Annotated in this window: 55 protein-coding genes (2 of these 55 only partly in view); 26 read left to right on the top strand and 29 right to left on the bottom strand. The window is 45.8% G+C overall.

The window, feature by feature from the left end:
• A protein-coding gene (locus tag AYW76_RS03485; protein ID WP_156489014.1) for a sigma-54-dependent transcriptional regulator crosses the window boundary here: on the bottom strand, positions 1-57 show its beginning. It extends 1,335 nt beyond the left edge of the window; only the first 57 of its 1,392 coding nucleotides appear in the window; it begins with the start codon at positions 55-57; the stop codon falls past the left edge of the window.
• A 328-nt stretch (positions 58-385) separates the two neighbouring features.
• Here AYW76_RS03485 and AYW76_RS03480 point away from each other — a divergent pair, with 328 nt between their 5' ends.
• A complete protein-coding gene (locus AYW76_RS03480; protein WP_067215819.1) occupies positions 386-838 on the top strand; it encodes a PA2169 family four-helix-bundle protein in 453 nt (150 codons plus the stop codon).
• A 60-nt stretch (positions 839-898) separates the two neighbouring features.
• Here AYW76_RS03480 and AYW76_RS03475 read toward each other — a convergent pair whose 3' ends face one another.
• From AYW76_RS03475 to AYW76_RS03460, 4 genes are all read right to left on the bottom strand, one after another.
• Positions 899-1,825, bottom strand: coding sequence for an N-acetylmuramoyl-L-alanine amidase-like domain-containing protein (locus AYW76_RS03475; RefSeq protein ID WP_231872539.1), 927 nt, complete (start codon positions 1,823-1,825; stop codon positions 899-901).
• Between the two features lie 237 nt (positions 1,826-2,062).
• Positions 2,063-2,272: a cold-shock protein gene (locus AYW76_RS03470; protein ID WP_067033204.1), complete on the bottom strand. Its 210-nt coding sequence runs from the start codon at positions 2,270-2,272 to the stop codon at positions 2,063-2,065.
• A 425-nt stretch (positions 2,273-2,697) separates the two neighbouring features.
• Positions 2,698-3,108, bottom strand: coding sequence for a DUF1294 domain-containing protein (locus tag AYW76_RS03465; protein ID WP_082866084.1), 411 nt, complete (start codon positions 3,106-3,108; stop codon positions 2,698-2,700).
• A 53-nt stretch (positions 3,109-3,161) separates the two neighbouring features.
• Positions 3,162-4,415: an MgtC/SapB family protein gene (locus AYW76_RS03460; protein ID WP_067215813.1), complete on the bottom strand. Its 1,254-nt coding sequence runs from the start codon at positions 4,413-4,415 to the stop codon at positions 3,162-3,164.
• A gap of 259 nt (positions 4,416-4,674) precedes the next feature.
• Here AYW76_RS03460 and AYW76_RS03455 point away from each other — a divergent pair, with 259 nt between their 5' ends.
• From AYW76_RS03455 to AYW76_RS03440, 4 genes are all read left to right on the top strand, one after another.
• A complete protein-coding gene (locus AYW76_RS03455) occupies positions 4,675-5,751 on the top strand; it encodes an alkene reductase (protein WP_067215809.1) in 1,077 nt (358 codons plus the stop codon).
• A gap of 147 nt (positions 5,752-5,898) precedes the next feature.
• Positions 5,899-6,693 carry an AraC family transcriptional regulator gene (locus tag AYW76_RS03450; protein ID WP_067033209.1) on the top strand — a complete coding sequence of 265 codons (795 nt, stop codon included), beginning with the start codon at positions 5,899-5,901 and terminating at the stop codon, positions 6,691-6,693.
• A 66-nt stretch (positions 6,694-6,759) separates the two neighbouring features.
• Positions 6,760-7,407 carry a LysE family translocator gene (locus tag AYW76_RS03445; RefSeq protein ID WP_067215806.1) on the top strand — a complete coding sequence of 216 codons (648 nt, stop codon included), beginning with the start codon at positions 6,760-6,762 and terminating at the stop codon, positions 7,405-7,407.
• A gap of 55 nt (positions 7,408-7,462) precedes the next feature.
• Positions 7,463-8,215, top strand: a complete 753-nt coding sequence (locus tag AYW76_RS03440) for a substrate-binding periplasmic protein (protein ID WP_067215802.1) — start codon at positions 7,463-7,465, stop codon at positions 8,213-8,215.
• 59 nt (positions 8,216-8,274) lie between these two features.
• Here AYW76_RS03440 and AYW76_RS03435 read toward each other — a convergent pair whose 3' ends face one another.
• Both AYW76_RS03435 and AYW76_RS03430 read right to left on the bottom strand, forming a co-directional pair.
• A complete protein-coding gene (locus AYW76_RS03435; protein WP_067215799.1) occupies positions 8,275-8,604 on the bottom strand; it encodes a YnfA family protein in 330 nt (109 codons plus the stop codon).
• Between the two features lie 14 nt (positions 8,605-8,618).
• Entirely contained in the window at positions 8,619-10,547 is a 1,929-nt protein-coding gene (locus AYW76_RS03430) for a B12-binding domain-containing radical SAM protein (RefSeq protein ID WP_067215796.1), read from the bottom strand.
• Between the two features lie 246 nt (positions 10,548-10,793).
• On the opposite strand from AYW76_RS03430, the gene AYW76_RS03425 reads away from it, so the two are divergent.
• Entirely contained in the window at positions 10,794-12,392 is a 1,599-nt protein-coding gene (locus AYW76_RS03425; protein ID WP_231872538.1) for a methyl-accepting chemotaxis protein, read from the top strand.
• A 91-nt stretch (positions 12,393-12,483) separates the two neighbouring features.
• Here the strand turns inward: AYW76_RS03425 and AYW76_RS03420 are convergent, their stop codons facing one another.
• Genes AYW76_RS03420 through AYW76_RS03410 form a run of 3 tightly spaced genes read right to left on the bottom strand, consistent with a single transcriptional unit; the run spans position 12,484 to position 16,157 of the window.
• On the bottom strand, positions 12,484-13,923 hold the full coding sequence (locus AYW76_RS03420; protein ID WP_067215789.1) for an amidase: 1,440 nt from the start codon (positions 13,921-13,923) through the stop codon (positions 12,484-12,486).
• Between the two features lie 47 nt (positions 13,924-13,970).
• Positions 13,971-15,191, bottom strand: coding sequence for an MFS transporter (locus AYW76_RS03415; protein ID WP_067215786.1), 1,221 nt, complete (start codon positions 15,189-15,191; stop codon positions 13,971-13,973).
• Positions 15,192-15,203: 12 nt separating this feature from the next.
• Positions 15,204-16,157 (bottom strand): SphA family protein, encoded by a 954-nt coding sequence (locus AYW76_RS03410; protein ID WP_067215782.1) that lies wholly within the window; start codon positions 16,155-16,157, stop codon positions 15,204-15,206.
• 301 nt (positions 16,158-16,458) lie between these two features.
• Here AYW76_RS03410 and AYW76_RS03405 point away from each other — a divergent pair, with 301 nt between their 5' ends.
• Positions 16,459-16,842 carry a VOC family protein gene (locus AYW76_RS03405; protein WP_067215779.1) on the top strand — a complete coding sequence of 128 codons (384 nt, stop codon included), beginning with the start codon at positions 16,459-16,461 and terminating at the stop codon, positions 16,840-16,842.
• 76 nt (positions 16,843-16,918) lie between these two features.
• On the opposite strand, the gene AYW76_RS03400 is transcribed toward AYW76_RS03405, so the two are convergent.
• Positions 16,919-17,575: a nitroreductase family protein gene (locus tag AYW76_RS03400; RefSeq protein WP_067215775.1), complete on the bottom strand. Its 657-nt coding sequence runs from the start codon at positions 17,573-17,575 to the stop codon at positions 16,919-16,921.
• 157 nt (positions 17,576-17,732) lie between these two features.
• Between AYW76_RS03400 and AYW76_RS03395 the strand changes: the two genes are divergently transcribed.
• Complete coding sequence (locus AYW76_RS03395; RefSeq protein WP_067215772.1) at positions 17,733-18,668, top strand: LysR family transcriptional regulator; 936 nt, start codon at positions 17,733-17,735, stop codon at positions 18,666-18,668.
• Positions 18,669-18,672: 4 nt separating this feature from the next.
• Here the strand turns inward: AYW76_RS03395 and AYW76_RS03390 are convergent, their stop codons facing one another.
• Both AYW76_RS03390 and mtgA read right to left on the bottom strand, forming a co-directional pair.
• On the bottom strand, positions 18,673-19,953 hold the full coding sequence (locus AYW76_RS03390) for a hemolysin family protein (RefSeq protein ID WP_067215769.1): 1,281 nt from the start codon (positions 19,951-19,953) through the stop codon (positions 18,673-18,675).
• Between the two features lie 191 nt (positions 19,954-20,144).
• Complete coding sequence (mtgA, locus tag AYW76_RS03385; protein ID WP_067215767.1) at positions 20,145-20,822, bottom strand: monofunctional biosynthetic peptidoglycan transglycosylase; 678 nt, start codon at positions 20,820-20,822, stop codon at positions 20,145-20,147.
• 188 nt (positions 20,823-21,010) lie between these two features.
• On the opposite strand from mtgA, the gene AYW76_RS03380 reads away from it, so the two are divergent.
• Entirely contained in the window at positions 21,011-22,417 is a 1,407-nt protein-coding gene (locus AYW76_RS03380) for an SLC13 family permease (RefSeq protein ID WP_067215763.1), read from the top strand.
• Between the two features lie 15 nt (positions 22,418-22,432).
• Here AYW76_RS03380 and AYW76_RS03375 read toward each other — a convergent pair whose 3' ends face one another.
• Positions 22,433-23,200 (bottom strand): M90 family metallopeptidase, encoded by a 768-nt coding sequence (locus AYW76_RS03375; protein ID WP_067215760.1) that lies wholly within the window; start codon positions 23,198-23,200, stop codon positions 22,433-22,435.
• A 151-nt stretch (positions 23,201-23,351) separates the two neighbouring features.
• Positions 23,352-24,392 carry a zinc-dependent alcohol dehydrogenase family protein gene (locus tag AYW76_RS03370; RefSeq protein WP_067215758.1) on the bottom strand — a complete coding sequence of 347 codons (1,041 nt, stop codon included), beginning with the start codon at positions 24,390-24,392 and terminating at the stop codon, positions 23,352-23,354.
• A 141-nt stretch (positions 24,393-24,533) separates the two neighbouring features.
• Here AYW76_RS03370 and AYW76_RS03365 point away from each other — a divergent pair, with 141 nt between their 5' ends.
• Both AYW76_RS03365 and AYW76_RS03360 read left to right on the top strand, forming a co-directional pair.
• A complete protein-coding gene (locus AYW76_RS03365; protein ID WP_067215754.1) occupies positions 24,534-24,995 on the top strand; it encodes an Lrp/AsnC family transcriptional regulator in 462 nt (153 codons plus the stop codon).
• Positions 24,996-25,131: 136 nt separating this feature from the next.
• Positions 25,132-26,403 carry an O-acetylhomoserine aminocarboxypropyltransferase/cysteine synthase family protein gene (locus AYW76_RS03360; RefSeq protein WP_067215751.1) on the top strand — a complete coding sequence of 424 codons (1,272 nt, stop codon included), beginning with the start codon at positions 25,132-25,134 and terminating at the stop codon, positions 26,401-26,403.
• Between the two features lie 78 nt (positions 26,404-26,481).
• On the opposite strand, the gene AYW76_RS19490 is transcribed toward AYW76_RS03360, so the two are convergent.
• Together AYW76_RS19490 and AYW76_RS03350 are read right to left on the bottom strand one after the other, a co-directional pair.
• Positions 26,482-27,789, bottom strand: coding sequence for a methyl-accepting chemotaxis protein (locus AYW76_RS19490; protein WP_067215747.1), 1,308 nt, complete (start codon positions 27,787-27,789; stop codon positions 26,482-26,484).
• 352 nt (positions 27,790-28,141) lie between these two features.
• Positions 28,142-29,446 (bottom strand): alginate export family protein, encoded by a 1,305-nt coding sequence (locus tag AYW76_RS03350; RefSeq protein WP_231872537.1) that lies wholly within the window; start codon positions 29,444-29,446, stop codon positions 28,142-28,144.
• Between the two features lie 492 nt (positions 29,447-29,938).
• On the opposite strand from AYW76_RS03350, the gene AYW76_RS03345 reads away from it, so the two are divergent.
• From AYW76_RS03345 to AYW76_RS03335, 3 genes are all read left to right on the top strand, one after another.
• The gene (locus AYW76_RS03345) at positions 29,939-30,421 is read left to right on the top strand and encodes a hypothetical protein (protein ID WP_067215744.1); all 483 of its coding nucleotides are present in this window, start codon (positions 29,939-29,941) and stop codon (positions 30,419-30,421) included.
• Positions 30,414-32,360: an EAL domain-containing protein gene (locus tag AYW76_RS03340; RefSeq protein ID WP_067215742.1), complete on the top strand. Its 1,947-nt coding sequence runs from the start codon at positions 30,414-30,416 to the stop codon at positions 32,358-32,360. Before AYW76_RS03345 ends, AYW76_RS03340 begins: the two co-directional genes overlap by 8 nt.
• Positions 32,361-32,625: 265 nt before the next feature.
• Positions 32,626-33,375 carry a metal-dependent hydrolase gene (locus AYW76_RS03335; protein ID WP_067215739.1) on the top strand — a complete coding sequence of 250 codons (750 nt, stop codon included), beginning with the start codon at positions 32,626-32,628 and terminating at the stop codon, positions 33,373-33,375.
• Here AYW76_RS03335 and AYW76_RS03330 read toward each other — a convergent pair.
• Together AYW76_RS03330 and AYW76_RS03325 are read right to left on the bottom strand one after the other, a co-directional pair.
• Positions 33,361-34,227, bottom strand: a complete 867-nt coding sequence (locus AYW76_RS03330) for a LysR family transcriptional regulator (protein WP_067215735.1) — start codon at positions 34,225-34,227, stop codon at positions 33,361-33,363. The genes AYW76_RS03335 and AYW76_RS03330 overlap by 15 nt on opposite strands.
• 27 nt (positions 34,228-34,254) lie before the next feature.
• Complete coding sequence (locus AYW76_RS03325) at positions 34,255-35,691, bottom strand: SLC13 family permease (RefSeq protein WP_067215732.1); 1,437 nt, start codon at positions 35,689-35,691, stop codon at positions 34,255-34,257.
• A 202-nt stretch (positions 35,692-35,893) separates the two neighbouring features.
• On the opposite strand from AYW76_RS03325, the gene dmeF reads away from it, so the two are divergent.
• Positions 35,894-36,823: a CDF family Co(II)/Ni(II) efflux transporter DmeF gene (dmeF, locus tag AYW76_RS03320; RefSeq protein WP_067215729.1), complete on the top strand. Its 930-nt coding sequence runs from the start codon at positions 35,894-35,896 to the stop codon at positions 36,821-36,823.
• Positions 36,824-36,832: 9 nt separating this feature from the next.
• Complete coding sequence (locus AYW76_RS03315) at positions 36,833-37,249, top strand: MarR family winged helix-turn-helix transcriptional regulator (RefSeq protein ID WP_067215726.1); 417 nt, start codon at positions 36,833-36,835, stop codon at positions 37,247-37,249.
• Between the two features lie 44 nt (positions 37,250-37,293).
• On the opposite strand, the gene AYW76_RS03310 is transcribed toward AYW76_RS03315, so the two are convergent.
• Entirely contained in the window at positions 37,294-39,267 is a 1,974-nt protein-coding gene (locus tag AYW76_RS03310) for a sigma-54-dependent Fis family transcriptional regulator (RefSeq protein ID WP_067215722.1), read from the bottom strand.
• Between the two features lie 409 nt (positions 39,268-39,676).
• Between AYW76_RS03310 and AYW76_RS03305 the strand changes: the two genes are divergently transcribed.
• Complete coding sequence (locus tag AYW76_RS03305) at positions 39,677-41,506, top strand: NAD(P)/FAD-dependent oxidoreductase (RefSeq protein ID WP_082866081.1); 1,830 nt, start codon at positions 39,677-39,679, stop codon at positions 41,504-41,506.
• A gap of 80 nt (positions 41,507-41,586) precedes the next feature.
• On the opposite strand, the gene AYW76_RS03300 is transcribed toward AYW76_RS03305, so the two are convergent.
• The gene (locus tag AYW76_RS03300) at positions 41,587-42,741 is read right to left on the bottom strand and encodes an aminotransferase-like domain-containing protein (RefSeq protein ID WP_067215719.1); all 1,155 of its coding nucleotides are present in this window, start codon (positions 42,739-42,741) and stop codon (positions 41,587-41,589) included.
• Between the two features lie 136 nt (positions 42,742-42,877).
• Between AYW76_RS03300 and AYW76_RS03295 the strand changes: the two genes are divergently transcribed.
• On the top strand, positions 42,878-43,747 hold the full coding sequence (locus tag AYW76_RS03295) for an AraC family transcriptional regulator (RefSeq protein WP_067215716.1): 870 nt from the start codon (positions 42,878-42,880) through the stop codon (positions 43,745-43,747).
• Between the two features lie 178 nt (positions 43,748-43,925).
• Here AYW76_RS03295 and AYW76_RS03290 read toward each other — a convergent pair whose 3' ends face one another.
• Genes AYW76_RS03290 through AYW76_RS03280 form a run of 3 tightly spaced genes read right to left on the bottom strand, consistent with a single transcriptional unit; the run spans position 43,926 to position 45,646 of the window.
• Entirely contained in the window at positions 43,926-44,573 is a 648-nt protein-coding gene (locus tag AYW76_RS03290; protein ID WP_197467754.1) for a DUF799 domain-containing protein, read from the bottom strand.
• Positions 44,560-44,952 (bottom strand): DUF4810 domain-containing protein, encoded by a 393-nt coding sequence (locus AYW76_RS03285; RefSeq protein WP_067215711.1) that lies wholly within the window; start codon positions 44,950-44,952, stop codon positions 44,560-44,562. The genes AYW76_RS03290 and AYW76_RS03285 overlap by 14 nt, the downstream gene beginning before the upstream one ends.
• Before the next feature lies 1 nt (position 44,953).
• Positions 44,954-45,646 carry a CsgG/HfaB family protein gene (locus tag AYW76_RS03280; protein ID WP_067094480.1) on the bottom strand — a complete coding sequence of 231 codons (693 nt, stop codon included), beginning with the start codon at positions 45,644-45,646 and terminating at the stop codon, positions 44,954-44,956.
• Between the two features lie 186 nt (positions 45,647-45,832).
• Here AYW76_RS03280 and AYW76_RS03275 point away from each other — a divergent pair, with 186 nt between their 5' ends.
• Positions 45,833-46,423: a LysE family translocator gene (locus AYW76_RS03275; RefSeq protein WP_067215708.1), complete on the top strand. Its 591-nt coding sequence runs from the start codon at positions 45,833-45,835 to the stop codon at positions 46,421-46,423.
• On the opposite strand, the gene AYW76_RS03270 is transcribed toward AYW76_RS03275, so the two are convergent.
• Entirely contained in the window at positions 46,420-47,268 is an 849-nt protein-coding gene (locus tag AYW76_RS03270; RefSeq protein ID WP_231872536.1) for an AraC family transcriptional regulator, read from the bottom strand. The two genes, AYW76_RS03275 and AYW76_RS03270, sit on opposite strands and share 4 nt — an antisense overlap.
• A gap of 186 nt (positions 47,269-47,454) precedes the next feature.
• On the opposite strand from AYW76_RS03270, the gene AYW76_RS03265 reads away from it, so the two are divergent.
• The 3 genes from AYW76_RS03265 (at position 47,455) to AYW76_RS03255 (ending at position 49,971) form a co-directional block, all read left to right on the top strand.
• The gene (locus tag AYW76_RS03265; protein WP_067215701.1) at positions 47,455-47,763 is read left to right on the top strand and encodes a 4a-hydroxytetrahydrobiopterin dehydratase; all 309 of its coding nucleotides are present in this window, start codon (positions 47,455-47,457) and stop codon (positions 47,761-47,763) included.
• 128 nt (positions 47,764-47,891) lie between these two features.
• On the top strand, positions 47,892-49,175 hold the full coding sequence (locus AYW76_RS03260; RefSeq protein ID WP_197467753.1) for a sensor domain-containing diguanylate cyclase: 1,284 nt from the start codon (positions 47,892-47,894) through the stop codon (positions 49,173-49,175).
• 103 nt (positions 49,176-49,278) lie between these two features.
• Positions 49,279-49,971, top strand: coding sequence for a substrate-binding periplasmic protein (locus AYW76_RS03255; RefSeq protein ID WP_231872535.1), 693 nt, complete (start codon positions 49,279-49,281; stop codon positions 49,969-49,971).
• A 63-nt stretch (positions 49,972-50,034) separates the two neighbouring features.
• On the opposite strand, the gene AYW76_RS03250 is transcribed toward AYW76_RS03255, so the two are convergent.
• Positions 50,035-50,988: a YihY/virulence factor BrkB family protein gene (locus AYW76_RS03250; RefSeq protein WP_067215697.1), complete on the bottom strand. Its 954-nt coding sequence runs from the start codon at positions 50,986-50,988 to the stop codon at positions 50,035-50,037.
• Between the two features lie 118 nt (positions 50,989-51,106).
• Here AYW76_RS03250 and AYW76_RS03245 point away from each other — a divergent pair, with 118 nt between their 5' ends.
• Positions 51,107-52,156, top strand: coding sequence for a mechanosensitive ion channel family protein (locus AYW76_RS03245; RefSeq protein ID WP_067215694.1), 1,050 nt, complete (start codon positions 51,107-51,109; stop codon positions 52,154-52,156).
• Between the two features lie 69 nt (positions 52,157-52,225).
• Here AYW76_RS03245 and AYW76_RS03240 read toward each other — a convergent pair whose 3' ends face one another.
• Both AYW76_RS03240 and AYW76_RS03235 read right to left on the bottom strand, forming a co-directional pair.
• On the bottom strand, positions 52,226-53,239 hold the full coding sequence (locus AYW76_RS03240; RefSeq protein WP_067215691.1) for a DUF5924 family protein: 1,014 nt from the start codon (positions 53,237-53,239) through the stop codon (positions 52,226-52,228).
• A 233-nt stretch (positions 53,240-53,472) separates the two neighbouring features.
• On the bottom strand, positions 53,473-54,207 hold the full coding sequence (locus tag AYW76_RS03235) for a helix-turn-helix transcriptional regulator (RefSeq protein ID WP_067215688.1): 735 nt from the start codon (positions 54,205-54,207) through the stop codon (positions 53,473-53,475).
• Between the two features lie 126 nt (positions 54,208-54,333).
• Here AYW76_RS03235 and AYW76_RS03230 point away from each other — a divergent pair, with 126 nt between their 5' ends.
• Positions 54,334-54,930 carry a glutathione S-transferase family protein gene (locus AYW76_RS03230; protein ID WP_067215685.1) on the top strand — a complete coding sequence of 199 codons (597 nt, stop codon included), beginning with the start codon at positions 54,334-54,336 and terminating at the stop codon, positions 54,928-54,930.
• 179 nt (positions 54,931-55,109) lie between these two features.
• Here the strand turns inward: AYW76_RS03230 and AYW76_RS03225 are convergent, their stop codons facing one another.
• Positions 55,110-56,168, bottom strand: coding sequence for a 2,3-butanediol dehydrogenase (locus AYW76_RS03225; RefSeq protein WP_067215681.1), 1,059 nt, complete (start codon positions 56,166-56,168; stop codon positions 55,110-55,112).
• A 272-nt stretch (positions 56,169-56,440) separates the two neighbouring features.
• Here AYW76_RS03225 and AYW76_RS03220 point away from each other — a divergent pair, with 272 nt between their 5' ends.
• Entirely contained in the window at positions 56,441-56,971 is a 531-nt protein-coding gene (locus AYW76_RS03220) for a helix-turn-helix transcriptional regulator (RefSeq protein ID WP_067215678.1), read from the top strand.
• Positions 56,968-57,366 carry the 5' portion of an AzlC family ABC transporter permease gene (locus tag AYW76_RS03215; RefSeq protein ID WP_067215675.1) on the top strand. Its footprint extends 330 nt past the window's final position, so only the first 399 of its 729 coding nucleotides appear in the window; it begins with the start codon at positions 56,968-56,970; the stop codon falls past the right edge of the window. The genes AYW76_RS03220 and AYW76_RS03215 overlap by 4 nt, the downstream gene beginning before the upstream one ends.

Raw genomic sequence — 57,366 nt, 5'->3', positions numbered from 1 at the left:
CATTGAATTTAATGAGGTGGTTGCCGGGCGTTCAGCCCATTGCTCGTTCATCGCCATATTGTTGTTCTTAAAAAGCAGGTAATAGAAAAGCGTTGATCACACGCCTCAGCTGAACAATGTAGCGTGATGCCTTATAAACCGAAAGAGCAATTTTTTATGGTAGCTTAAAAACGACAGGTTTAAGGCGTGATTATTCGTAGGAAAACGTCACGGTTGAACGCAAACATGGAGCACATGTGCGTATAAATCGAAGCAAAGGTGCAATGGCCATAAATCGTCTGCTTGGGTGTTGAATAAAAACGCGGAGTCTTCAATTCTGTATGTACGGATGAACGAAACGCTTCATACATAACGAATTAAACGATAAATAACCAAGGAGGCAACCATGTTGCAAACAACACCAGAGGTTAACCATATTTCAGACATTATTAAAGTCATGAACAGCGGTATCGAGTTTTATCAAGAAGCGAAAGGGAAAGTCGACAGCGCAGAGTACACGGGCTTTTTTAACCGCATGATTGATGCTAAACAAGAGGCCGTGGCGGATCTTCAAAAGTTTGCGGTAGCCGAAACAGGTGATCTGGAAAACGGCTCTGACACCATGACCGAAGTGCGTAAAGCGTACACGAACCTTGTTAATAAGGTCTCAACCACTTCTACAGAAACAAATTACGTCGATCAACTTGAAGAGGTTGAAGACAAAGTCTTAGCAGAAATCAGTACGGCGCTGGGTAAAGATCAAGCACCAGATTGTGAGGCTACTCTTCGTCGCGTTCACACACGTATGAAAGAGTGTCACGATGAAATGCGGATGTTGAAAAAAGGCATTACACATTAATCATTTACAATGATCTAAGATTCGAAGCCACGCTTTCCCTAGAGCGTGGCTTTTTTGTGTCTAAAAAGTCGGTTGTTGAATATTAAAGCCTTTAAGTGAAGAGTTAATTAGGTACTTGCTAAAGTAGTCCGTGAAACGCTCGTCTACTACTTTTCGTTGCAACTGGCTGGCGTGGCGCAAATACAGTTGACCATCCTTTCGAATCGCAATGGACTGATGCGTCACATTAAGATTTGTGCCAATCCACTGCTTCACATCGTAATTGGGTCTGACCATACTGATAATGCTCCCTGAAGGGATACGATCGAGTAGTGCCTGATTGATGTCGGTGTCTTCTTCGTACGATTGAGTGGTGTCAGCACTCGCAGGTTGAACAATGAATAATGCCGTAAGCGGAATATAAGGTGTTTTTACTGGCTCAGGTGAGAATGGTAAGCCTTCCTGATGTAAGTCATCCAGCAATGTTTGTTTATTGACCGTGGCTGATAGCCCTTGAAGGCGGTCTTCTGACATGGCTTGATACCATGCTTTCTTATCGATGACAGTTTCTGCGAACCGTTCAAAGCCTTGTCCAACCGTTGCCGTAATATCTTCCAGCAACCATTGATTGTTGGGTATCCAGTCTGCACTGGTAAAGTGGTTGCGTGTTACAAATGAAACAATACCCTGTTGATAGCGAATCTTCTGCATATGCCGTGGAAAGTCTTGCGCATGGCTCGATAAGGCGCCAGCGAGTACTGTTTCGACATAGGTTGTGCAATCAAACACATCAAATCGAAATAATGGGTCTTGGTCATATCGACCTTTTTCACCTTCGCCAAGGTTGCCATCGACATAAGGCCTGTTCATGAGGCTGGCACTTAGCACTTCCATGCGGTTAGCGGTGGTCATTTTTGTGTTGGCTATGCTGTCGATCAGAGTTAAAAATTCTGGTTGCGCGTGACTTTGAGCTGCATGCAGTGCGATCGATGTTAAGACGAGAGTCATTGGAAGTTTGCATATAGAAGATAGCATAATGAGCCTTAGTTAGAGCCATGTATAAATTAGTGTGCACCAGAATGATGTTGGGCACTAGTGGTTAACCTTTGTAAGCCGCGGATTTGTGGTGAGTGTAACTGAAATAGCGGGAGGGTAAAGCTAGGAAGGTAATCGAGAGAAAGAGGCAAAAAAAAGAGGCGATACCTCGCGGTATCGCCTCTTTTTTTGTGCTACTTTAATTAAAAATTAAAGAGCAACGATGTTTTCAGCTTGAGGGCCTTTTTGGCCTTGAGTTACAACGAACTCAACTTTTTGACCTTCAGTCAAAGTTTTGAAGCCAGAACCTTCGATTGCACGGAAGTGAGCGAATACGTCAGGGCCGTTTTCTTGTTGAATGAAACCGAAGCCTTTAGTTTCGTTGAACCATTTTACTGTACCAGTCGTTTTATTAGACATAATGTATATCCTGTAGATAAAAAATAATAAGTGCCATTAAATGGCGGATGTAGCGGAAAAAAAGACAATATTTTAGATCTTACAAGACGAAGGACTACTACTAATAACGCGACGTAACGAGGATGTAAAAAACGCAAACTTTCTAGCTGCGATTAATATATGACCAATCATTAATTATGTCAAAGGTTATTTTCATTTTTCGCTAAAATAATTGTGATTTTCTCCAAAGTGCCCGTAAAGGATGCGAAGTGAACGCTCTGCAGCGTTGTCACGACGCCTCATCATTCTGGCATCGCAATACCTTCGGTACACTGACCACAGTCCTACATTGACAATAAAAAAAGTCAGAATGATGAAATTTTAAAAAATAGACTGATATGGAAATTTAAGTGAGGTCACGCAACATGAGTCGGTCGCTTCTCGTCTTAGCCAATCTGTTTTTGTCCAACCAGATACCCAACATACCCGATGATGATAATGCCAAGCCACGCGGTGGCCTTAAACATTGGTTTTTGCGTTTTATGGCGAAAGTGCGTTTGACCATATAGCGCGCCTAAACCGCCGCCCAATAAGGCGAAAATATGTAAGACAAGCTCAGGTATACGCTCTTTATTACGCTGTTTAGATTGACGTTTGTCATACCAGTAAAGCAGCGGCATAAGAAATACATTCTGCGATACAACAAAACTAATCAGCAACCACATGTACAGTGGTTTAAGCTCGACAAATAACGTTATTTGTCTATTTAACCAAATCGCCGTAATTAAGTTCAGAGCACCGAACGTCAGGCTCAATAGGGTGCTTATGGAAAGCCATTTTGCATAAATCGGTGGCAAGCTTATGTCCTTAATGAGTAGAAAAATAAAGCGTTAGCGTGTCTTCGAACGCATTAAATAACAAGCACTAATAAGAGCCCCACTGCGCTGGCGATTATCAACGGGATGCTAGCGCGAATCAACATGGCTTTTCCTCCAATACCGACGGTTAAACCGGCTTTAAGCAGGCCATTGACAGATGCCGCGATGACGATACCCAGTACGGCTGTTTCTAGCGCAAGGTTTTCACGGCTCATTCCTGATAAGGATAAGTTAATTGGATCGACATCGGCGACGCCCGAAGCTGCCGCTAATATTAAAATACCAGCGTCTCCTAGTGTGGCTTGAAGGCCGCTACTAAGTAGCAAAATGGCGGTAAGTAATAGACCAAACCCCAATGCTGACCACATAGAAAGAGGGGAGGCAGGTGGTGCGATGTCTTCAGGAACGGATTGATTACCTCGATACCAGAGCCAAAAGGCTGGCAAGTAGGTGAGTACCGCCATGGTCAGCGTTGGTATGGCTAATGGCATCAGTAAGTCAGGGTTAATAACACTTGCAACCAGCAGGACGCGTGGGTACATGGTTCCGCATGCAAACAAAACACCAGCCGCCAACAATGGGGATGCAGCAGGGACTTGTTTAGCCATTCGAGAAAATTGCAACGTTAAAGCGGTAGACGATGCAAAGCCTGCAAACAACGCAGTAGCCATGATGCCTTTGCGTGCTCCGGCAAATTTCATGGCAAAGTAACTGACAAACGAAATGCTGGAAATGAGCACGACCATCCACCAGATTTCATAGGGGTTCAGCGCATCCCAAGGCCCCATGTTTTCATTTGGGATGACTGACAAAATCACCACTGAAATCAGCAATAGCTCCAACGCTGCCCACAGTTCTTTCTTTTCAATCAGCCATAACCAGCGGTGTAGTTCGCCTTTTAAACTGAGCAGTAGCGTTGTAATAACCGCAAGTGAAGAGGCCTCCAGGACATACCCCAGCATAACCATTGCGCCATAACAAAACGCTAGAAGCGAAGCGATCAAAGAGGTTAGCGAGGCGCGCTCACGAGTGCTGTTTACGACGTAAGACGCAGTCAGAGCAAAAGCCAATGCGGCAAAAAAAACGCCAAGTAAATAACTACCAAGACTCTCGGAAAGCATGGCGGAGACCGCCCCTAAGAGAGAGATTAAGCCGTAAGTTCGCAGACCAGCAACGCGTGAGCCTTCTTTTTGGTCGCGGTATTTAAAACCTCGTTCAACGCCAATTAGCAGCCCCAAAGATAAGGCAATCGCCAGCAATACAACGGAAGATTCACTAAACTGCATAGCACCATCCTATTGTTTTTATTGAAGGAACGGCTTTTACCGTCATTCTAAAAGCGTAACACAAGATATGAAAAGCGGTGTTGAAACCCTGTTAAAAATGATGAGCGTCTGATTAAAGATGGGCTGAGCTGAGAGGGGTGTTACAAAGGCTGACCAAAAAGTCAAATTATCAGCAACAAACGTGCTTGGGATTGAAACGCCGTTAAGTCACCTCATATCGTATTTATCTTAATGAATACTCGACGATTTGGAGTAGAGAATGTCTTTATCAAACACAGCGCTGTTCACCCCAGTTAAGCTAGGCACATTAGAGTTGCCTAATCGAGTGATCATGGCGCCTCTAACGCGTACTCGTGCGATCAATCATCAACCCAATGAGCTGATGGCCGAATACTACGCTCAACGCGCCAGCGCTGGGCTGTTGATCTCGGAATGCACCATGGTATCCGAAGGCACCTCCGCTTTTGGTCACGATCCTGGTATTTACAATCAAGATCAAATTGACGGTTGGAAGCTAACCACTGACGCGGTTCATAAAGCCGATGGCCGCATTTTTATGCAAATTTGGCATGCAGGACGCGCTGCACATCCACTGTTTAACAATGGACGTGAGGCCGTGGCGCCCAGTGCCATTGCGATTGACGACGTCACCCACACGCCGGAGGGGAAAAAGCCGTATACCGTACCACGTGCATTAACAGTGGAAGAGATTCAACAGGTTGTAGAAGACTTCCGTCAAAGCGCGATTAACGCCCGCGAGGCAGGCTTTGATGGCGTCGAGATTCACGGCGCCAATGGTTATCTGATTGACCAATTTTTACGTGACAGCGCCAATCAACGCGAAGATATCTATGGTGGCTCTTTGGAAAATCGTACTCGTTTTCTACGGGAGATACTCGACGCAGTTACGGAGGTAATGGGTGCGGGACGTGTGGGTTTACGTCTGTCACCGCTCAACAGTTTTAATAGTATGCGCGACAGTGATCCTGTGGAATGGATGCGCTACCTTGCGGATCTCTTAAATGGTTACGATCTGGCCTACCTGCACGTAATGCGTGCGGACTTTTTTGATCAGCAACATGCCGATGTTGTCAGTGTGGCGCGCAATACCTACCAAGGTCATCTGATGGTTAACATGGCATACAGTGTTGAAGAAGCTGGCCAAACCATTGCTGATCATCAAGCCGACAGTGTCGCATTTGGTAAGGCCATATTGGCGAACCCTGATTTTGTCGCGCGCGCGAAAATCAGCGCGCCGCTGAATGAGCCTAACCCTGAGACGTTTTATACGGATGGTGCCGAAGGTTACACCGATTATCCCTTTATGAATGCATAAACGAGGATTCAAAAAAACCGCTGCTAAGGCGGTTTTTTTAGGTCTGAACTGGCGTGCAAGCGTTCAGACTGAGTAAGGTCTAGGTTGTCTATTTTTTACAAGACAATGGAACTCAGTGTCATCTATGCTATGGCGTGAGGAGGGCTTATGGACAGCGTGCAGCATTTCAGTTCACCAGATCGTGCGATTAGTTTGATTTCGGGGCAATATCAGTCGTTTGAATTTGAACGACATTATCATCTTGATTATCACTTTGGCCTTATTACAAAAGGCCAACAACAGTTTGTATGTGCGGGAGAGCGATATCATGTTGGCCCCGGCGACGTAGTCGTGATGCCGCCTGATACGTTACACGACGGTCGATCTATGGCTCATTCAGGTTATCATTCGCATGTGTTTTCGATTGAGCCAGAATGGTTCGATCACTTCTTGAGTGAATCAAATATCCGTTCAGGATTAGGTTTCAAAAGTATTGTTTTAAACGACTCTAACGTCTTTACCTTGCTTAGACGCACCCATCTTGCACTGCGTTCAGGTGAGCTGAGTCAATTGGCGCAGGATTGTTTGCCTTATGAAAGCTTTTCGGCGGTTGTCTCTAAATATGGGCAAACTAAGCGGTTAGAAGAAAGGCGTATTGGGCGAGTAACACTGGAAATGTTACGTGATTTTTTAATGGCGCACCTAGCAGATTCCGTACATCTTCATCAATTGGCCGAATTGTGTCAGTTGACGCCGACGCAGTTTCAACGACACTTCAAAGCCTCGGTTGGTATGACGCCCTATGCGTGGTTCACACGTTTACGTCTAGAGCAGGCCATGAAGCTATTAAAGACCAACTTATCGAGCACCGAGGTAGCTCACCAAGTTGGCTTTTATGATCAAGCGCATTTTAGCAAATCTTTTAAACACACCTTTGGTCTCACACCTTCGCAAGTGCGTTAGCTGTTAGTTTTTTACAAGCGAGCGCTTTTATTGAAGTGGTACAGTCTTCTGCAATGGAGGACCTATATGAACGAAGTATCTATTCTTATCACTCTGGCGACGGTGCATTGTATTGCTCTAATGAGTCCAGGCCCTGACTTTGCCTTAGTCGTACAAAATGCCACGCGTTTTGGGCGTCAAACAGGGATTTATATTGCTCTAGGCTTATCTTTGGGGATTTTGACGCATGCGATATTTAGCGTGACGGGGGTGAGTTATATTGTTCACCAACATCCGACACTCTTTGCGTTACTTAAGGGCGCAGGTGGTAGTTACTTGTTGTATTTAGGATTAGGCGCTTTATTCGCAACGTGGAAGCATTGGCGTGTGCCTTCTGCTTCAATAGTGGCTGATAACGCTATGATGCTGGCAAATAAGCGTTTAGCGTTTTGTCGTGGCTTTATGACGAATTTATTGAACCCCAAAGCATTGGTGTTTTTTATTAGCCTCATGTCGAGCTTGGTTCCGGTGGGGATGTCCACCGCAGGCAAGAGTGCAGCCTTGATCATTATTTGGGGCTTATCGTTTACTTGGTTTGCCATGCTGGCCTGGTTACTGACTCGCCCTGCTATGCAAAGCGGGCTTCGCAGAATAAGCCGATACATCGATATGTTGTGCGGAGTTGTATTTACTCTGTTGGGTGCTACCATTTTATATCAACTGGTGATGACTTAATCTTTTGCCTTTTATAATGGATTTTTATGGCATGATTAGCATAAGAGGCAAATATATGATGAATTTCAGTAAATGGTTAATTTTATGTTGGGCGGCAATGAGTCCATTTTCATGGGCGGAAAACATGCATGTCTCTCTGACTGCAAATGAGTGGCCTCCTTACACCTCGGCTAACATTGAGGGCGGTGGTCTAGTCATTGAGTTAATCAAGTCAGCATTTGCAGAAGAAGATGTGACCATAGATTACGTTATCATGCCTTGGGCGAGAGCGATGGCATCGGTTGAAGCTGTAAGGAAGGACGCTGTTGCCGCTTGGTATAGCGAAGAGCGTAGTGAGAAGTTTGTGTTTAGCGATGTGCTTTTAATCAATCATGCCGTCATGGTCAAAAGAAAAAACGCTGACATTCAATGGCAAGAGCTAGAAGACTTAATCCCTTACAGCTTTGTTCTGTTAATTGATGCCGTTAACGAAGAGCAATTTGATCAATATGACGCACTAGATAAAACGTATGTCGGTGATGAAAAGCAGGCATTAGACATGGTGATAAAGAAACGTGTGGATATGACGGTAAGGGATCAAGGGATGGTGGAGTATTTGATCGAAACTGAACCTGAACGCTTTGCTGATAAATTGGATTTCGTCGAAAAAAAGTTAGCTCATAACTCATTGTCATTGATGCTTTCTAAACAACACCCAAATCGTGAAGAAATCATTGCCCACTTTAACCGTGGGCTCAGTAAGATTAAAGAAAATGGTCGTTATCAAGCGTTGCTTGAAAAATACAATGTGAGCGCATTGGAGCACTAGCTAGACCCACATTTTGTTCTTGAAGAGTGATTTTTTAGAGTTGAAATCGCTTTTTGAGGTTAGCTTCTCGGTGCAAACATAATAATGGCCATGCCAAGTAACGCGACCGCAGACCCCATCAAGTCCCAGACGGAAGGACGGATGCCATCAACCGCCCAAAGCCATAATACCGCGACAAAAATATACACGCCGCCGTATGCCGCATAAACACGGCCCGACGCCGTCGGATGCAAAGTCAGCAACCACGCAAACAGCATTAAACTCAGAGCTGCAGGCAGTAATAACCAAATGGGCTTGCCTTCACGTAACCACAAGTAAGGCAAGTAGCAGCCTACGATCTCAGCCAAGGCCGTCAATAAAAAAAGTCCAAGCGTTTTAAGTTCCGGCATGACAAATCCTTGAGTTAAGTACTGGCAATCAAGTTGCTAAACGCTTTGCTGATCAGGTCTTTTTTTACGGTAGGGCGTGCGACTGACTGGTCAAACCAGAAACTCAGCGACTGATCAAAGCCGATGCCATGCATGTAGTTATACAGAGCTTTGCGAAGGCCGTTGCCCAGCATGTCATGATCAACGTTCGTTGGATCGAAGAAGTCCACATCATTTTCAGCAAATAACGTGTCAGGGCGCTCCGCTAAGGTGATACCATATTCTTCTGGGTTGATACCGATAGGGCTGTGAATGGTCGCCGCAAAGCGGTGCCAGTAAGCTGACTGGAAGCAGCCTTGAGACATCATTTGACGCACCATTTCGAGAGCGTCGACGGTTTCTTGTTCAGTTTGAGTCGGGAAACCGTACATCAGATACGCGTGTACTAAGATGCCGGCATCGCTGAAGCCTTTGGTGACACGGGCGACTTGCTCCACGCTAACGCCTTTTTTCATCAGTTGTAGTAAACGATCCGAAGCGACTTCCAATCCGCCACTGACGGCGATACAGCCTGAGTCCGCCAGTAGTTGGCATTTTTCAGGCGTGAAGGTTTTTTCAAAGCGAATGTTGCCCCACCAGCTAATCACCACACCGCGTTCGATCAGGCGCTCGGCCATCGCAAACAGCGCTTTCGGTGGCGCGGCTTCATCGACAAAGTGAAAGCCCGTTTGGCCGGTTTCTTCGATCAGTTGCTCAATCCGATCCACTAGGATATTTGCGCCAGCGTAGTCGTAGCGTTCGATGTAGTCGAGGCTCACATCACAGAAGCTGCATTTTTTCCAGTAACAACCGTGGGCAATGGTCAGTTTGTTCCAGCGACCATCGCTCCAAATACGGTGCATCGGGTTGAGCATCTCACATAAAGCTAAATACTCGCTCAATGGCAGGCCATCGTATATTGGCGCACCGACTTCCGTTTGAGGAATATCATGTAGGGCCTTGTTGTCATTGAAATAGACAAATGGCTCGCCGTCTTGATCTTCGGCTAAGAAGTAGGTACGTACCAAGTCGTCAACGTCACGTTTGCCATCAAAATATTCCAGCAAGGTCATAAAGGGACGTTCGCCATCGTCGACACAGATAAAGTCTACGAACTCAAAGACCCGGGTGTCTTTCAGTGCGCGCAGCTCGGTATTGATAAAACCGCCGCCCATGACGATCGGTATATCGGGATTGATCTCTTTACAGGTTTGCGCAATGCGCAATGCACCGAGCATATTGCCGGGGAACGGCACAGTCAATGCAATGACGCTGGGTTGAGTTTCTTCTAAGTAGGCTTCAACAAGCTGCTCAAGGATCTCTGAGCTGAACGTCGATTCTGACATGAGGGTGTTATACAGATCATCAAAGCTTGGGTTCGCCGCCGCTAAGCGTTCGCCATAACGGCTGACTTCAAAGTAAGGGTCGACGCCTTGAGTAATCACCGCCGATAGATCATTGATAAACAAGGTCGCCAAGTATTTGGCTTTGTCTTGTACACCTAAGTCGCCAAAGGCTTTTTTTAGCACATCGCCAGACACTGCTTCCATTTGTTCAATAACATCGAACGCTGGCCCTTCTGGTAGAAAACGACGCGTATTAATGCGCATGGCAAGGCTAGGGTCTTTACCTTGTAAGAACCGAATCGCGGGCTCGACACACAGACGATAGCGATCAAACTCAGCTAAAAAAGTAAATATCGCATCCGGTAGCTCATCGTCTTCAAATTGTTCGAAATTATCCTCCACATGTTGGCGCATGATGTCTAAACCTTGTTGCGTCATCATTTCCAAAAACAGTTCAATAGCTGGGTCTCGCTGCACCGCCTCATACCCTTGGGCGCGTAAAAAACCGGTCAGATACGCTGTCGCTGGATACGGCGTATTCAGTTGCGTCATGGGAGGAGTCATTAGAAGAACAGTCATGGGTTACCTTGAAATGCAGAGCATATAGAAATAGGCCGCTATTTTAGCACTAAACATGCGAAATAAACCGTGCGCTTTCTTGTGTTTTATTAGGTTAAGTAGTTCTATAAGTGGAACTAATATAACGGATGACGCTGGTTGTCTTGTTAGTGATTAAAGTAATAAAAATGTCACTGACAAAATAGCGTGAAGACATCATTTCTCAGGCAGTATCGATGAAGGGAATACGCTATGAACAGGTTTTCAATGAGAACAAAATTTACGATATTGACCTCCTCAATTATCTTCGTCTTTTTGGTTGCTCTTATCGTCATTAAGTCAAAAAGTACGGATTTGGCCAATAGTTTTCAGCGGTTTTATAGTGAAAACCATTCCGTATCGGTTAACTTAGAGCGTATTAAAGAAACCCAAGTGGACATTGTGTTAAATGTCAGAGGGTTACAAATTGGGTACTTGTTGTCATTAGACAACCAGATTCCACCTTATTTAAAAACCATCAATGAAGCGTATGCCAAAACGCCTGGGTTGTTTCAGAATCTAAAGTCAGATTATTCAGGGGATGCGCAAGCGCTAAAAGCGTTAGACGTGTTGGTTAAAGACTTTCAGGCCAAAACCAAAACGTTTGTATCAACGATGCAAAATACACCGGATCACAAAGCGCCTTTCCCTGTGTTCTCAGCGTTCATGAATTCTTATACTGCGTTAATGGATGAGTTTGAAGGCTTTTCAGAAGCGAATGATAGTGCTGTAGCCGCGGCTAAAAGTGACACCGAAAGCTTAATTTCAGAAATTGAATGGAGTTTCTGGGGGGCGATCATTTTAACGCTTATCGTATCGCTGTCCTTGAGCTATGCCATTTCTGGTAGCATCGTAAGACGTATCCAAAGCGTAAGAGCTGCCGCTCAAGAAATGGCAAAAGGTCATTTAAACAAACCTGTAGACGTGAACGGTGATGACGAAATTGCAGATTTAGGGCGCGCAATCAATGCCTCTACTGAGCATTTACGTTCTGTGATCACGAATATATTGGGCGCAGTAGACGCCGTTAACAAAAACAGCCTAGGTGTGCTGCAAGCCAATAAAGAAGCAGGTAAACGCTCGACGGATATTATGGACAACACCGAGCTTGTTGTCGTGGCGTTAGAGCAAATGTCAGCGAGTAACCGCAGTATTTCCGAGAGCACGCAGGACTCTTCTGAAGCCGCAAACGGCATACGCAGCGTTGCGCAAAACAGTCTTACCACCGCCCATAAAACGCTGTCTGAAACAGATAATTTGGTAGCGACGTTAAATGAAACCAATGTGGCGGTGACGGAACTGCGCAGTGAAACCAATAATATTGAAACCATTCTAGGTGTTATTCGCGGCATTTCAGAGCAGACCAACTTGCTGGCTTTGAATGCGGCCATCGAAGCGGCGCGTGCCGGGGAAACTGGCCGTGGATTCGCGGTTGTTGCTGACGAAGTTCGCGCGTTAGCGCAGCGCTCACAAGACAGTGTGAATGAAATTGAAGCGCTGCTATCGAAGTTGAACAAATCTAGCCAACGAGCAGTAAGCCAAATGGGAAATAGTTTGACGCTAGTGGATAGCTCACGCAAAAGCGTGTCTGAAAGCAATGAGCTAACTCGGGATATTTTGGCGCGTATTGAACGCATTTCTGAGCAAGCTAATCAAATTGCATCTTCAGTCGCTGAGCAAATTTCGGTGACGGATGATATTAATCACAAGATGCATTCAGTGCGTGATCTGACGCAGCGCAATGCGGAAGAGGGCAAAAGCTCCGGTCAGAGTGTGATGAACAGCAGTGCGGATGTGAAGAAGCAATTAGAGTTCTTTAAAATCTAGCCTGTAGTCAGATCTCTCATAAAGCGCCAGTCATACAAGAAAGCCGCCTAACGTTGGCATCGTAGGCGGCTTTATCATTTTAGCTATTAAATTACTTTGAACGTGCGTTAGTGGGTGGGATGTTATTGGCCCAAGGCTGGGCTTGTTCTAGCTGTGCTGCCAGTTGCAATAAGGTGGATTCCTCACCAAAGCGGCCGACAAATTGTGACCCAAGAGGTAAGTTATTTTGAGTCCAGTACAGCGGCACCGACATTGCCGGTTGTCCAGTCGAGTTAAAGACCGCCGTGAAAGGGCAGTAACCATGGGATTGTTGAATAAATTCGTCTAATGACGCATTTGCATCTAGTGTACGAATGTCGCCGATTTTAGGCGGCTCTCGTGTTAGCGTAGGTGTTAATAACACATCAAACTTCTGCATGAAACCGGCCATTTCTCGACCTAATCGATGAAAATGCTCAATGGCTTGGGTGTATTTTACGGCACTGATATTACCCCGTTCACGTAAAATTATACGTGTTCCAGCTTCCAGCTCTTCATCCTTGACTGGCGCACCGCGCATGTCACCCAGTAATTGCACATAGCTCAATGTATTGGGTGCGATCACATCAAAAGCGCTGCTGAAAAATGACGGTAAATCGACCGGAAACTTAACGATTTCAACCGAGTGCCCTAGGCTTTCACATAGCTTGGCGGTATGTCGAACACTGGCGAGGGCTTCCGCAGAAAGAGCCCATGGACCAGCATCTTCCACTAAAGCAATGCGTAATGGTTTGACAGTCTGTTGCAAGGAATTAAGGTAAGACATTTGTTGTGTTGGTGCGGCATACGGCGCGCCTAAATCTGCACCTGACACGACATCAAGTAATGCCGCGCTGTCTCGAACGGAAATCGTTAGAGCGTGGACACAGCCCATTCCGCCCCAGCCTTCACCGACTAATGGACCACTGGGTGCCAAGCCCCGGCTTGGTTTTAAACCAAATAAACCACAGCAAGACGATGGCACACGAATCGAGCCACCGCCATCGTTGCCATGCGCAAAAGGCACCACACGAGCGGCCACGATCGCCGCGGCACCGCCGCTCGAACCGCCGGCGCTGTGATCCAAATTCCATGGGTTACGGGTAGCGCCAAAGCGGGTTGATTCAGTCGTGTATGAAATACCAAACTCAGGCGCTGTAGAGGTGCCAATAAAACGCAAACCAGAGGCTCGAAGGCGTGATACTACCGAGTCATCCAAACCTGGACGGGCTTCGCCCAGTGCGAGTGAGCCATTGCTCATACGTGCTTCTTGCATTGGCGCGAAGAGATCTTTGACCAAAGTAGGTACGCCTTCAAAAGCACCGGTTGTGGCTGGTGCTTCACGAGCGCTGTCGTACAGTTTTTCGGCTACCGCATTAATACTCGGATTCACTTTCTCTAGGCGCTCAATACTGGCCTCTAGAAGTTCTTTTGGCGTTACTTCTTTCTTTTTGACCTGTTCGGCCAATGCTATGCCGTCACATTGGTCCATCAGTGAATGAATGTCTTTCATACTATTACCTACTAAATCGTTGCTGAAATGCGCAATTTAGCGCCGCATTACACGGCACTGTCGCTGTTTACGGGGGTGCTGCCACCGACAAAAAGTTTGGATACGATCCAAAGCGCCGAGACGAAAAGGCTGGCGCACGCTAAATATGTAATGGCGCTGACAAGATCTGTTTGCGTGATGCCGATGATCATTCCGACGATAATAGGGCTGATAAATTGGCCTAAGTACAATGCCGACGTAAAGCCACCAATCCCACGACCACGAACCGCATCGGGTAAGGCATTCATCACCGACGCCATGACGTTTGGCACCATGATTCCGGCGCCAATGCCATGAATACATACCGCAAATAACACATCGTTGTAGGTCTTGGCGCTGGCCAATAGCCACAGACCAACGGCTAACAGAGCCATGAGCAACGCATTACAGCCATATAAACCAATCAAGCGTCGTAGTAGTGGCCACGTTAGCGATCCACCTAGTGTCGCAAGAAGGCCCAAACCTGCTGACAGACCGATTTTAGTCGTCGATGTCACGCCGATGGCGACGAGTAAGGCAGGTGCCTGAACGGGGACGATGAAATTCAGTACCATACCGCCCAAAATCATAAGGTAGCCTACAATCAAGGGGGTAAAGGCCACGCGTGCATCAGGATCAGCCGGTGGTAAGTATTCGCGGTTTTTCTTAGGTTCCCATAAGATTTTTGCCATAAAGGGAACCAGCAATAGTGGCCCTAAGTACAAATAGAAAGGTGTGCGCCATGACTCTTCACCCAAGACACCGCCAATGACGAAGAAAATGGAGCCGACAATACCAATCGAGACCACTTGGAAGTTAACAAACCGGAACCGTTCCTCCCCATGCCAGTAGTCGGCGATTAAAGCGGTACAGCACGTCATGATGACGGCTTCGGCACAGCCAAATAAGAAACGAGAAATGACGATATCGTTTAGGTCTGTTTGCAAAGCCGGTAAAGCGCCTAGCAGGGCATACAGAATGGTTGCGATGATCAGCATCGCTTTGCGTCCCAAACGGTCTGATAGCCAGCCTGCAAACGGCGCAAAGAGCGCAATCGCTAAGGCTGGGCCGGTTACTGCCAGCGGTAGTAATGTGCCCGCATCAGGGTTGAGTGGACCAAATTCTTGGCCCATCTTTGGTAACATGGGCGCGACCATAACAGAGCCCATGATGGTTAAGCTGCTTCCGAGTGCGATGAGAATACCTTCGCGTCCAGCGGTCGCTTTTCTAACGATAGTTTGATCAGTCATTACGGCTTCCCCCTAGAATGAATGCGCGACACGGACGGCTACGTTATAGCCTTCTGTACGATTCTTTGCATCGAACTCTTTGTAAGCATGGAACAGCACGGTTGGTTTGCCCGGAGAGAAGTAACTGATAGCAGGCCCTAATGCTAAGACTTCAAGCTTGTTGCCATCGACAATTGGCTGACCAGCGTAGTTGCTGCCAGTTTTGTCGTCGGTTAGCTGGCGGTAATAATAGCCACCTAAGCCCACAGTCCATTCATCGACATGTTGGCCTACAGCAAACTCATGGCGAAATTCCAAACCATTTTTGTAATCCGTATCGTCATTTCTAGTGCTGATGTCTAACTGGAAGTTTGAGGAAACCTCGAAGCCACTTTGGCTGATGTATGAGAAAGCCGCGCTTGGTGTGAAAACCCAATGGTTTAGACCCGGAGAAATGAAACGGTTTTGATCGTAGTCACCAGTGGGGGCTTGAATAGCAAACTGGGTATTGAATGCCATATTGGGCGCGGGATTCCAACCTAACATAAGTGGAATGAATTGAATATCACCGAGCTTAAAGAGCTCAGCGCTGTCCTCAAACACGGTACCGACACCCGGTACAGAAACTGAGATGCTGCCATCCATTCGTAAGAATGGAACAATGGCAGAGTAGCCATAACGTCCGCCTAATATTTCCGTATCTGTCATATTCAAATACACAGCTGACACCGACAGGACGTCTAAATTGAAGTCTTGTCCTGGTGTGCTGTCACCATTGTTGTTGGCCAGCTTGTCAGCACTGTAAACATTGATACGTGTTGCGATGGTGCCGTTTTCAGTCGCTGGTGGTAAGTAACCTGCGCCAAAATCATAAACGCCTACGGCGGTAGAAGGGGATCCACTCTCAGTGGCAGAGGCTAAGGCGGAGAAGGTAAGTGCCAGTGTCAAACCAGCATATTTATAATAGGGGGGTTCTATCTTTTTCATGGTGCGCTCCTAATGTGATTTTTTTAGTTTTTTTAATCAACAATTTCACATTACAGCGAATAAAAAGGCAGGCGTTAGCCAATATTAGCAAACTTTATGCAAGCGAATTACTGTGTTGGGCATGATGAGAACCTCAAAATTTGTCGAAAAAACACTCAATTCGTGACGCATTCGAACGTCATTAACGGGTGGCGATAGTGCTTTGTAATCGAGGAAAGAATAGGGTTGAAAGCTAGGCAGATAGACAATTCAGCAAGGCTGTAGCAGAGTGTCAGTACTCCCATCCAAAGAGGAATATTAAATGTTCAGTCATGTAATGCTCGGCGCGAATGATATAGAAAAGTCAAAAGTGTTTTACGATGCGATCTTATCGGTATTGGGTTATAACGAAGGTTTTTACGATCATAAAGGACGCTGTGTGTACCTTAGTGATGAGTCGGTGTTTCTGCTGACTACGCCTATTGACGGTGAGCCTGCGACGCATGGTAATGGTATGACAATTGGTTTCAAAGCCAGCAGTCCCGAATTAGTCGATGCGTGGCACGCAGCGGGTAAAGTCAATGGCGGTGAGCCGATTGAAAACCCACCGGGTGTTCGTCAAAGCGGCGATCGACAACTGTATCTGGCGTATTTACGAGATCCTGCGGGTAATAAAATCTGTGCGATGCATAAGGTGTCAGGCTAATTAGTTCAACACTTGATGTAATGAAAAGAGGGCTAATCTAAGCCCTCTTTTTTATAACAGCAAGTTTGTTCGCCTGTTACAGAACGTGTATGACTTGATGCGATGCTAGGCGGGATTTTGGCAGTGGTGCGTTGTAGTCATTTTCGTCACTGCGATAACCCATGGCCAGTGCAACATCACAGCGATAACCGCGCAGTTCATCTGCGAACAATTCACTTAGCATCTCATGATCAACGCCTTCCATGGGAGTAGAGTCAATGCCTAAGCGCGCTAAAGTATGCAGCGTGTTGCCCAGCGCTAAATACGTTTGAGCTTTGGTCCACGTTTCCGTATTACCTTCAGCGTCTGTATTCAGCTCAGCAAAGGCGAACGCTCCGAATGCCGCTTCACGATTCGCCTCATGAGTGCGACCAGCCTCAATATCTTGCTCAATGACTTTTGCGTAGTCATCTCGTGTGTAATGGGTTTTATGCGCAAATAGCACGATATGGGATGCCGCTTTAACGTGTTTCTGATTGAATTGAAATTTATTCACAAATGAGTCGTGTAAACGCTGCTTAGCGGCATCGCTTTCAATCACAATAAACTTCCATGGCTGCGAATTAATGGATGAAGCAGATAGACGTAATGCTTCATAAATAACTGTTAGATCTGCTACTGGTATGCGTTTTTTCGCATCGTAGAGTTTTGTGGTATAGCGTTTCGATAAATCAGAAATAATAGGGTGGGTCATAGTGAGCCTCAATTATTCAGTGTTCTAGCAAGACAGATGCTTTGAAAGTTAGGCTATGCTAAGGAATTCACTTGATTATAAAAATAGGCTAATAGTTGAAATTTTATCAAAAATAAATTGATAATAAGTTTCTGGCACACATTGGGTATAAACGTCCATGCAAATCCAAGATCTAGAAGTAGTCTTAAAAGTCGCAGAGCTTGGCAGCATTACGGCTGCGGCTAAGCAGCTGGACATGCAAACGGCTACTGCCAGCGCGGCCGTAAAGCGTGTCGAAGCCTATATAGGGGCCGAATTATTTATTCGTACGACACGTCAGCTGCGTCTTTCTAATGTTGGAGAGCGGTATATTCCGCAATGCCAACAAGCTTTGATGGGGCTAGATCTAGCGAGGCAAGCGGTACATCAAGAGCAAGGTATTATCAGCGGTGAGGTCCGTGTCGCGGTGTCATCAGATTTAGGCCGTAACCTAGTTATGCCTTGGATTGATGATTTTCTTGAAGCACACCCACAAGTGTCAGTTCGTGCGCATTTGAGTGATAGTAATATCGACTTTTATCGTGATGCGTTGGACATCGCAGTACGCTATGGCGCACCGCCTGATTCCAGTCTATATGGTTTTAAAATTTGTGATGTGCCACGTGTTTTGTGTGCTAGCCCAGAGTATCTGAGGCGACACGTTGAACCGCAAACACCGAGTGAATTGAAGCACCATAATGGCTTGTTTTACCAACTGCAGAACATCTTGAATGACACATGGCAATTTTATGATGAGCAAGGCGTATATAAGGTAAAACCGAACTCAAATCGTTCGGCAAACGATGGCGAGTTAGTTCGGCGCTGGTGCGTTGCCGGTAAAGGTATTGCAGTCAAGTCGAGCTTGGATATCGCGGATGACTTGTTAACAGGCAAGTTGATTCCGGTGATGCAAAACTATCAAGTAACAATGGGAGAGCTTTGGCTTATATACCCAAGCCGCCAAACGATCACTCCCACCATTCGTTTATTGCGAGATATGTTTCGTGAGCGAACCCACGCACTGCTGTCTGCATTGATAGAACGTGAGTTATTGTCAAAAGAGGCTTTGTCATAGCTATTTACACTGGTAGACGCGTTACCAGTAGCTGTTCAACGCGTACCCCTTCTAAGTCCAACACTTCAAACTTATAGTTTTCATGGATAAATGAGTCTGTACGTTTGGGTAGGCGTTTCAATTTATAAATAACAAAACCAGCAATGGTTTCGTATTGATTACGGTCGGGAAACTCATCAATCTCAAGGCTTCGCATGACATCAATAATCGGGGTCAAGCCCTCGATTAACCATGAGGCTGCGTCGCGTTGAACGATTTGTTCAGCGTATTGTGGTGTGATTAAGTCGCCCATAAAACTGCTGAGTAAGTCTTTTACGGTGACTAAGCCCACTACGGTACCGTATTCGTTGACCACAACGGCAAACGGTTGCGGTGCGATTTTAAAGGCATTAAGTGCTTCCGAAAGGGTCAAGGTTTCGGGCAAATAGAACAAATCTTTTTCAACTTGAGACGGCAGAATAGAGGCTTTCTCGCCTTTTAACACCATACGCAAAATTTCTTTCGATTCGATCACGCCGAGTATTTTGTCGAGATTGCCATCACATACTAAAAAATCGTTATGAGGATGCTCGATGATCTTCTGACTAATGTCTTCACTGCTTTCATTGGCATCGAAATAAATAATTTGATCACGGGGCGTCATAGCGCTGCCGATGGTCAAAGTGTCCAGTTCAAACACATTACCGATCAGCTGATACTCTTGTTTTTGCAAGCTGCCATCTTCGGCACCTGCGTCCATCATCGCGACGATATCTTCAGTGGTGACTAATTCCTCTTGCTTTGTTGGTAAGTTCAACAAGCGTAAAACTGCATTGGTGAATCCATTAAAGAAAAAGACCAATGGCATTAATAAAAACGTTATCCAGCGCATCGGTGTGACCACTCGTATTGCAACAGCTTCAGGCATTATGATGGCCAAGCGTTTGGGTAACAAATCTGCGAAAAGAATAAACAACGAGGTGAGTGTTAAGAATGAAAGAATAAAGCTGATTTGGTCGAGTAATGGCCCTTGATAAACCATTATTACCAACTCTTTCATATAGGGCGTTAGAGCTTGCTCACCCACAATGCCGCCAAGAATTGAAATCGCATTCAGAGCAATCTGAATCATGGCAAAAAAAGCACCAGGGTTTTGCTGTAACGCGAGCACGGCTTGCGCTTTTTCGTTGCCGTCCTCAATCATCACTCGCAGCTTAATTTTACGTGCTGCCGCCATACCGATTTCAGACATGGCGAAGAGCGCGCCAAATATAACCAACAGACCAATACCAAAGAAATCACCCATTACGGCCCCTCACTTGCACGATGTTAAACCGTGCTTGGGGCAGTGCTTTGAGACGGCGCTGGTGTCCATTGACGGCGTTTTCATTATGAAAACTCGCGCATTATAGAAGTAAATTGCGGCTATGCAATGCTTATTTTATAACCAAGCAAGAAACGTTTTAAGGCGCTTGGAGTGCATGAGTGAGTGAACACTTAATTTAAAATAGCGGATAAATGTTGTGCGCTTAATTGATCCATTTGACGTTCTATCCAAGATCCGCGCTCGCGTAGTGGGTCGCTAAGGCTATTAGGGTTGCGGGTTCGAGGACTTGGTAATAGAACAGCAAGACGAGCGGCTTGGCGTGGCGTAATGTTCCGCGCAGAGCGACCAAAGTAATGTTGACTCGCTGCTTCTACACCATAGATACCTCGGCCAAATTCAGCAATGTTTAAATACACTTCTAAGATGCGCTGTTTGCCCCAAATAGCTTCTAAGCCAAGCGCTAAACCGGCTTCCAACCCTTTACGAATCAGGCTTCGACCTGGCCATAGAAAAACATTTTTTGCCGTTTGTTGAGTGATCGTGCTGGCGCCGCGTAAACTTTCGCCATCGCCGTAATCATGTAAAGCATTGCTGATGGCTTTGACATCGACACCAAAGTGATTGGGGAAGCGTTGATCTTCTGATGCGACCACCGCTAAAGGCAGGTATGTCGGCAGTTCATCAATAGGTACCCATTTTTGAGTCACCGGATAAGGGCTTTGTAACATGAAAGCGGTCGTCGGCAGCGGAACAAAGCGAAACAGCAGTAATACCAGCACCAGTAATAGCAAGACTTTCCAAAAAATGGACCAAATCCAACGAATCACACCACGTTTACGTTTTGCCATTTCATCCTCGGTAAAAGAAAGTAGCCACCTATTTGTTGACATCATAACAAGTTTTGGCTGTGCACAATGTTGAAGAGTTTGCGACGGCCAATACCCTTAAATGAATAAGAGTTGTTAGTAATTGAATGAGTGTCAATCATCATTGTTGTTATGGTGTAGACACGATAACAACAAAAAAGGAAAAATGGATGTCGGTTGAGCAGAACAAAACTGAGGTTAATTCGTTTTGGCCAGTGTTAGGAATAACGCTGGTATCAGCGTTGATCGCTGTTATTGGAACTTTGTTTTTACCTTCAATACAAGCGGCGATGCTAGGAATATTGATTCTATGTGCTGCCTTGTGGGCGACTTCCTATGTACCAGAATACTGGCCTGCCGTGGCGCTGTTTGGATTGATTACCGTAACGCAGATTGCTCCCGGCAGTGTTGTATTATCAGGGTTTACTTCATCTACATTCTGGTTATTGTTCAGCGGTATGGTCTTTGGCGCTGCGATTCAGTTCACGGGGCTAAATCATAAAGTCGCTCGCTTGTTGATTCAGATATTAGGGCAGCGTTATCGCAGTGTCATCACTCGTACCGTTATGTTCGGCTTGTTTTTGGCATTTTTGATTCCGTCAGGGATTGGGCGAGTGGTGTTATTGATCCCTATAGTGGTCGCTATTGCTGATCAGCTAGGTTATCAAGAAGGCTCAAAAGGGCGTTACGGTATTCTGTTGGCGGCCGCTTTTGGTACCTTTCTACCATCTTTTTCTATTTTGCCCGCTAATGCCCCCAATATGTTGTTATCGGGTATCAATGAAGCCTTGTACGGCAACACGTTGTCCTATTGGGATTATTTGGTGCTGCATTTTCCGGTGTTAGGGCTTGCCAAAGCGCTGGTCGTGATTGCAGTGATCTTGTGGTTGTTCCCAGCTCAAGACCCTAGCCATTCAGTGAAACAGCCTCAGTCAAACACGTCAGAGCCGATATTCAACGCGAAAGAAAAGCAACTTTTACTGGTTTTGATTGCCTGCTTTTGTGCTTGGTTTACCGATAGCTTGCACCATATTTCTCCCGGTTGGATTGGGTTGATAGCGTGCTCGGTATTGCTCTGGCCAAACGGTGGCTTTACCAGTAAGCAATGTTTGAGTAAGGATTTGAACTATGGGCCGTTATTTTTTGCCGCTGGGATCATCGGTCTTGGTGCGACCATTGCGTTCACGGGATTAGGCGATTCCATGGTGAATGCTTTAACGCACATCGCGCCGTTTAAAGAAGGCGCTCATGTTCTGAATTTAGCTTTGGTAACCGCCATATCGTTATTGGTAGGGATCATCGCAAATTTATCGAGTATTCCGGCGATCATCACGCCCTTGGCAGCGGATTTAGCCGACATTACCGGGCTGTCAAGTTACGCCATCGTGATGTCAGAAGTGATGGCCTTTTCCACCGTATTGTTACCGTATCAAGCGCCTCCTCTGATTACCGCCATGGCGCTTGGTAAGCTACCACTGAGCATCGTGAGTAAAGTCTGCTTAATTACGTTTGTGATCACATTGTTTGTATTGCTACCGCTTAATATCTTATGGTGGCAAATCGTTGGCATGCTATAACCGCGTACGCTTCGTTTACAGCGGTTTTTGACGGTAAAACTGACACAGCAAGCGGTAGACGTCGGGTAAATGGCTGTCTAAGGCTTGAGGGTCTTCGAAAAAGGTTTCGCTACAGACGGCAAAGAACTCGGCGGGATTGGTGAGGGCGTATTCATCTAAAGGTAAAGACGCATGGTGCTGCCAGCGTTGTTCAAGTTGCTGCCATGCCGCGGTAAACACATCATGCCATTCACCGGCTTTCATTCCTAAGTGCATCGGCGGAGCGCCATTGGCACCGTCGCGCAGCATATCGAGCTTGTGCGCAAACTCATGAATCACTACGTTGCTGGCATGGCCATGGCGCCTGTGAGCGCCGCTGGCGCAGACCGATGCCCACGATAAAATCACTGGGCCGCGTAACCAGGCTTCGCCACTGAGCCCCGGCGCTTGATTATGAACGATACCATCGTCACTGATATAGGGTCGATTGGGGATGAAATCCCCTTGATAGAGGATCACTGTTTGCCAGTGATCGTACCAATTTAAACCAAGGTTAAGGATTGGCACACAGGCCATGGTGGCAATGCGTAAACACATCTCATCTGTGATGTCCGCATCGCCGCCTGGGGTGATGGTTTTATGAACTAAAAAGCGCAATGTGAGTTGATAAAGCTCATCGCGCTCGTCCCCTTGATAACGAGATAGCACTGGCCATTCGGTATTAGCGGCTTCCCATTGTTCTCGGGTGACGGGCAGCTGTTTGATCTTACGGTCTTCCCACCAGTGCGTGATTGTATCGAACATATTAACACCTAGTTTTATTGCAGTTGTAAGGCGATGAGCTTGTTAACCCTATAATAGTTCTCGTCTTGTTACGATGGCCGATAAAAGGAAAAGCCCCGCATATTAGGCAAGGCTGTTGTAGAATCAAGTAGGGCTACTGAGGCGGACGAAACTAGAAACGGGTGACAACGGTCACGCCAGGAGGATTAATAGTGTCAATGTTGGTCAAAGCATCAATCGATTCTTCAAGGCTAATGGTACGTCCGAGTAACTTTTCAGGGCTCAGTTTGCCTGTTTTAATCATAGAAAGCATGGCGTCATAGCGAAATGCTTGCATGCCATGACTGCCTAAAATTTCTAATTCGTGCGCAATAACCAAGTTCATTGGGATCGGCGGTGTGGCTTGTTCAGCAAGCAGTAAGCCCACCTGAATGTGTTTACCTAGTTTCTTTAAGCTCTTGATCGAGTTGATGCACGTGGATGGATGGCCGAGTGCATCCATCGAAACGTGTGCGCCACCCCGAGTGAGCTCTTTAATGGCTTCTGGAACATCGGTTACCGTACTGGCATTGATGGTGGCGTAAGCGCCTAACGATTTAGCCAGCTCAAGTTTGTCTTCGGTGACGTCTACGGCAATGACATTAGCGCCAATGCTGTTGGCGATCATAATGGCAGATAAACCTACGCCACCACAGCCATGTATGGCAACCCATTGTCCGGCGCTCACCTTGCCTTGATCGACGACGGCACGAAATGAGGTCACGAAGCGACAACCAAGGCTGGCTGCGGTGGTGAAATCAATCGTTTCTGGCAACGTAACAAGGTTTACATCGGCGTGATGAATGGTGACGTACTCGGCAAAGGATCCCCAATGAGTGAAGCCAGGCTGAGTCTGGTTACCACATACCTGATGATTGCCTCCATGACATTCAGGGCAGGAGCCACAACCGCTTACAAAAGGTACTGTTACACGGTCACCGATGTTAAATCGTTTGACATCCTTACCCACGGCTTCAATGACGCCAGCAAATTCATGTCCAGGTACATGTGGCAGAACGATATCAGGATCGTGCCCCATCCAGCCATGCCAATCACTGCGACACACACCAGTCGCTTCGACTTTGATGACCACACCGTGATTTTCAGGGGTAGGGTCATCAACGGTCATAATTTTAGGGGGTGCTGTAAAGCTTTCATACACCACTGCTTTCATAGAAGTGCTCCTATAGAGTAATCAAAATATAATAAATAGCGTACGCTCATTGACAGAAATAACGTTGCTTATTTAGTTAAATAATGGGGTTTTTATGGAATAGTATTTTTAAAATATGATTTTTATGAGGGAGTTCTTTCAATGAGTGGTTTGGATAGAGTGGATGCGAAGATTGTTCAACGCATGCAAAAAGATGGAAAGTTAAGTAATACCAAACTTGCCAGTGAGCTGGCATTGAGCGAAACAGCCTGTTGGAGGCGCTTGAAACGGCTTGAAGAAGAGGGCGTAATTACCGATTACCAAGCAAACTTAGATCGTCGAAAATTAGGCTTTGGCGTCATGGCGTTTGTGCAATTGACCTGTAATCAGCACGACGCTGAAACGACAGAGCGATTTGAACGCACTATTGAGCAGTGCGAAAATGTCATGGCGTGCCACAATACCACTGGTGAGGCAGACTTTCTTTTACAAGTGGTGGCAATAGACTTAGACGATTACAGCCGTTTTGTTGATCAAGTATTACGCAAGCTTCCTGGCGTGTCCGCGATCTCTTCGAATATCTCATTACGAGAGCTAAAGTCATCAACACGGCTGCCAGTCTAGTTGTATAAGGATGGCAATGCTTCTTCAATTTGGTTGGAAAATGACCATGACAGCCCCCGCGAATTGGGATAACGTCTGAGTGGAAAAAGTAACGACTTTCGACAACATATTGATTAAAAATAACAAAGGACTCGCTATGAAATTTGAATCTCTAGCCCTTCACCATGGCTATACCTCAGAAGCAACCACCAAAGCTGCCGCTGTACCGATCTATCAAACCACGTCCTACACATTTGACGATACGCAGCACGGCGCAGATCTGTTTGATCTGAAAGTGGCTGGCAATATTTACACACGTATCATGAACCCAACGAACGCCGTTCTAGAAGAACGTGTGGCTGCATTAGAGGGTGGCATTGGTGCACTAGCAGTTGCTTCAGGTATGGCAGCGATTACGTATGCAATTCAATGTATCGCAGAAGCTGGTGATAATATCCTGAGTACGAGTCAGCTGTATGGCGGTACGTACAACCTGTTTGCGCATACTTTTCCTAAGCAAGGAATCGAAGTGCGCATGATCTCTCACGATGACTACGCGGGTTTTGAAGCGGCAATTGATGACAAAACAAAAGCCATCTTCTGTGAGTCAATTGGCAACCCTGCGGGTAATGTTGTCGATATTGAGCGCTTAGTTGCCGTGGCACACAAACATGGCATTCCTGTGATTGTCGACAACACTGTCGCGACGCCTTACCTATGTCGTCCATTTGAACTTGGTGCAGACATTGTGGTGCATTCCCTAACAAAATATATGGGCGGCCACGGAACCAGTGTGGGTGGCGTGATTGTCGACTCAGGAAAGTTTGATTGGAAAGCAAACAGCCAACGTTTCCCAGCATTAAATGAACCAGATCCGTCTTACCATGGTGTTGTCTACACCGACGCTCTAGGTGAAGCGGCTTATATTGGTCGTTGTCGTGTGGTGCCATTACGTAATACTGGTGCGGCATTGTCACCTCAAAACGCCTTCTTGATTTTGCAAGGCATTGAAACGCTCGGTTTGCGTATGGAGCGTCATTGTGAGAATGCGGAGAAAGCCGCCGCGTTTCTGCAGCAGCATGAAAAAGTAAGCTGGGTAAACTACGCAGCCCTACCGGACAGCCCTTACTACGAAACGTGTCAGAAGATTACTCACGGTAAAGCGTCAGGTATCATCAGCTTTGGTATCAAAGGTGGCCTTGAGGCCGGTGGTCGTTTCATCGATGCGTTGCAAATGATCTTACGATTGGTAAATATTGGCGATGCGAAATCCCTTGCCTGCCATCCAGCTTCGACGACACACCGCCAGTTGAATGCGGAAGAGCTCAAAAAAGCGGGTGCGAGTGAAGACATGGTGCGCTTGTCGATTGGCATTGAGCACATTGATGACATTATTGCGGACATCAGCCAAGCGCTTGATGCAGCTTAAACGCACTCTTTCTTTGTGTGAATGAAAAAACGAGTGGCTCCCAATGATTTGAGAGGCGCTCGTTTCTCGTTTTGCGTACTAGTCAGACGACTGAACTAAATCGCCAACGACGTGAGACACATGCTCCGCGCCTTTGAGAATTTCATCGATAATGCCCGATGCTTCACGGATATTTTCTGAGCTGGTCTGCACCTGAGCGTTCACTTTAATCATGCTCTCTTTGGCTTTGGCAACGAGCTGGGTATTTTTATTCACCATATCGTTAATTTCATCCGTTGACTTGCTGGTTCGAGCCGCAAGAGTACGTACTTCATCAGCGACTACAGCAAAGCCGCGTCCATGTTCACCTGCGCGCGCCGCTTCAATGGCTGCATTCAAGGCAAGTAAGTTGGTTTGATCGGCAATCGAGCCAATGGTATCAACAATCTTAGAAATCTCTGCTGATTGATGATTAAGGTCTTCAATCAGCTTGCTAGAGGTCTTTACATCTTCGACGATGCTTTCTGAATTCGTCACCGTATCTTTCAGGATGGTTGCACCGCGTTCCGATACCTGAGCGGTTTCGACGGAGGTGCTGTGTGCCACTTCAGCGGCGCGCTGAATAGAGAGCTGCTTGTTTACGCGATCGGTAATGTCCGTCGCAACCTTAACAACCTTAGTAACTTTGTGTTCATTGCTCCAAACGGGGTTATAAGTGGCTTCAATCCAAACGATATCGCCATTTCTACGCTGACGTTTAAACAGACCAGATTTGATTTCGCCTTGTGATAGCTCTTTCCAAAAGTTTGGGTTTTCTTGATAAAACTCGTCAAAACAAAACTCTTTATGATGCTTTCCAGGAAGCTCTTTCTCACTACTGTAACCCAGTGCATGGGCAAAGTTTGCGTTCGCTTGAACGACTGTGCCATCTGGGGTGAATTCGATGATGGCATTGGATTTATCTATGGCATCAATTAATGAGCCACGCGCTAAATTTCGTTCATAGGCTTCTGTGATATCCGCTGCGATTTTAAAGACTTTGATGACTTTATTATCCGAGAAGATCGGAAAGTAGGTCGCTTCAATCCAGAGGTCGCTGCCATCTTTTCGACGGCGCAGAAATGTACCTGAATGGCTTTCGCCTCGCGCGAGGGTTGACCAAAAAGAAGTGTAGTCTTTCGCGTTTGTGACGGCAGAAGGACACAAAGTACGGTGATGTTTGCCTTTGATTTCATCTAAGGAGTAGCCGATCGCGGACAAGAACAATGCATTAGCGTCTTCGATTTCGCCATCTGGAGAAAACGTAATAACGGGGCAAAACTTCTTCATCGATTCTATGATATCTGCACTGATATCCGAGCCTTTCATCGTCCCTGTATCGCGTGTTTTTGAAGACCTGAAAAACATTGACATACTCCTGTTGTGGCCGATAGCTTTTTCTTGTAACCGCCAATCCTGTAGTGTGAATAAGAAAATATATCGTACGTAGATTCACTATAGTTAAAATCTGATATACATCCAAGTTATATGTCGCAGGTCTTTTGGGTGTCTCGCATTCTGAAAAGAAGTTCATAACATACCTGTAACGTATGTCCATGATTTTAGTTTTAACGAAGAAATTTTAAACATATTCAGTGTGTCGAGTTGCAAGGTAATGTAAGCGATGCGTTACCGTATGTGAGTAGAATAGCCTTCTGGAGCTATCCAAGCATAGAAAAGCCTGCCGTACAGAAACTGGCAGGCTTGACGCTAAGTCAGACTAGAATGGAACAATTGCAATAATTTGACCGTATACATTGGTGTCGTTATCACCGAGCTGAACTGAGTTTTTGTTATCAGGCGAGTACAGTCCTACTAATGGACTGATAATCAGGTTCGATGCAACCACCCACTCGGCGTAGATGTCCAATTCTTGGGCATCCATCATACCACCGCTCGTACCACCGAAGTCGAAGAGCAGGGCGCCGACGGTCAGCGTGTCTGTTGGGTTGGCTTTGATGGCAATCTGCTGAATGTCTGAACCGGTATTAAATGGACCAGCGAAGTTGGCCGCAACCTCTCCTTGGAACCAAGTGCCGTAGCCGCGATTGAAACCATAGAAAAGCGGGTCAAATCCATCATCAAATTGAGCGTATCGGTAATTCACACTTGGCGACCAGGCCACATCGGAGAAGGTCCAACCCGCTTCTACATACCACGCGTCAGCATTGTCACCAGTGTCGCCACTTTCTTGAGTGACATATTCGCCAGACAAGAATAGATTCTCAACACCAGCATTACCTTGGTAACGCAGGCTGATGGTTTCTTGGCCGTCACGGGCATTATTACCTTCGGCATCTAAGCCCTTAATATACATGGTACCCAATGTACTTTCTGGGGTGACGTATTCGGCATTGATACCCGCTAGCTCCATTTTGTTTTGAGCGACGTTATCAGAATCTAGCCAGAAAACATCGGCGCGTGCGCCTTCACTGCCACCGATACGAACCACAGCGGTTTGATCGAACGCTTTACGTGGAGCAAGCCAGTAGCCGCCGCCACGGTTGAGGCTGCCATCGAAAGCATTACCAAAGTTCAGACCGTCACCATTGATTAGGAAACCATCGCCAATCACAAAGTTCTGTCGACCGAAAGATATGTCTAAACCATCCTGACCAAGCGCTGGCATCAAGTTGCCGGAGCGCCAGCCCACGAATGCGTCTTCAAGATCGGTTTCGCGCTCATTACCTTTCGAGAAACCGGCCGCGTCGCCGTCGCCCCATGTGCCGGAGGTAATAGCATTTAAGCCGCCGTATACGCTGGCTTTACTGTCTGCGTAGGTATGACTACCGGAAAAACCATATTTAATATATCCCTCTTTCCATGACGAGCTACCAGCTGACTTCTCACCAATCGTGCCGTAATTGTGGTCACTCGAAAACATACCGAATATGGCTTCTATGTCTAGATTCAGTTCTGTACCGTCTTGTTCATAGACGTTGTAAGCGCTTGCGGAGGTTGCCATCGCAGAGGCGATGATCACCGGCAAAACTTTCTTGGTCATGCAGTATTTGTAGTCATTCATGGTTGAGTCCTGAAGTTGAGTCCAAAGTGCGACACGTTATTCCAAGCTATTCAGCATCTTTTGCAAGAAAGCCGCAGGCTGTTTGAAACAAAACCTCACCATGGATAGGGGTGCTCGTGTCATCGCTTTATCGAAACTAGCAAATTCAACCGTGCTAATATCTATTCCTTTGGGGACATATTTGCTTAGTTCGCCATTATTTTTTACAAAATGAATGCACTTTTATGGCTTGGGTGAGGCTCGTTCTGCTTCCTAATTCGCCTGTTTTAAAAAGGGAGGTGTGGCTCGAAAAAGACAAGACGAAATAAATGCATTGTGCGCTTGCTATTAGGCAATGATTAACAGTTCTTGGCGTCGCGGCCAAAGTTGGCGCTCTATTTCTGTTCAGAGTATTATGATTTTCTCCGGTTGCCGATTACATGCTCCTATGCTTGGTAGCATCACTTTGTTTTTAAAGCTGACAGAAATATTAATTATTGAAAGGGAAAAAACATGTTGAAAGTACTTGAAAGCAGAATCCTTGTTTTTCTTCTAATCGCTACCTGTATGTCGGCAGCTGCTGCTGAACAAAGGCCAATTAAAGTAAGCACTTCAGACGGATCGATCACTTTTCTATTAACCAGTGATGTGCTTAGTACATTAGAAAACACCTCGTTTAATGCCACACTGCCAGCAACAGATGGGGCGGTTCGTCATGTAAGTGGCCCCTTGATTCGCGATGTTATTAAGGCCTCTGGTGCTCCGATGGGCGATCTTATTTTGAAAGCGTTTGATGGATACGAAGTCGTCTTACCTGCCTCTGATTATAAGAATATTGATGTGATTTTAGCCTATAAGATTGACGGTAAGCGCTTTAGCCTTAGAGAGCGAGGCCCAGCGTGGGTCGTTTATCCTAATGAAGCTTACCCTGAGTTGAAAGGCGAGTTATATGCGTCGCGCAGTGTTTGGCAAATGAGTGAGATCATCGTTGAGTAAAGTTAAGAATGCAGCCGCACTCAGAAGAAGCCTGTTCTTAGTCGGTGCGATTGCGCTTGTCACCTTATCGTTTGCAACCTTTCATGAAGTTGTGAAATTGCAGCAAGGAGTCGATCAGCCGCTTTATTATTCTTCTCGCTTGGAAGAAACCGGACGAATGGCCCGCGAAGCAGGGGAGTTATTTGATTACGCAGAGCAATACGCTCGCGGTTCGGATCAATATAGTTATGATGACGTGATCCTCGCATTGGATATTTTCTGGTCTCGGGTAAACTCGATTAATACGCGCAGCTATACAGAAGCCTTTGGCGATAAGGATATAGATTCAGTACTCATTCCTGAGCTGGCGAAGGCATTACCGTCTTTTGACGATGCAGTTCGCTCTTTAAAGTCGGGAGAGATTACATCCTACGAGCCGTTATACGATCTTAAAGTAAGGTTTTCTGAGCGGTTAGGCAAATTGGCTGAGTTTGCATGGAGTAGACGCACGCAAATGCAAACTCAACTGGCCGTCACTAATTTAAATATACTCTCCAGAATTCAGCATATCCAGTTTGGCTTTGTCGCGATTATCGTGCTCTTCCTAAGTTACGTTGTTTCCCAATTACTGATTACACGAAGATTGAATATCAAATTGCATAACTTGGTGGAGGAAAAGTCGACGTTATTATTGACCGACCCATTAACTCAGATCGCCAATCGCGATGGCTTTGAGAAATATGTTAATCAGTTAAGCGCTTTTGAAAAACCAGACTTTTCCATTGTTCTGATGGACTTAGATGGTTTTAAGGAAGTGAATGATGCACTTGGACACAGTGTCGGGGACCGTTTATTAAAAGATGTTGCTTATATTCTAAGTAGTCAGTCAGCAGGTGAGGGGTTAGCGTGCCGATTTGGTGGTGACGAATTTGCGTTAGTCGTACCGGGGGCATTGAACGCTGCAGAAGCTTGTGCGGAGCACATTAGAGCACGGGTAGAAGCACTAACCTTGGGTCAAGAATACCCTATTCGCTTTTCGATCAGCGCTGGCATATGTCATTGGAGTAGCTTGTCAGGGGATTGTAGTATCGACGAAATTCTAAGTTGTGCGGACTTTTCACTGTATTCTGCAAAAGAAATGGGTAAAAACCGTATTGTTATATTCCAAGCCAGTATGCAGGAGCAATACGCCTCACGTAAGTTGATTCACAGCCTTTTGCCAGTCGCCATAGCAGAACAAAAAATTGACGTACACTTTCAGCCGATAGTTGACTTGACAAAAGGCCGTGCCATTTTTGCGTTGGAGGCCTTAATTCGTTGGAATATAAGCGAAGGTCACCCTATTGAGACTAAGAAGCTGATTGAGGTTGCCGAGACCAATGGCCAGATTAAGGCGCTAACATGTTTAGTTTTACGACGTGCGCTGCGACTATCGAAACGTCTACATGAGAACAATCTAACCCTTAATATAGCGGTTAATTTCTCGGCGTTATTGTTGTCTGATCCGAATTTAGCATCAGAGATGACGGCGATCTTAGAAGAAGAGCGCGTTGAAGAAACTAACATTGTTCTAGAGCTTTCGAAATACGAAGAAATGGAAGGAAACAGTGTTTCTAATCGTAATCTGATTGCGTTGAGTAAAATGGGTTTTAATTTTTCGATCGATGACTTCGGTTGTACTTCTAGTAATATTCGTACGTTATTGGCAGTAGAAGATATTCGTTTCAAACTGGCAGAAGAGATTGTTCGTGACGTTGTTATTTCTAATACAGCCAGAGAGTTGTTACGTGGGCTGGTGAGCTTCATAAGTGCTTTTGATGCGATGATAGTCGCGGGTGGCGTTGATCAAGAAGAGCAAGCTCAGATCGTACAAGAGGTAGGTATTAGATATGCGCAAGGAGACTGCTTCTACTCTGCGTTATCAGAAGACGCAGCATTTGATTTGGTTACGAACCAATAGCCGCCGCTTTAGTGCCACTTGAGTTCATTTTTTATTAGTCACTTAACGAACACCTCGACCTATTATTGCTTAATAATAGGTTTCTTAGATCGACTTCTTTGTCTGTTTTTCTTCTGTGATTTGCCAGCTGTTTGTAAGATGACGTGAGACATGCATAGCAATTCAAGACGTCACAGAATGATTCCTGTAGTATGCGCCCACTAACGGGTTAGCCTCTCTAAAGCCTGTGTATCACCTGATAGAAACGCAATAAGGACATCGACCAATGGCCGATTTTAAAACCCACGTGACTGTGGCTGCTGCGCTCAGTGCACCGTTAGCTGCGAGTGCTTTTATAATGGGGTTTGCGACAACCAATGAAGCGATTTTTTATGCCTTGGCTGGTACGCTCGGCGGTTTATTACCTGATATTGATGCTGATGAATCTATTGCCATCCGGATAGTGTTTAGATTATTTGGCGCATTAATAGCAGGTCTAATGATTGCTTCAACGATGGATCAACTGCTGCCTTGGCAAGTGCTTGGTGTGGCAACAGTGGGTTATCTTGTGGTGCGCTTTCCAGTACGTTGGCTATTTGAGAAGCTTACGGTTCATCGAGGGGCGTTACACAGTGTCTTAGCGAATCTCTTTTTCGTTGCGGTGATCGTGCCCATCGTCTATCACTTGTTTGAGTTAGATGCGAAGACGGCGTGGGGCATTGGAGCCTTCGTTTTTTTAGGCGCGACCATCCATTTAATACTGGATGAAATGTACAGTATTGAACTGTCAGGTATGCGCATCAAACGCTCATTTGGCACAGCGCTAAAGTTGACCGATTGGAGCGAGCCACTGGCAACACTGGCCTTGGTTTTAGGGTGTGTTGTAGGCTATTGGCTTAGCCCCGATACCAGTGATTGGCAGCTAGCCCTCAGTTGGATACCCGAACCAGTACACTTAGTAGAATGGTTAGCTCAAGGGATGAATGGGCTGCAAGAGTTTATTCAGAAAACGAGCGCTAGATTACTGAATGCTTGAGCAGGCGGCTTGAATAATGGGTTCCAATGCGCGATTTTTTAAGTAGGTAAAATAGACAGGAACAGCTGATTTGACGGTCATAATCAGCTCGACCTCTTCCTCTAGGCGAGCTTCTTGTACAACATCCTGATGTAACAAGCCAACACCTACACCACCCGATATCAGCGTCCGAAGCACTTTTTCATCGTCCACGCGTATCAGCTGCTTAGGCGTGCTGCCTCGTTGTTGAAACAGAGCTTCCGCCAGTTTACCGCAGCAAGTCGAAGGGCTTGGTATCACCCATGTTTGTTGTGCCAAGTAACACCAATCTTGTTGTTTGGAACGGTCAAGCAGTCCTGCTGGTGCGACTAGGTCTACGCCGAATTGAGTCACTTGAATAACGTTTTGCTCTGGACGGGGGATGTCGCCTTCATTGTAAAACGTCACATCAAAGCGACCGTTAATAAGCCCAGCTTGAATATCTAGTGACGGCGCATGCAGGATATCCATCTGAATATCGGGGTAGCGTTCGGTTAAGCGACTGACCAGAGCACCTAAGGCTTGAGAGCTGGTATTGGCCGCCACACCAATGATGAGTTTTCCGCTGAGGCTGTGTTTGATTTGCTTAGCTTCGTCTAAAAAACGCTGGTGTGCCTGAAGGGTATGTTGCGCTTTAGGCAACAAACGCGTCCCGTCTTCCGTAAGCGTCATTCCGCTTGGCGTTCTTTCAAACAGAGAAACGCCTAATATCTCTTCCATCGCTTTAATATGTGCGCTGACCGCGGGTTGGCTTAGAAAAAGCAGCTCGGAAGCACGTCGAATGCTGCCTTCATTGGCTACGGAGGCAAAACTTTTAAGTTGATGAATATCCATATGCTTTCCTAGAGAGATAGCCAGTATTTATAGCATGCCATTGATTTGCCACCAGAGAAAGTTCAACGGTAATAACCCTAAAACAGTAATAACAAAGAGGATTATGCATACTTTACTGACGGCGGCGAGCGGTAGCTTGCCCAGTGCTATAGCGGTAATAAGTGGTGGCGCTTGATAGGGTAAAAAGACACTGGAAAATGCCATCACCTCCGACATCACAATTGCATGGCTAGACAGTCCTGTAATGTCTGCAAGATCAGCCGCTAAAGGGGTAATAATGGCTGGAATACCCGCTAAGTTAGCGACCAAACCGACCAAGATGGAAATACCTGTTATCAAGGCCAAATTAAGAGTGTGTTCGCCCTCTACAAAAGGAGCAATCTGAGTCAGCGCATTGACCATTGATTCACCCAATCCAGTATAAGCAATCGTTGCACCGAGGCCGATGATTCCCGCTGCAAAAAACAGCGGACCATAGTTAATATCTTTACTCAAACAGTGTTCACTGGTTAGACCCGAGTTGGGCCAGAGACACACTGCGCAAGCGATTAAGCCTATCCATCCTGGCGAAACATGATGCAGGCTATCCGTTAACCATGCGACAAAACAGAGTACTAAAATGAGTAGCAGTTGTTTTTCTTTACGGGAAAAACAACTGTTTTGTGGGTGAGCATTTACTGGTTTCACTTGATGGCTAGGGTCTCGTTCAGGAAATAGCCATAACACCACTGCAATGAGGACAATGGTTTTAGTTAACCCTAAGACTGGAAAGTGCAGTAACAGATAATCCCAGTATGAAAGTGGATTATCGTATAGAGCTTCACTGATTCCTGAAAGCAGCATGTTGGGGGCGTTAGCTGGCAAGATGGCGAATGAAGGTAGAAATGTTCCGAATGACGCCGTGAGTAGCATGCCATAGCGACCTTTTGATTCTTCTTCGTAGCCTAATTGGTCGGCAATAGCGACCACAATAGGTATCAATAGCACAACGCGACCAATGCCTGAGGGAATCAAAAATCCAAGTAGAACACCGAAAAAGGCCGTTCGAGTGATGACGCTGCGATAGCTTGCTCCGAGTATTTGAATCAGTAAACCTGCCGCTTTTTGGTTCAGCCCAGTAAACTTAATGGCTGCGCCAAATACCATACCGCTAAACAACAGCCAAAATGTCGATGACTCAAAGCCTGACAAAACAATGTTGCCAGGCGCTATTTGCGTCACCGTAATAAATGCAAAGAGGGCAATAGCCGGCCAAAACTCAGGCACATAGGAGGTGGCCCACAACGCCGCAGAAAATATTAAAATGCCTAGCATCGCGGCTTGCTCAACAGGTAAAAACCACATCCCGAATACTGCGCAAAAAGCCGCCCCTAAGGCAATGTTAAGCACAGGCCAAAAAGCATTTTTGGACCTAGGTGGAACCTGATTGGCAACGCCTGATGGCTGGTTGGAAGTGTTCGACATAACGTACCCCATTAATGATTCTTACTGGCAACTTTGGCACGAGTCATGATCCGGATCGATTCGTTTATCTTGAGGGGTATAAGTATCTTTGAGTGCTCCTCATCCAAATCCAGTGAGTTATCTGTATTTTTAGTGGGTGACATTTACTTTGACAATCAAGTTATCTATTATTTACTTATATTTGATAATCAAAGTATTTATTATGACAATCCCTAACTGCACCAAAGTTAATCAATTTTCTTACTTCGACTCAGAAAACGAAAAACGTACGCGTTATGTTCTAGCTTTAACGTTTGTCACCATGGTGCTAGAAATTGGCGCGGGGACGATATTTGGTTCCATGGCACTGTTGGCAGACGGCTGGCACATGGGAACGCATGCCGCGGCGTTTTGTATTACTTTGTTTGTGTATCGATACGCACGTAAGCATAGCCGCAGTGGTCAGTTTTCTTACGGAACGGGCAAAGTCGGAGTATTAGGGGGGTATACCAGTGCCATGCTATTAGGCATGGTGGCATTGGGCATGCTGTTTGAGTCGATACACCGGCTAGTCAGCCCAGTTGAGATTGAGTTTAATGCGGCGATTGCTGTAGCAGTGATTGGCTTAATCGTTAACCTGCTGAGCATGCTGTTGTTGGGCCACAATCATGATCATTCGGGGGCGCATGAACACAGTCATGATCACCCTCACGAGCATAACGAGCACCACCATCACGATGACCACAACTTAAAAGCCGCTTACATACATGTGCTGACGGACGCCCTGACGTCAGTGTTGGCGATTGTTGCCTTGCTCGTTGGTAAGTTTGTCGGATGGACATGGTTAGACCCTATTATGGGCGTTGTCGGGAGTGTCATCATTGCCAAGTGGGCGTGGGGGTTAATGAAACAAACGTCGCCCATTTTGTTGGATAAGGCTATTGAGCAAACGTATCAACAACAAATTGTCATGAAACTCGACAATGCCGGTGTATCGCTGCAGGACATCCACATTTGGAAAGTCAGTGCGGACCACTTTTGTGCAACCTTGACATTAAAAGATGAACAGATGCGTGAACCTGCTTTCTTCAAGCAACTCTTGGTAGACTTTGATAAAATCGATCACCTTGTTGTTGAAGTGAACCCCGCATAGGAACGACATATGTCTACAATCGTCTCATTAAACAAAGCACTGACAGAGTTTTACGACAAAATGGCGTCGTGGGAGTCGTCCGTCGTGCGAGAGTCAGAGTACTCCTTGGCACAGATTCATACGCTGGAAGTGCTGGGGAATTATGGCGCGATGAACATGAAGTCGTTGGCTAATCAGCTGGGCATCACCACGGGCACGTTAACGGTCCAAGTGGAAAAATTAGTAAAACTCGACTTGGTAAAGCGCCAACACAGCGAAGACGATCGCCGTTCGATTACGGTTGCTTTAACGGAAGCAGGGCAAGCGATTCATGAGCATCACAATGCATTACACCTTTCTTTAACCGAAGATCTAAGCAAAGACTTTAGTGAAGACGAACGTCATACGTTGATGGCGTTACTGAATAAAGTGAACCAAGAGTTTTAAACGAGGAGAAGCCTCTTTTTTCTCACACCTTGTGTTAGCTCCCATTACCAATTCTTTGGCTGCACAATATGCTGCTTTGCCATACGTCGATACACAGTAGGACGAGAGATGCCTAATACTCTCGCCACAGCGGAAACATTCCAACGCTGCTGTTGTAGTAACTCTAATAGAGACGCGCATTCGGATGAGTCAGAAGGTCTGTCCTGCATCGCAGTACTGATGACCGATGGCGTTGTTCGAAGCGAGAGATGAGAGACCTCTGTGTGAGGACGGTGGTTCATAAACTCTTCCGGTAAATGCTGCACTGTAATCTCATCAGACGTGCAAATAGCTTCAGCAAACGTCAAGGTATTCTTAAGCTGGCGAATGTTCCCAGGCCAGCTATAAGCCAGCAATGCACTCATCGCATCGGCCCGCAACCTCACGCTTGGGTTGATCTTTTTTAAGAGTATCTGAATCAAATACTGCTTATCAGCACGTGCATTAAGTGTCGGCAATTTTAAAGTGGCGCCATTTAAACGGTAGAACAAGTCTTCGCGAAAATGCCCATCGGCTATGCGCTGTGACAGATCACAATGGGTAGCGGCTAGCACACGGATATCAATATTGACGGGTTGTACTGCTCCCAACGGTAGAACCTGGCCTTCGGCTAACACTCGCAATAAACGCGTCTGCAAATGCAGTGGCATATCACCAATTTCATCTAGAAATAATGTGCCACCGTGTGCTTGTTGAATTAAGCCCTTTGCGCCTTTTGCTCGTCCACCGGTAAATGTGCCTGGCGCATAGCCAAACAGCTCACTTTCAATCAATGACTCTGGTATGGCGGCACAATTGACTGCGACAAATGGTTCCTCGGATCGTTGGCTGCTGGTATGAATCGCTTGAGCCAACACTTCTTTCCCCGTTCCTGTATCCCCCAGAATCAGCAAGTTCATATCACGATGACGCAAGCGTTTTGCCAAGCTAATGGTTTTTCGCATGGCTGGGTCATCAGCACACAAACAATCAAGCTCGGAGACAGGTTCTTCTTGATTAGCAAGTACATTAGAAAGATGTCTTTGATAAGAGACATTCAGGGTTGGCTCAATCAACATGCCAAATAGGGTTTGCTGCGTTCCGACTAAACGAAAGGCTCGAATACCGTCTTTGCTCTCGTAAGTTATTGATAAAATATCCCGCCACTGACACTCCAATAAATTGGGTAGGGAAATAGTCGCTTGATCAGTGACTTGGCATTGAGACAACAGGTCACGCCCAGCGGTATTTGCCGCCAACACTTGGCCCTGTTCGTCTAATGCGAATAGCAGCTGCCCATTCACTTGAACGAGTTCCCGTGATTGATCACATTTGAATATCAAACTGTGCCGATAGCGGCGCAAAAAGTAGGCATCTTCGATTAAGCGTGCGTAGAGTTGGGTTAAATGCAGTGCAAAGTTTTGACTGTCAGATGTGCGAGGAGAGTCTAAAGCTGATATGTCTAGCACGGCCAGCAATTGACCAAATGGATCTTTAATCGGTGCGGCCGTACAGGTTAAGTTAATATGAGAGCTGTCAAAATGATTAGTACGATGGCAGGTTAGCGCCTGTTGCTCTTGGATGCAGGTGCCTACGGCACAAGTCCCTGCGTATTGCTCACTCCAATCCGCACCTAAATACAGCCCCGCCTTATGCAACCGTTCATCGTCTTTGGTGTTACCCAGAAATTGAACTGTGATGCCTCGATAGTCACTGAGTAATAAAACATAGCCTAAACTCGCCACTTGCGTGAACAGCTGCTCTACACCCGCACGCGCGACGTTCAACAATTCATCTACAGAGTCTTGATGTTCCAGTAAGGTTTGCTGAGTCACAATACGAGCCGGTCTGGGTCGGCTAGGGTCTAAACCGTATTCGTTGATACAGCGCTGCCAAGAGCGGCCTATTAACTCTGGAGGAGTGCTATTACCAATCGCTTGATGGCCGCCATAGCTCAATATTGTTTCTATATGACGGCGCTGCTGACTCATATTGCTCATGCTCACACCTTGTTTTGGTCTATTTATATTTATTTTTGACTGCCTTCAGTCTACCCCCGAAAAAAGAACCTTTCTAGACTTCTTTACAACCACTGTTTTGGTGATCAAATAGTTAAAATTTCACCTGTAACAATAAGCGTTACACCTGTAATAAAAAGAGTGACAGGTGCAACTCTCAGGACGCTCGAAAGGTTATGAGGGTCACCTAATGAAAAATATGAATGCCATGATAAACCTATAAAAAGCAATAACTTAAAAGTGCATCTTCCATTCAGGAAGACTGTTGGCACGTAAGCTGCTGAGTCTTACGCACCGACATAATCCGAATGACGATTTAACTGATTTCTTGTTGGCTGTCCTATCGAGACAAACGCAGTAACAAAAACAACAATCTGCAATGGAGATACTTATGACCCAATCCGCATCTAAGCAATCAATGCTAAGCGCAGCCCATCAACCTAACAGTGCCGTCCTGAATTGGCTGGAAAAACTATCCAATGCTTTTCATTCAAATGCCTCCGACGACGTCGCATCGTTGTTTGAAAAAGACGGATACTGGCGAGACTTAGTCGCATTTACATGGAACATCAAAACGCTGGAAGGACGTGACGCGATTCGCGATATGGTGAGTGAAACGGTTAGTCATGTTCAACCAACAAACTGGCAGTTAGAGGAGGATGCTACAGACACTGACGGTGTTATTGATGCTTGGATTACGTTTGATACCGCGGTTGCTAGAGGTCGCGCGTATCTTCGCTTGCGCGATGGGTTGGCGTGGACGTTCTTAACGACGATGACTGAGCTGAAAGACTACCCTGAGAAGCGTAACAAGCTTCGTCCCAAAGGTGCGGAGCACGGTGCCAACAAGAATCGCCAAACATGGCTGGAAAAGCGTCAACAGGAAGAGCGTACATTAGGTTATGACGAGCAACCTTACTGCCTGATCATTGGCGGTGGGCAGGGCGGTATTGGGTTGGCGGCTCGTCTACGCCAATTGGATGTACCAACCATCGTTATTGATGCGCTACCAAAGCCTGGCGATACCTGGCGTAATCGCTATAAATCGCTCTCGTTGCATGACCCGATTTGGTACGACCACATGCCGTATCTGCCATTTCCTGAAAACTGGCCAGTGTTTACACCCAAGGACAAAATTGGTGACTGGTTAGAGATGTATACCAAGGTTATGGAAATCAACTACTGGGGATCTACCCGTTGTACGAGTGCCCAATACGACGAAGAAAAGCAAGAATGGTTAGTTAGCGTCGAAAAAAATGGCGAGACACTGACGTTACGCCCTAAACAGCTTGTTTTGGCGACGGGGATGTCTGGTATCCCCAATATTCCCGAAATACCTGGCATGGAAACCTTTGAAGGAGAGCAACACCACTCCAGTAAACACCCAGGTGGTGAAGCCTATAAAGGTAAAAAGTGTGTGGTGCTGGGAGGCAATAATTCCGCCCATGATATCTGTTGCGCACTTTGGGAAAACGACGCCGATGTCACCATGATCCAACGCTCTTCGACGCATATCATTAAGTCGGACTCGTTAATGGAGCTTGTGTTAGGAGGCTTATATTCAGAGGAAGCGGTGGAAAATGGCATGACGACGTATAAAGCCGATCTAACCTTTGCTTCCGTTCCGTTTCAAATCATGCCGCAATTCCATATTCCGGCTTACCAAGCGGTTGCGGAAAGAGATAAAGACTTTTACCAACGTTTAACTGATGCAGGTTTCTTACTCGACTTTGGTGAAGATGGCTCTGGTCTATTTATGAAATACCTACGCCGCGGCTCTGGCTATTACATTGACGTGGGCGCATCCGATTTGGTTGCTAACGGTGATATCAAGCTTAAATCCGGTGTGTCTATTGAATACATCAAACCCAAATCCGTTGTATTAACGGATGGCACAGAGCTCGAAGCCGACTTGATTGTCTATGCCACAGGGTTTGGTTCGATGAATGGCTGGGCGGCTAAAATTATCTCGCAAGAGGTAGCCGATAAAGTGGGTAAGTGCTGGGGCATGGGATCGAACACCACGAAAGACCCTGGCCCTTGGGAAGGAGAACTGCGTAATATGTGGAAGCCAACTCATCAAGACGCACTTTGGTTCCACGGCGGCAACCTGCATCAATCCAGGCACTACTCTCAATACTTATCACTGCAATTAAAAGCCCGCATGGAAGGTATTAAAACCCCTGTTTACGGTATGGAGCCAGTTTATCACCTGAGTTAGTAAAGGAAATGTTTAGGCCATGATATAAATGGCCTAAACAGTCTTTAAGTGTGTGAAATGGCAGACTTACTTCTGTAAGTTTACATCTCATCATTAAAAACAGCGGCCATTCGGGTGATCGCTTTAACTAACGCTTCTGGCTCAGCATTGGTGAAGTTCAAACGAAGCGCTGAGTAGGAGCCTTCCATATGTGCTGGATAAAAGACAGAACTCGGAACCACAGCGACACCATTTTTTAACAGCGTTTTCGCTAAGGTGTTCACATCACAGGTTGGCAAGGTGAGCCATAGAAACATGCCGCCTTCCGCCGGCCAAACAGAACACGAGTTCGGTAAGTGCTCCGCTATGGCGTTTGCAAGTATCTTGTAACGGGATTCATACAGTGCTCTGATCGCTTGTAAATGTTGTGGAAAATGGTCATGGGTTAATAAGCCTAATAGTAGTGCTTGCATCGGGAGACTAGAGTGCAAATCGGATGCCTGTTTAAGCGTAATTAACGGATGGATATGGTGGCTTTCACCCGTAATCACGCCCAACCTTATGCCCGGTGAGGCGTATTTCGAAAACGATCGCAGCACGATGGCCTGTTCAGGGCACAGTTCAGAGACCATGGGTAGCATCTCGCCTGCAAAGCGCAGTTCACGGTAGGGGGCATCTTCTATCAGTACAACATCATAACGGCGACACAACTGAGCCACTTGTTTACGTACGGCAAGTGACCAACACACGCCGGTGGGATTATGAAAGTCGGGTACCGCATAAAAAAGTTTCGGCGAGTGTTGTGCAAAACACTGCTCTAGCTGCGTTAGGTCTGGTCCGTCAGACGTCTGATCAACCGGAATGATACGTGCTTGAGCCAGTTCAAATACTTGCACTGCGCCGAGATAGCTGGGCGCTTCCATCACAATGCCATCGCTAGGATTAAGGTACGCCCTAGCAATTAAATCCAAACCTTGTTGAGAGCCAGTGGTCACTAAGGACTGATCCGTAGGACTTAGAGAAAAGTGTTGGTCGCAGTAGTCGAGTAACGGGGCATACCCTTGTGTCGGGCCATATTGAAACAGACTCGAATCGTTTGCGAGTTGCGACATTATAGATTGAAAAATGGGCATTGGAAAAGACTGTTCGGCAGGTAATCCACCCGCTAATGAAATGGTATTGGGGTCACCTGCCACGGCTAAGATTTCTCGGATATAAGACGGCTGTAGACACTGAAAAGACTGTGTTAATTCCATAATGGCCTCGTGGAATGAGTTAAAAGAGAAGGAGTGCCATCATGCTACTGCGGTTGGTGAAAATTTAATTGTCCATTTGTGCGAACTGATTTGTCGATATATGATCTTATAATTGTCCATTTATGATGTTCCGCCTATGAACGATCTACAACAATCACGTATTAACGATGTGCTGTTTTACATACACCAAGATATTAGCCAAGCGCTCAGTGCAAAAACATTGGCCGATATAGCGGCGTATTCAGAGCAGCATTTTCATCGTGTCTTCAAACGCGTCGTTGGTGAGTCGGTGCACAGTTATATTCGCCGAACAAGGATGGAGTACGCTGCGAACCAGCTGATGTTTGCCTCGAAATCGAGCATTTTAGACATTGCAAATCGTTGTGGTTTTCAATCGGTATCGTCGTTCAATAAAGCGTTTAAAGCCACTTTTCAAATGTCCCCCAGTGCCTGGCGGCATTACGACAACCAAATCAGCGATAAACCTTACCTAAGCGACCCAGAGATCGCTGCTGGCTATCGTATAGTTGCGCAGCATCCATTGCCCGAGCCTAAGATCAAAGATGTATCTGAACGACTTGTCGCGTATGTTCGGCACACCGGCTATGATCGCTCGATACGCCGCGCGTGGCTCATTCTCAAAGCGTGGGCCGACACCGAAGGGAGGGTGTTTTCAGATCAGCTCGGCTTGCATCACTCTAACCCAGCTTGGGTGGCATTGGACAAGTGTCGCTACGTTGCCTGTTTGGCCATTGATCGGCCTCTAGAAAGACGCTCAATAGTTTGCCAGCTGACGATACCGGCTGGCTTACACGCTATCTTTCGCCTATCAGGAAAGTATGGCGAACTGCTGCCTCAAATCAGTAAAATAGTAGAGCACTGGCTGCCCAAATCAGGCTTCAAACTGCGCTCTACACCAGCTTACGTGTACTACTATAAAAATCATTTTCTGGAAGACGATGAGATCTTTGAATTGGACTTTTACCTGCCTATCAGCTTTTTTTAGGTAATTTATAGCTAGAGTGATTGTTGTTAATCGTCGGTATATGAGCAAAAAGTTGACTCATAGGGGGCGTAATCTTAAGCCAAATTCTAAATAGCAATACGTAGTATTTTTGCGGTTGGAAAGCGCACAAGACCAGATGGATGCGTGTCCATCTGGTGCCTAATAAGCATGTGCTCAGCTATTCTTTTGGTAAAGCATAGGGGCCGTTCAGGAGGCCTCGGCTAGGTTGATTGATGGCTAGATTATTAGCTGCTCGGGCCACTGTAGGGGTCTGATCGCTGTACGAGTTAATGATTTGTGTTGCGACGGCATTTATTAAGTTGCCAAGGAGTCCGCCTCCGCCTGAATCCGAGCTTCTTACAGCCGAAGCCCTTGCGTTCCATAAAAGTGCGCCGGTTTTACCGTCTAGTAATGTCATGGATACATCTACGACGGTTTCAGAGGACAGTATCTTGTACTTCTGCCCCCAGTCATTGATTTCTGTGTATAACACGGCGTCAGCGCCAATATGCTCATACAGTTTATCTAACGGTACAAAGTTCATTTCTTCTGGCGTTGGTAAACCGTTTTCTTTTAGAAAAGCATCGATCACAGCGACCGGAAAAACGTAGTATCCCTTTTCTCCAAAAGGTCTACTGATTGTAGACAAATAAATATACGGGGCGTTGACCTCCACTGAAGTATTTTTTGGTGGAATGATCAAAATAGATCGAGGCTCTGATGCCAGCAGAGCGTCGTAGTTATATGAGGGAGGTGTAGAGCAGCCTGTTAGAAATAAAGTCATCAATAGGCTTGATAATAGCGTTAGTGCTTTAAATGGCATCATTGTTTTTTTCCTCAAGACGAGTAAGCATGCCGTCAATCAGCGTGGCTGATTCTGGAAATAGGTTCTTTTCCAGAATCAATTCTGCTTTTGCCTGAGGCATGTTGCCTTCTAGAGCATACATATACCCCAAGTGAGCATGAATTCCTGGAGCAATGCGCATCCCCATAGACTTACTTTTTTGAATATCTTCTTGCAGGATAGCGATTTGGGTTGCCGAATCTGCACTGCCTGGCTCTAAATACATGCCGTAAAGCATACTCTCGTACTCGCCCCAGTAGAATGTGCTGCGCGGTGCAGAACAACCTACCAAGGCGAATAAAATAATACCCAGTAAAGAGAAACGAGCCTTACTGCTGTTAATGACAGAGGTTGGCTTCATATTATTGTACGGTCCATGTACCATTTTCTAAATCACGAACGACATTGTTAACCGCTTCGGTGATGGCGAAGTTTAAAACTTTTCCGTTTAATGTTGCATCATAACCAGCCGTAGACCCAAAGCCAGCAACTTCTCGATTACTTAATTCGTATTCTCCCGCTGCTTGAGTCGCGTAAACAACTTCTCCTGTCATCACATCTACAATATTCAAACTGACTTTTGCATAAGCGGTTTGGGTTTTTCCTGAGCCTAAAATACCGAAGAGTTGTTTATCACCTGTGACTTTACGGCCGAACTCCGTCACATCGCCCGTTAACGTATAACGCGCACCAGTTAACGACTGGGTGACACCGTTTAACTCTGCTTCACGTTTTAAAATGTTTAAATTCTCTCGATCTACGACTCTGAAGCGATTGGTTTGTTGCAAATGCGTTTTTAGGATTGTTTTTGCTTGGTTGCCAAGCTGATCCGTATTGGTCGAAAACAAACCTTGCATATAGGAAGAGCGATTTTGAAAGTTGCCAACGACCAGTGTTGTTTTAACGCCATTGTAGTCAGTTTTGTAGCTGCTGACTGTTTCAGAAGTGACTGAGTGGTTTGATTGAGTAACAGAGCAGCCGGTTGTTGCTAACAGCAGAACAACAGACACACTAATAACCGATTTTTTTAATGGGCATGAAAAAAGAATGGCCATTTTATACTCCTTGTAAAAATGCAATAGATAGGGCAACTAAAAGTTTGCAAGATTGTATATTCCTTCCTCTACAGTGACCAGTGCCAAATGATGAAGCGGTTGAAACATAAACGTTGGTCAGTATTCTTCAATACTCACTTCGGCGATGACCGCATGCTATGAACAGTCAAAGAAGAGGAGACTGTCATGGCTGTTTCGACGTTAATTTCAATGAGTTTATTTGCTTTAGCCGCCTCGCTTTCCCCAGGTCCAGTCAACTTGGTTGGGGTGAGCAGTGGGGCGCGTTTTGGTGTGCGAGTAGGATGTTATTTTGTGACCGGCGCGACGCTTGGGTTCATTGCGCTGTTTCTTTTAATCGGATTTGGGCTACAGCAGATTGTGGGTCTGATTCCGCAATTGATGGAGTATATAAAATGGGCTGGTGTTGCCTTTCTGTTATACGTCAGTTTGCAGTTAATACGGGACTCGGGCGAATTATCTGACCGGGGGAGAACGTCTGCACCGACGCCATGGTTAGGCGCGGTTATGCAATGGCTAAACCCGAAAGCTTGGTTGGCATCAATTGCGGGTATCGCGGCGTACACGCAGCAGGCCGAAGCCAGTGCCGTTTGGGTCTTTGCAGGTATTTATTTAGTCATTTGCTGGTTATCACTTATGGCTTGGGTGCTGTTAGGTGCTTGGATAAGCGATTGGTTGAGCTCGCCGCGACGTATTCGGGTGTTGAATCGAATGCTTGCTCTGGGATTAGTGCTGAGCTGTTTTGCGATTTTCTATTAGTGGTGACAGGGGGTCGTTCGATATTGCTTCGGTGTTGCGGCGACTCGCTCTTTGAAAGCGCGCTGGAAGTGAGCTTGATCGCTGAACCCAAACTGATTGGCGACTTCTGCAATAGGCACGCCATTTTTGAGTGCAATTTGGCTAAGTTGAATGCGGCGATTGATTCTAAAAGCATGAGGTGTTGTTTGATAATAACGCTTAAATTGTCGAGTTAAGTAACTGTTGCTGAAGCCAAAGCGTGCAGCAACCATATCAATCGGGTCATCAAGGTCACCATGCTCAATCAAATAGAACGCCACCTTAGCCAGTGCTGGTGGCGCGTTCCGTTCATTAAACTCCCTTGGTAACTGTTTAATATGTTCAAACAGCTGTGTTAGCCAACGATTCAACGCGACGGATTTTTCGTTAGTCGAGGTATCGGACAGGAGCAGATCGCAGACTTTACACATTATTTCAGATAACGCTGAGTCTTTGATAACATCTCGCAGTGTAGGCTCCCAAATCGCTTCGTCTTGAATCCCCGCCTCAAACAGTCTTTGAGCCAGCCAATGGCAGTCAATGTGCATCATGTAATACGACCAAGCGGATTCTGGGGCTGGGTTGCAACAATGTACCTCTTGGGCATTCATAATAACCAAGTCCCCTTGAGCAACTTGATGAAGTCGGTCGCCACAGAGAAAAGAGCTTTGTCCTTTCAAAATAACTCCGATTGACCACTGCTCATGAGAATGCGGAATGTAACGTACCTGATGCCCATCGGCGATATAGCGTAAGTCTATATGCGGAAACTGAGGGTCACGCCAGAAGATAGGTTGAGAGTCATTGGTCATTGTTTGCGTCTGCATGCCAAACTAAGAGAGGTTTTAGTATAACAAGTTTCGATAAACATGAGGCACAGTCGTATTGTCTGAGAGCTCACATTACTTAGGTGAGGCGGGTTATAAGCTGGATTCGCTTTCATCCGCTATCAATTCCTTGATAAATTGGGAAACGCGCTAAGAGCCACCACATTCAAATCATAAGGAGCCAATATGGCATCGCAAACATTAGAGCAACATGAGATTGATTCAGCCCTTATACAACTCAATGCAGACGCTATTCAGAACTGGATTATTGAAGAGGGTAAACTCACAAAAACCTTCAAGTTTAAAAACTTCCAACACGCATTTGGTTTTATGACCATGTGTGCCATGTACGCTGAAAAGAAAAATCATCATCCCGAGTGGTCGAACGTCTACAACAAAGTCGCAGTTCAACTGATTACACATGATGTTTCTGGGCTATCAGATAAAGACTTTGATCTTGCTAAGCAGATGGATGTGTTTGCCAGTCGAGCCTGAATAGAGCTGAAGATGTCAGTGAGAGAGCTTCTGTCTGGAACATTTTGTTACTCTTTCTCAATCACTATAGGTGTTTATCTAGGGTAAACTTAAATCCAAGTAGATTGGAAAGGAAAGGGGTGCTTTTGATGTTGATAAGTTTTCTGCGTCGCCCGAACAACCTCTCCCAAAAAATGATGCGCGTGATTTTCTCCTTATATCTAGTGGTTACTTTGCTAATCACAAGCGTCCAATTTTTGAGTGAGTACCTGAAAACGCAGGATGCTATTGTCAGTGAATTAAAGCAATTGGAAGCAACCGTACGTGGTCCGATATCGACGAGTTTGTGGCAATACGACCAGAAGCAGTTAGATGAACTCGCCTCTGGGCTTATTCAAATGCCTATCATCGAAGGTGTCGATATCGTCGACCAAAATGAACAAAGCATTCTATCGAAAAGGTTTTACGATCCTGACGCCATACCAGTGTCTGTTTTTGACTCGACAACCCAGTTAAGCTGGACTCTCAATGGCGAAAGCATAGGGCTGGGTTCATTAAAGCTCTACTCATCCTCTGATGTGGTATTTGAGCGAGTATGGTTTGGTTTTGCTTTAATTGCGACGACCGCGATTATCAAAATGACGATCTTATTTTGGCTGTTTATTTGGGCGTTTGATCGTTTTTTAGCTGCGCCTCTAAAAGAGTTGATGTCACAAGTTGATGAGGTGCAATCAAGTCAAAATCTCAGTAAACGCATCCATCTTGCAAATAACGAAGGTAATGAGCTAAACCAACTTCAAGGGCATATGAATCGTATGCTTAGTGCTATGTCGATAGATCGGCAAAACTTGTTAGAAGATGAGCAAGCTAAGCGAGATTGGTTGGAAGTGGCGGTTGCAAAACGCACGGAAGATTTACAAATCCTCAATGAGAAACTTAAGTATCTGGCAACAAGAGACTCACTGACGGATGTATTAAATCGCGGGAGCTTCTTCGAAGCTGCGCAGCAACGGCTGGTTCTTTCTCAGCAAAAAACATCGACAGCCTCTTTTATCCTGCTGGATTTGGATTTCTTTAAGCGTATCAACGATACCTACGGTCATTTTATCGGCGACAAAGTACTGATTCAGTTCACTCAAATATTGCAGAGCTTTTTAAAAGAATCCGATCTGCTGGGCAGAGTAGGTGGCGAAGAGTTCGCCATATTTTTGCCTGATACGAAATTGGACGCCGCTTTCCAGCTCGCTGACGAAATACGCCAAGCGGTCAGTAAGACAACATTGGAAATAGAAGGTAAGACAGTCACTTATACGGTAAGCCTTGGTGTTGAATCATCGGAGCCTGATGATCAACTCATCGATGATCTGTTTAAACGTGCCGATTTGAAGCTCTACGGAGCGAAAGATAAAGGGAGAGATCGTGTTGAAAGATAGCCAATGCAGAATTTTGCCGACTCTTTTGTGCGTTCTGATGATGAGTGTATCGAGTCCTAGTCAAGCCGTGACACTCAAAGTGTGTTACGACCAATGGCCTCCCATGACAATCTTTCCCACAGAAAGTGCACCAGAGCGCGGCATCATTATCGAGATGCTTGAACACATCTATTCCGAAAGAGGCTACACACTTGAATACTATGAAGTGCCTCTTGCGAGAGGTCTTGATATGGTGGCAGAAGGGCTGTGTGACATGTTGCCAGAGTTCTTGTATTCCAAACACGCTGATAAAGGCTTTGTCTATGCAGATGAACCTACTTTTGCCTACGATAGCGCTTTTGTCGTTAGGCAGGGCGATACTTGGCGATATGACGGCATCTCATCGTTAAAAAATAGGCGTGTTGCGACTGGCCCCGGTTGGGACTATAGCTCCATGAGTGAAAACTATCAGAATTATATCGACAACCCAAAAAATGCTCAGCTGGTAGAAGTGATTGCTGGCAATGATGATGTTATTGGTCGAGTATTCCAGATGATCAAAAACAATCGAGTCGACTTATACGCTGATAACGAGCTGGTGCTTCAGTATGTTTTAAATCAACTAGACTTACAGAACTCACTGCAAATCGTCCGTCCCGGCTTAGAGAAAAAACTTGTTGAAATGCCGATCTATTCCACGCAAATACCCGCGGGCGAAAGGCAAAAATTGATCGACATTTGGAACCAAGGGCGCTTAGCCATGAAGGGTGAAAAGGAACAAGCGCTTTTTAATAAGTATCGAATACCGGTTGAGTAGGATTAAAAAGTAATGCTCCTCTTCTGGTCACGTGATGGTTTTGTCTCCCGCTTACTGGGTATTTTAATCATCTTTGACCGCTGTGTGATCGGCAACATAAGCACCGCGTTGTCCTATTTCTTGAGCTGGACCGACCGTACTGTCTTTGGATGTTTGTTGTTCCGTAGCAGCATTAATTACCGCACCGAGTATTAAAATATAGGCACTGATATACAGCCACATCAGCATAATCACAACACCACCGAGTGAACCATACGTTTTGTTATAGCTGGCAAAATTCGAAACATAAAACGAGAAGCCAATTGACGCAACAATCCATAACACAGTCGCTACAAATGAGCCTAGCGTGACCCATCGCCATTTAGCAATTTTTCGATGGGGCGCGTAACGGTATAGAAGGACTAAAGCGAAGTTAAATGTAAACGCCAAAATAGGCCATGAGATAAGCTTGATCATTAAATCAATGCTGTCTTTCATACCCACTAAGTTCAATACGATCGGTAAAATACCAATAATGATCAAAGCAAAAATGGCCACCGAAATAGCACCTACTGAAAACAGAAAGCGCACCAACAGAGCGTTAAATAAAGAACGTTTTTCGTATTCTTGATAACTAATGTTACAGGCGGTGATTAAGGCCTGACTGCCTTTAGAGCTACTCCAAATGGTCAATAGCAAGGTACCAATAGCGCTTAAACTTAAGCTGGCTTGTGAGCTTTGTGCGAAATCTGATACTTGCGATAAAATCAGTTCGCGCGAGCTCTCAGGTAGCAACATGACAAATTGCCCTAAATGTTCACTAATGTCGGTTGGTGAAGCAAAGTAAGTATAGATAGACACCAGTGCCGCAATCGCTGGAAAAATAGCCAGCAGGGCGTAGAATGCTACGCCTGCAGCAATCAGAGATAAATTATCTCGGTCCATTTGATTAAAAATACGTTTCGCAATATCCCACCACCCCTTAATAGGAATATGCCCTGGTTGCTCAGCATACAGTCCTTTTTTAGTTTTACTCATACATAACTTCCCGGTGTTGTTAGTTTTTGAGTAACGACAAATAATAGCCAACTCAAATTAGTGTACGGTCATAAATTTGCTGTTACAGTGCATAAAGATTAACCATGGATGATAAGCGATGCCCACTAACACATCTACCGTTCCTCAAAGCTTTGGCAGCGATGCTTTCTCGTGGTCTTTTTTTCATGATCAGTTCACACAATTAGTTCACGCAAGCGTGCAATTATTGCCCACGTTGCTGCTAGGGTTAGTCCTGTTTATGATCTGCTATGTCATAGCAGGGCCGATGTCACGCTTACTGATTAAGCCCATCGATTTGATGACCGACAGTAAACTTGTCGTGCTTGTGGCGAGGCGAGCAATCAGTGCTCTTGTTATTCTGTTAGGTGCCTATTTGTTTTTACGTTTAGCAGGGCTTACTGAATTTGCCGTTGCCATCATGAGTGGCACTGGCTTGATTGGTCTAATCCTTGGCTTTGCTTTTAGAGATATCGCTGAGAACTTTATCGCAAGTCTGCTATTAAGCATTCAGCGGCCGTTCAAAATAGACGATGTAATAGAAGTGGATGGCCGGTTAGGTGTGATTAAAAAGGTTACGGCACGAGCAACCACACTGGTTGATTATGACGGTAATCATATTCAAATACCCAATGCGACGGTGTATAAAAATACCATTAAAAACTTAACCGCTAATCCGAGGATGCGAGGTAAAGTAGCAATCGGCATTGGGTATGATAATGATATACGCAGCGCACAAACGCTAGCCTTGGCTATTGCTAATCAGCAAACGGCAGTATTAAGCGACCCCCCTGCGCAAGTACTCATAGACAGCTTGGGCGCATCCACAATCAATTTCAGTTTGTATTTCTGGGTCAACAGCGAACAGCACAGCACGCAAAAAGTTAGTTCGCAGCTCATGAGAGCGTTAGTTAATGAGTTTACCAAGCAAGATATCAGTATGCCGGACGACGCGCGCGAGCGTATTTTGCTTAACATGCCAAACGATGAGCGGACGGACACAGAGTTTCAGCCATCAAAAGTTCCTAAGCATGAGACAGATACGCAAGAACACTCAGATACGCTGAATGATGTGAGTAGTGATACTGATGAGATACGTGAACAAGCGGAACAGTCTCGCGACCCCGAGCAGGGTAAAAATATTATTTAGCTATTCTTAGAACCTAAAAGACAGATTTTTAGGTTCTAAGAATCTTTCTATAGCACTAAAGTTGATTTGCTATAAAGTGACGTTAAATTTCGTTAAACCTATGAGCTGACCTGAATCAGTCTCAACTTGGACCTGCCATTGGCCCACGGCATCTTCAGGGAAATTTACTTTGTGAGTCCATGCTCGGTAGCCTTCCTCTCGGCCACCGGTAATTTTCAAAGGGATCCGATCCACTATTTCTTTGTTATGAATCCAGACATGAAATATTTCTTCGTTTAAGCCTCTGGGCGCTTTAACCGCTGTCCAACTATAAAGCCCTTTATCATGCAAAGCATCTGAGCTAATCGTCTTAATGCTATCGGAAGGTTTTAGTTTTTTTATATTCACATCATGAGAGATGGTAATGCTAGTTAAGCGTAACGCTGCGGGCGGTACCCAGCTACGTAACTGCCACAGTCCAACACTTAACACACAGAGCAACAAAATTAAGATTGGAAAACGCCACCACCTAGCGTTGAGCATTAAATTCCCTAAACTTGGCAAGGTGAAGATGACTGCTGTAATTAAGGCTATTTTTACACTCTGGCTTGTGGTCAGGTTCAATAGAATTGGCAATGTGACAGAAAGTACAGAAAATAGAGCGAAGTTATGAAATACAGTGAAAAGCACTTGTTGGCTTGCCAATTTTTTGTAGTAAATCGGATCAACCACTGATATCAGCGCGCAGAGAATAATTAACGAGGTAAAGATGGCTTGAGGGTGGTTCCAAGACGTCACTGCAAGAAAAAAAGGTAAAGCAAAAAATAAACTTTCCTGCTGCACCATTTGTAATGCGAAGCGCATCACATTAGGTGAAACGGTGACACCAAAACGTTTTTTCACTTTATCGCGTAACCAGTTATCAATGATTAGCCATACCCAACTAACTAGTAAGAGAACAGCAATCATCTGTGAAAATGATTCGTTACGTTCGACTAAGACATAACTTGCAACACCACTACTGAATGCTATAACGGCCAATAGACCAGGCCACTGCTGCATCAGTACAATAAATTTTGTGATTAAGTTCTTAACATAGATCATTCAATGAAAGTCCGAGTCAGCCTGTATGATTAATGAACGGACATTATCGGCATGGCATAGGTTAATATCGTTGTCGTTAAATTCTTTGTTATCAATAGTATAACGCCCTCATTTAAGCATGAAGGCGATGGGTAGCTCATGTTAAAGGCGATTTTCGATGCATACCAGTTTTACTCTACTTCTAGAGTGAAAAAACAATGTAATGATCATGATGACAGTCAATTCGATCAGTATTAAATACTCTTGTAATAGGGCGTGTAAATTCCGATGAACACTTCGATGGGTTTGAGTTGGAAATAGCCGTTCACAATGCGAGCACTTTTTATTCGGTCTATGCGGAACATCCGCGGGGACTCTCTAAGATGATCCCAAGCCGTGATGTACCAGATTGGCCAATTGAGCAAAATGTACTGCGCTTCAATGACCCGTGTTGTGTGTTCTCCTGACTCAGACTGGTAATCAATTTCTAAACAGCTTTGCTCTAAAAACGCTTCAGCAATACATTCTGAAAGGGCGTGTTCTGGTGCGATATAGCGAGAAACGATGTTTTCTCCAGCATTACTGCCGATCATGATGCGTTTACGGATATTACTGACGGCACTTCGCTGTTCCTGTGGGAATGCTTGAAACAGCTTTTGTTTAATGGCTTTCAGGTTACTGGTCAGTAGCGGGGATTGTAGGGACTCCATGATCGCTAAAGACAAGATTAACTCAACCACTTCATGATGGCTCAATTGCAGGCGATCCACGCCCCATCGGCCATTTAAACGAATGCCTCCACCACGGCCTCTTTCTGATTCAATAGGGTACCCCGCGCGTTTCAGCTCGGCCAGTTCACGCATCAAGGTGCGCTGACTTATGCCCAGTTGCTCACGCAAGTCGGAGGTCTTCCAGTAGGTTTCAGAGCGCAGCAAACCAATCAGTCGATTGCGTCGCTCGGTCCGTTGTTCAAAGCTGGTGTTGATCATGTATCTAATGTGCCATTAAATGGCATAAATAGCCATATACTCCAAATCAGAGGCAACATTTCATAGGACATGGCAGCCATTCAACGCATTATTCAATGTCGTCATGACGACAAGGAGTTTTAAAACATGAAGCACTATTTCAACCCAATGAGCCGAGCGATTACCACAGACTGGATGCTTAACGAGCTGGATGCTCCGCATGAACAAATTACCATCGACTTTGCGTCGAATGAAAATAACACAGCTGAATTTCGTAAGATTAATCCGATGGGGAAGCTACCAGCTCTGGTAGACGGTGATGCGGTGGTTACAGAAGTATCAGCGATTTGCGCGTATCTAGCGGACAAGTTTCCAGAAAAGAATCTTGCGCCTGATGTCGGCTCGGTGGAGCGCGCCGCGTATTATCGTTACCTGTTTTTTGCCTGTAATACTATAGAACCAGCGTTCGCACTGGCCGCGTGCGGATTGGAACACCCTGATCCTGTATCGGCTGGATGGGGGGACATGCCGCGCGTATTGGCGACAATAGAAGACATGACGCCAGAGACAGATTGGGCGCTTGGCGAACAGTTTACGGCCGCTGACGTTGTCTTCGGTGGTTTACTGGACTTTTCCATTACCTTTAAATGGCTGGAACCATCTCCTAAAGTCGCGGCTTATGTGGCGCGCATTCGTCAACGTCCCGCTTACCGAGCAACCCATAGCGCTTTTGACAATGCGTAAATTTCACCCGCTCTAAAACTCCTCAATATAAAATGGATGGCTCTTTCTGAGAGTTGTCCACTTTTAGGCGCAGGTATTTAAAAAAGTTCAAAGTTAGCTATAAGACTTCTCATCCAGAAGCCACATCTGTTCGCGCAAAGAAAATGGTATCGGTTTATGGCCGATACCATTTAATACTGTTAGGGACGAACAATGATTTTCACAGCGGATTCATTATTGTGAATTAACGTATCGAAGCCTTGGGAGATTAGATCGTCTAACTCTATTCTCTGAGTAATAAAAGGCTCTAAATTAACCTTGCCTTGTTCCACTAATTTAATGGTTTCTGCGTGGTTATTTACGTAAGCAATGGTGCCGCGAATATCCAGTTCTTTCATAACGACACTGTGAACGTTTACGGTCGCAGGGTGACTCCAGATAGAGACAATTACAATGGCGCCTGTAGCTTTTGTACTCTCTACTAAGGTATCTAATACTTTGTTGTTACTGGTACATTCAAAAGCCACATCGACACCACGGTTTTCTGTGATTTTCATGACTTCATCTGTGACGTTAACTTCGGTCGGGTCCAAAATATAGTCCGCTACGCCAGTATCGAGCGCTTTTTCTTTACGCTTAGCACTTAGTTCGGTCAGGATGACAGTAATGCCTTTTGCCTTTAACACGGCGGATAACAGCAAACCAATAGGACCGCCACCGCCAACCAGTGCAATATCACCCGCTTTCGCGTCACTGCGAACAAACGCATGATAGCCAACGGCCAATGGCTCAATTAAAGCAGCTTGATCCAAAGGGATTGAGTTAGCAATAGGATGAACCCAACGGCGTTTCACTGCGATTTTCTCGGATAAACCGCCACCGCAACCGCCAAGGCCAATAAAGTTCATATTCTTCGATAAGTGATAATTTTCCCCCGGTCCGGTTGGCACATCATCAGCAATAATATAAGGCTCTACTACCACCTGTTGACCGACCTGAATGTCTTCAACACCTTCTCCCACAGCGTAAACCACCCCTGAAAATTCATGTCCCATGGTGATAGGTGCAGACTCTCCAGAAATAGGATGTGGATGACCACAAGGCGGGATGAAAATTGGCCCTTCCATAAATTCATGTAGATCGGTACCACAGATACCACACCAAGCAACATCAATACCGACTGTACCAGGTTCGACAGTAGGCTCAGGGATATCTTCGATACGGATATCCCCTTTATCGTAAAAACGAGCAGCTTTCATTGAACTTTCCCTGTGTTTAAGTTTGAAAATTAGTGCATAGATTAAGGGAGGTCAAAGAGATGGATCTCCATGCAACCCTAACTGGTTATAACAGCTTATGGCTCAAGAGTTTTATTGGCTGATAGTCTTATAGACCCAATCTTTACAGTACGTCGAAGCTACGTTCCTATGTTCTAGAGAAAAAGCTGCTCAAAAAAACAGACAAGAAAGTTGACAAAACTTTGTTCGATATATAGAACGTTCAATATATCGAACAACTTTAGAGTCATGTAATGGAAAATCCCAATCTCAACAGTCTTGGTCAGAATCTAAAAACCGTGCGCTTAGCGCAGGGGTTGTCCCTGTCTCAGCTGGCGAGCAATGCAGGTATCGCCAAGTCCAATTTAAGTCGAATAGAGCAAGGCGAAGGCAACCCAACCATTGAAACCATTTGGCGTTTGGCGGTGCAGTTAAATGTACCGTTTGGTGACTTGATTGCGGGCAGTCACGAATTCCTAGGGGAAAATGGCATTCAAGTGAAATTGGTCGATCAAGGCTCGGATGATCCAAGAGTCGATGTGTATTGGATGTCTTGCGCGGCTCACACAATGAAAATGTCGGAAGCGCATACTAATGGCACGACAGAACAACTGACGTTGATCAGTGGTGAGCTCTTCGTTGGTCCAAACGATGCTTTGCAGCAACTCACGGCAGGCGACACCTACACGCTCAATGCAGACCAGCCCCATTGTTACCAAACGCAGGAGAAGGCCGCCACACTGATGCTTGTGATTACGTATCCAAACCAAAAGGACGCATCATGAACACCGCAGCGCACTCACTTTTAAGCAGTCCTTGGAAGCAAGGGGCGAAAGACGCCCTACCTCTGCTTGGCGGCTATATTCCCGTGGCGGTTTCGTTTGGCTTATTTTCGGTGCAGGCTGGCTTTGGCGTATTGGAAACCATTTTGGTGTCAGCGTTTATTTATGCAGGAGCGTCGCAATTTCTATTTGTGGCGATGGTGGTATCCGGTGCACCAGTCTGGCTCGTCATTGTCATGACTCTCCTGATCAATTCACGCCATTTGGTCTACGGGCCTAACATCGCGCCGTATTTGCAAAAGGATGTGCGTTGGCTACCGTTGATGCATTTATTAACCGATCAAATCTTTGCTTTGACTCTGACGCGTATGCCGCATATGACGCCAAGCGATCGCCTG

The organism is Marinomonas gallaica (assembly GCF_001639745.1).
Classification (GTDB): Bacteria; Pseudomonadota; Gammaproteobacteria; order Pseudomonadales; family Marinomonadaceae; genus Marinomonas; species Marinomonas gallaica.
This window is presented reverse-complemented; position numbering and strand designations above follow the sequence as displayed.

Excerpts from the sequence above, each read along its gene's own strand:
- AYW76_RS03480 (WP_067215819.1), top strand. The coding sequence starts at position 386 with ATGTTGCAAACAACACCAGAGGTTAACCATATTTCAGACATTATTAAA.
- AYW76_RS03475 (WP_231872539.1), bottom strand. The coding sequence starts at position 1,825 with ATGACTCTCGTCTTAACATCGATCGCACTGCATGCAGCTCAAAGTCAC.
- AYW76_RS03470 (WP_067033204.1), bottom strand. The coding sequence starts at position 2,272 with ATGTCTAATAAAACGACTGGTACAGTAAAATGGTTCAACGAAACTAAA.
- AYW76_RS03460 (WP_067215813.1), bottom strand. The coding sequence starts at position 4,415 with ATGCAGTTTAGTGAATCTTCCGTTGTATTGCTGGCGATTGCCTTATCT.
- AYW76_RS03455 (WP_067215809.1), top strand. The coding sequence starts at position 4,675 with ATGTCTTTATCAAACACAGCGCTGTTCACCCCAGTTAAGCTAGGCACA.
- AYW76_RS03450 (WP_067033209.1), top strand. The coding sequence starts at position 5,899 with ATGGACAGCGTGCAGCATTTCAGTTCACCAGATCGTGCGATTAGTTTG.
- AYW76_RS03445 (WP_067215806.1), top strand. The coding sequence starts at position 6,760 with ATGAACGAAGTATCTATTCTTATCACTCTGGCGACGGTGCATTGTATT.
- AYW76_RS03440 (WP_067215802.1), top strand. The coding sequence starts at position 7,463 with ATGATGAATTTCAGTAAATGGTTAATTTTATGTTGGGCGGCAATGAGT.
- AYW76_RS03435 (WP_067215799.1), bottom strand. The coding sequence starts at position 8,604 with ATGCCGGAACTTAAAACGCTTGGACTTTTTTTATTGACGGCCTTGGCT.
- AYW76_RS03430 (WP_067215796.1), bottom strand. The coding sequence starts at position 10,547 with ATGACTGTTCTTCTAATGACTCCTCCCATGACGCAACTGAATACGCCG.
- AYW76_RS03425 (WP_231872538.1), top strand. The coding sequence starts at position 10,794 with ATGAGAACAAAATTTACGATATTGACCTCCTCAATTATCTTCGTCTTT.
- AYW76_RS03420 (WP_067215789.1), bottom strand. The coding sequence starts at position 13,923 with ATGAAAGACATTCATTCACTGATGGACCAATGTGACGGCATAGCATTG.
- AYW76_RS03415 (WP_067215786.1), bottom strand. The coding sequence starts at position 15,191 with ATGACTGATCAAACTATCGTTAGAAAAGCGACCGCTGGACGCGAAGGT.
- AYW76_RS03410 (WP_067215782.1), bottom strand. The coding sequence starts at position 16,157 with ATGAAAAAGATAGAACCCCCCTATTATAAATATGCTGGTTTGACACTG.
- AYW76_RS03405 (WP_067215779.1), top strand. The coding sequence starts at position 16,459 with ATGTTCAGTCATGTAATGCTCGGCGCGAATGATATAGAAAAGTCAAAA.
- AYW76_RS03400 (WP_067215775.1), bottom strand. The coding sequence starts at position 17,575 with ATGACCCACCCTATTATTTCTGATTTATCGAAACGCTATACCACAAAA.
- AYW76_RS03395 (WP_067215772.1), top strand. The coding sequence starts at position 17,733 with ATGCAAATCCAAGATCTAGAAGTAGTCTTAAAAGTCGCAGAGCTTGGC.
- AYW76_RS03390 (WP_067215769.1), bottom strand. The coding sequence starts at position 19,953 with ATGGGTGATTTCTTTGGTATTGGTCTGTTGGTTATATTTGGCGCGCTC.
- mtgA (WP_067215767.1), bottom strand. The coding sequence starts at position 20,822 with ATGGCAAAACGTAAACGTGGTGTGATTCGTTGGATTTGGTCCATTTTT.
- AYW76_RS03380 (WP_067215763.1), top strand. The coding sequence starts at position 21,011 with ATGTCGGTTGAGCAGAACAAAACTGAGGTTAATTCGTTTTGGCCAGTG.
- AYW76_RS03375 (WP_067215760.1), bottom strand. The coding sequence starts at position 23,200 with ATGTTCGATACAATCACGCACTGGTGGGAAGACCGTAAGATCAAACAG.
- AYW76_RS03370 (WP_067215758.1), bottom strand. The coding sequence starts at position 24,392 with ATGAAAGCAGTGGTGTATGAAAGCTTTACAGCACCCCCTAAAATTATG.
- AYW76_RS03365 (WP_067215754.1), top strand. The coding sequence starts at position 24,534 with ATGAGTGGTTTGGATAGAGTGGATGCGAAGATTGTTCAACGCATGCAA.
- AYW76_RS03360 (WP_067215751.1), top strand. The coding sequence starts at position 25,132 with ATGAAATTTGAATCTCTAGCCCTTCACCATGGCTATACCTCAGAAGCA.
- AYW76_RS19490 (WP_067215747.1), bottom strand. The coding sequence starts at position 27,789 with ATGTTTTTCAGGTCTTCAAAAACACGCGATACAGGGACGATGAAAGGC.
- AYW76_RS03350 (WP_231872537.1), bottom strand. The coding sequence starts at position 29,446 with ATGAATGACTACAAATACTGCATGACCAAGAAAGTTTTGCCGGTGATC.
- AYW76_RS03345 (WP_067215744.1), top strand. The coding sequence starts at position 29,939 with ATGTTGAAAGTACTTGAAAGCAGAATCCTTGTTTTTCTTCTAATCGCT.
- AYW76_RS03335 (WP_067215739.1), top strand. The coding sequence starts at position 32,626 with ATGGCCGATTTTAAAACCCACGTGACTGTGGCTGCTGCGCTCAGTGCA.
- AYW76_RS03330 (WP_067215735.1), bottom strand. The coding sequence starts at position 34,227 with ATGGATATTCATCAACTTAAAAGTTTTGCCTCCGTAGCCAATGAAGGC.
- AYW76_RS03325 (WP_067215732.1), bottom strand. The coding sequence starts at position 35,691 with ATGTCGAACACTTCCAACCAGCCATCAGGCGTTGCCAATCAGGTTCCA.
- dmeF (WP_067215729.1), top strand. The coding sequence starts at position 35,894 with ATGACAATCCCTAACTGCACCAAAGTTAATCAATTTTCTTACTTCGAC.
- AYW76_RS03315 (WP_067215726.1), top strand. The coding sequence starts at position 36,833 with ATGTCTACAATCGTCTCATTAAACAAAGCACTGACAGAGTTTTACGAC.
- AYW76_RS03310 (WP_067215722.1), bottom strand. The coding sequence starts at position 39,267 with ATGAGCAATATGAGTCAGCAGCGCCGTCATATAGAAACAATATTGAGC.
- AYW76_RS03305 (WP_082866081.1), top strand. The coding sequence starts at position 39,677 with ATGACCCAATCCGCATCTAAGCAATCAATGCTAAGCGCAGCCCATCAA.
- AYW76_RS03300 (WP_067215719.1), bottom strand. The coding sequence starts at position 42,741 with ATGGAATTAACACAGTCTTTTCAGTGTCTACAGCCGTCTTATATCCGA.
- AYW76_RS03295 (WP_067215716.1), top strand. The coding sequence starts at position 42,878 with ATGAACGATCTACAACAATCACGTATTAACGATGTGCTGTTTTACATA.
- AYW76_RS03290 (WP_197467754.1), bottom strand. The coding sequence starts at position 44,573 with ATGATGCCATTTAAAGCACTAACGCTATTATCAAGCCTATTGATGACT.
- AYW76_RS03285 (WP_067215711.1), bottom strand. The coding sequence starts at position 44,952 with ATGAAGCCAACCTCTGTCATTAACAGCAGTAAGGCTCGTTTCTCTTTA.
- AYW76_RS03280 (WP_067094480.1), bottom strand. The coding sequence starts at position 45,646 with ATGGCCATTCTTTTTTCATGCCCATTAAAAAAATCGGTTATTAGTGTG.
- AYW76_RS03275 (WP_067215708.1), top strand. The coding sequence starts at position 45,833 with ATGGCTGTTTCGACGTTAATTTCAATGAGTTTATTTGCTTTAGCCGCC.
- AYW76_RS03270 (WP_231872536.1), bottom strand. The coding sequence starts at position 47,268 with ATGCAGACGCAAACAATGACCAATGACTCTCAACCTATCTTCTGGCGT.
- AYW76_RS03265 (WP_067215701.1), top strand. The coding sequence starts at position 47,455 with ATGGCATCGCAAACATTAGAGCAACATGAGATTGATTCAGCCCTTATA.
- AYW76_RS03260 (WP_197467753.1), top strand. The coding sequence starts at position 47,892 with ATGTTGATAAGTTTTCTGCGTCGCCCGAACAACCTCTCCCAAAAAATG.
- AYW76_RS03255 (WP_231872535.1), top strand. The coding sequence starts at position 49,279 with ATGACAATCTTTCCCACAGAAAGTGCACCAGAGCGCGGCATCATTATC.
- AYW76_RS03250 (WP_067215697.1), bottom strand. The coding sequence starts at position 50,988 with ATGAGTAAAACTAAAAAAGGACTGTATGCTGAGCAACCAGGGCATATT.
- AYW76_RS03245 (WP_067215694.1), top strand. The coding sequence starts at position 51,107 with ATGCCCACTAACACATCTACCGTTCCTCAAAGCTTTGGCAGCGATGCT.
- AYW76_RS03240 (WP_067215691.1), bottom strand. The coding sequence starts at position 53,239 with ATGATCTATGTTAAGAACTTAATCACAAAATTTATTGTACTGATGCAG.
- AYW76_RS03235 (WP_067215688.1), bottom strand. The coding sequence starts at position 54,207 with ATGATCAACACCAGCTTTGAACAACGGACCGAGCGACGCAATCGACTG.
- AYW76_RS03230 (WP_067215685.1), top strand. The coding sequence starts at position 54,334 with ATGAAGCACTATTTCAACCCAATGAGCCGAGCGATTACCACAGACTGG.
- AYW76_RS03225 (WP_067215681.1), bottom strand. The coding sequence starts at position 56,168 with ATGAAAGCTGCTCGTTTTTACGATAAAGGGGATATCCGTATCGAAGAT.
- AYW76_RS03220 (WP_067215678.1), top strand. The coding sequence starts at position 56,441 with ATGGAAAATCCCAATCTCAACAGTCTTGGTCAGAATCTAAAAACCGTG.